General features: G+C 54.1%; 50 protein-coding genes and 1 pseudogene (2 of these 51 only partly in view). 36 read left to right on the forward strand and 15 right to left on the reverse strand.

The annotated features are described in order from the left end of the window. From U9M73_RS00970 to U9M73_RS01020, 11 genes are all read left to right on the forward strand, one after another. Positions 1-319: the final stretch of a 5-formyltetrahydrofolate cyclo-ligase gene (locus U9M73_RS00970; protein WP_323075950.1), read on the forward strand. Its footprint begins 359 nt before the window's first position; the window shows 319 of its 678 coding nt (coding positions 360-678); its start codon lies off the left edge, out of view; its stop codon occupies positions 317-319. After that, positions 306-770 (forward strand): cyclic pyranopterin monophosphate synthase MoaC, encoded by a 465-nt coding sequence (moaC, locus tag U9M73_RS00975; RefSeq protein ID WP_009226287.1) that lies wholly within the window; start codon positions 306-308, stop codon positions 768-770. Before U9M73_RS00970 ends, moaC begins: the two co-directional genes overlap by 14 nt. A gap of 134 nt (positions 771-904) precedes the next feature. Next, complete coding sequence (locus U9M73_RS00980) at positions 905-1,390, forward strand: MogA/MoaB family molybdenum cofactor biosynthesis protein (RefSeq protein WP_009226288.1); 486 nt, start codon at positions 905-907, stop codon at positions 1,388-1,390. A gap of 164 nt (positions 1,391-1,554) precedes the next feature. After that, entirely contained in the window at positions 1,555-1,776 is a 222-nt protein-coding gene (locus U9M73_RS00985) for a twin-arginine translocase TatA/TatE family subunit (protein ID WP_036646116.1), read from the forward strand. A gap of 107 nt (positions 1,777-1,883) precedes the next feature. Beyond that, positions 1,884-2,642 carry a twin-arginine translocase subunit TatC gene (tatC, locus tag U9M73_RS00990; protein WP_260069899.1) on the forward strand — a complete coding sequence of 253 codons (759 nt, stop codon included), beginning with the start codon at positions 1,884-1,886 and terminating at the stop codon, positions 2,640-2,642. A gap of 1,292 nt (positions 2,643-3,934) precedes the next feature. Continuing rightward, a complete protein-coding gene (gene groES / locus U9M73_RS00995; protein WP_016313170.1) occupies positions 3,935-4,216 on the forward strand; it encodes a co-chaperone GroES in 282 nt (93 codons plus the stop codon). A 57-nt stretch (positions 4,217-4,273) separates the two neighbouring features. Then, complete coding sequence (gene groL, locus U9M73_RS01000) at positions 4,274-5,893, forward strand: chaperonin GroEL (protein WP_009226292.1); 1,620 nt, start codon at positions 4,274-4,276, stop codon at positions 5,891-5,893. A 242-nt stretch (positions 5,894-6,135) separates the two neighbouring features. Next, a complete protein-coding gene (locus tag U9M73_RS01005; protein WP_260069893.1) occupies positions 6,136-7,125 on the forward strand; it encodes a Gfo/Idh/MocA family protein in 990 nt (329 codons plus the stop codon). 35 nt (positions 7,126-7,160) lie between these two features. Further along, positions 7,161-8,195, forward strand: coding sequence for an AraC family transcriptional regulator (locus U9M73_RS01010; RefSeq protein ID WP_009226294.1), 1,035 nt, complete (start codon positions 7,161-7,163; stop codon positions 8,193-8,195). After that, positions 8,192-9,280: a Gfo/Idh/MocA family protein gene (locus U9M73_RS01015; RefSeq protein WP_009226295.1), complete on the forward strand. Its 1,089-nt coding sequence runs from the start codon at positions 8,192-8,194 to the stop codon at positions 9,278-9,280. Before U9M73_RS01010 ends, U9M73_RS01015 begins: the two co-directional genes overlap by 4 nt. Before the next feature lie 295 nt (positions 9,281-9,575). Further along, positions 9,576-10,547, forward strand: a complete 972-nt coding sequence (locus U9M73_RS01020; protein ID WP_323075959.1) for an ABC transporter permease — start codon at positions 9,576-9,578, stop codon at positions 10,545-10,547. On the opposite strand, the gene U9M73_RS01025 is transcribed toward U9M73_RS01020, so the two are convergent. Both U9M73_RS01025 and U9M73_RS01030 read right to left on the reverse strand, forming a co-directional pair. Further along, complete coding sequence (locus U9M73_RS01025) at positions 10,548-12,170, reverse strand: response regulator (protein ID WP_323075961.1); 1,623 nt, start codon at positions 12,168-12,170, stop codon at positions 10,548-10,550. A gap of 53 nt (positions 12,171-12,223) precedes the next feature. Then, complete coding sequence (locus tag U9M73_RS01030; RefSeq protein WP_255315329.1) at positions 12,224-14,053, reverse strand: cache domain-containing sensor histidine kinase; 1,830 nt, start codon at positions 14,051-14,053, stop codon at positions 12,224-12,226. 223 nt (positions 14,054-14,276) lie between these two features. On the opposite strand from U9M73_RS01030, the gene U9M73_RS01035 reads away from it, so the two are divergent. From U9M73_RS01035 to U9M73_RS01060, 6 genes are all read left to right on the forward strand, one after another. Next, a complete protein-coding gene (locus tag U9M73_RS01035; protein WP_127575918.1) occupies positions 14,277-15,620 on the forward strand; it encodes an ABC transporter substrate-binding protein in 1,344 nt (447 codons plus the stop codon). 99 nt (positions 15,621-15,719) lie between these two features. Then, positions 15,720-16,658 carry a carbohydrate ABC transporter permease gene (locus U9M73_RS01040; RefSeq protein ID WP_323075962.1) on the forward strand — a complete coding sequence of 313 codons (939 nt, stop codon included), beginning with the start codon at positions 15,720-15,722 and terminating at the stop codon, positions 16,656-16,658. A gap of 12 nt (positions 16,659-16,670) precedes the next feature. Beyond that, positions 16,671-17,510 (forward strand): carbohydrate ABC transporter permease, encoded by an 840-nt coding sequence (locus tag U9M73_RS01045; RefSeq protein WP_016313161.1) that lies wholly within the window; start codon positions 16,671-16,673, stop codon positions 17,508-17,510. Positions 17,511-17,544: 34 nt separating this feature from the next. After that, positions 17,545-19,431 carry a DUF2264 domain-containing protein gene (locus tag U9M73_RS01050; protein ID WP_323075965.1) on the forward strand — a complete coding sequence of 629 codons (1,887 nt, stop codon included), beginning with the start codon at positions 17,545-17,547 and terminating at the stop codon, positions 19,429-19,431. 42 nt (positions 19,432-19,473) lie between these two features. Beyond that, positions 19,474-21,294 carry a heparinase II/III family protein gene (locus tag U9M73_RS01055; RefSeq protein WP_323075966.1) on the forward strand — a complete coding sequence of 607 codons (1,821 nt, stop codon included), beginning with the start codon at positions 19,474-19,476 and terminating at the stop codon, positions 21,292-21,294. A gap of 29 nt (positions 21,295-21,323) precedes the next feature. After that, entirely contained in the window at positions 21,324-22,460 is a 1,137-nt protein-coding gene (locus U9M73_RS01060) for a glycoside hydrolase family 88 protein (RefSeq protein ID WP_323075968.1), read from the forward strand. 83 nt (positions 22,461-22,543) lie between these two features. On the opposite strand, the gene U9M73_RS01065 is transcribed toward U9M73_RS01060, so the two are convergent. Continuing rightward, positions 22,544-23,452, reverse strand: coding sequence for an ArsR/SmtB family transcription factor (locus U9M73_RS01065; RefSeq protein ID WP_323075970.1), 909 nt, complete (start codon positions 23,450-23,452; stop codon positions 22,544-22,546). A gap of 187 nt (positions 23,453-23,639) precedes the next feature. Between U9M73_RS01065 and U9M73_RS01070 the strand changes: the two genes are divergently transcribed. Together U9M73_RS01070 and U9M73_RS01075 are read left to right on the forward strand one after the other, a co-directional pair. Beyond that, positions 23,640-25,136, forward strand: coding sequence for an alpha-N-arabinofuranosidase (locus tag U9M73_RS01070; RefSeq protein ID WP_323075971.1), 1,497 nt, complete (start codon positions 23,640-23,642; stop codon positions 25,134-25,136). A gap of 6 nt (positions 25,137-25,142) precedes the next feature. Further along, positions 25,143-25,415 (forward strand): DUF6171 family protein, encoded by a 273-nt coding sequence (locus U9M73_RS01075; protein ID WP_260069883.1) that lies wholly within the window; start codon positions 25,143-25,145, stop codon positions 25,413-25,415. Between the two features lie 110 nt (positions 25,416-25,525). Here U9M73_RS01075 and U9M73_RS01080 read toward each other — a convergent pair whose 3' ends face one another. Next, a complete protein-coding gene (locus U9M73_RS01080; protein ID WP_009226442.1) occupies positions 25,526-26,197 on the reverse strand; it encodes an SOS response-associated peptidase in 672 nt (223 codons plus the stop codon). Between the two features lie 215 nt (positions 26,198-26,412). Here U9M73_RS01080 and U9M73_RS01085 point away from each other — a divergent pair, with 215 nt between their 5' ends. Next, complete coding sequence (locus U9M73_RS01085; protein WP_009226443.1) at positions 26,413-27,210, forward strand: patatin-like phospholipase family protein; 798 nt, start codon at positions 26,413-26,415, stop codon at positions 27,208-27,210. A gap of 492 nt (positions 27,211-27,702) precedes the next feature. Here the strand turns inward: U9M73_RS01085 and U9M73_RS01090 are convergent, their stop codons facing one another. The 3 genes and pseudogenes from U9M73_RS01090 to U9M73_RS01100 all read right to left on the reverse strand — a co-directional run bounded on the left by U9M73_RS01090 (position 27,703) and on the right by U9M73_RS01100 (position 30,701). After that, positions 27,703-28,647 (reverse strand): glycine betaine ABC transporter substrate-binding protein, encoded by a 945-nt coding sequence (locus U9M73_RS01090; RefSeq protein WP_323075974.1) that lies wholly within the window; start codon positions 28,645-28,647, stop codon positions 27,703-27,705. A gap of 15 nt (positions 28,648-28,662) precedes the next feature. After that, a pseudogene (locus U9M73_RS01095) lies at positions 28,663-29,494 on the reverse strand (ABC transporter permease); the annotation flags it as partial. Next, positions 29,454-30,701 (reverse strand): quaternary amine ABC transporter ATP-binding protein, encoded by a 1,248-nt coding sequence (locus tag U9M73_RS01100; protein WP_323075975.1) that lies wholly within the window; start codon positions 30,699-30,701, stop codon positions 29,454-29,456. The pseudogene U9M73_RS01095 and the gene U9M73_RS01100, both read right to left, overlap by 41 nt. 346 nt (positions 30,702-31,047) lie before the next feature. On the opposite strand from U9M73_RS01100, the gene U9M73_RS01105 reads away from it, so the two are divergent. Then, positions 31,048-31,605 carry a GbsR/MarR family transcriptional regulator gene (locus U9M73_RS01105; RefSeq protein ID WP_009226447.1) on the forward strand — a complete coding sequence of 186 codons (558 nt, stop codon included), beginning with the start codon at positions 31,048-31,050 and terminating at the stop codon, positions 31,603-31,605. A gap of 83 nt (positions 31,606-31,688) precedes the next feature. Here the strand turns inward: U9M73_RS01105 and U9M73_RS01110 are convergent, their stop codons facing one another. Both U9M73_RS01110 and U9M73_RS01115 read right to left on the reverse strand, forming a co-directional pair. Beyond that, a complete protein-coding gene (locus U9M73_RS01110; RefSeq protein ID WP_323075979.1) occupies positions 31,689-34,175 on the reverse strand; it encodes an alpha/beta hydrolase family protein in 2,487 nt (828 codons plus the stop codon). A gap of 187 nt (positions 34,176-34,362) precedes the next feature. Continuing rightward, positions 34,363-35,715, reverse strand: a complete 1,353-nt coding sequence (locus U9M73_RS01115; protein ID WP_260069880.1) for an amino acid permease — start codon at positions 35,713-35,715, stop codon at positions 34,363-34,365. Between the two features lie 211 nt (positions 35,716-35,926). Here U9M73_RS01115 and U9M73_RS01120 point away from each other — a divergent pair, with 211 nt between their 5' ends. The 6 genes from U9M73_RS01120 (at position 35,927) to U9M73_RS01145 (ending at position 43,753) form a co-directional block, all read left to right on the forward strand. After that, the gene (locus U9M73_RS01120; RefSeq protein ID WP_397376577.1) at positions 35,927-36,907 is read left to right on the forward strand and encodes an ABC transporter permease; all 981 of its coding nucleotides are present in this window, start codon (positions 35,927-35,929) and stop codon (positions 36,905-36,907) included. Between the two features lie 19 nt (positions 36,908-36,926). After that, the gene (locus U9M73_RS01125) at positions 36,927-37,820 is read left to right on the forward strand and encodes a carbohydrate ABC transporter permease (RefSeq protein ID WP_009226451.1); all 894 of its coding nucleotides are present in this window, start codon (positions 36,927-36,929) and stop codon (positions 37,818-37,820) included. Between the two features lie 82 nt (positions 37,821-37,902). Further along, positions 37,903-39,594, forward strand: a complete 1,692-nt coding sequence (locus U9M73_RS01130) for an extracellular solute-binding protein (protein ID WP_009226452.1) — start codon at positions 37,903-37,905, stop codon at positions 39,592-39,594. Between the two features lie 181 nt (positions 39,595-39,775). Next, positions 39,776-40,606 carry a response regulator transcription factor gene (locus tag U9M73_RS01135; RefSeq protein WP_323075981.1) on the forward strand — a complete coding sequence of 277 codons (831 nt, stop codon included), beginning with the start codon at positions 39,776-39,778 and terminating at the stop codon, positions 40,604-40,606. Positions 40,607-40,616: 10 nt separating this feature from the next. Then, on the forward strand, positions 40,617-42,431 hold the full coding sequence (locus U9M73_RS01140; protein WP_323075982.1) for a cache domain-containing sensor histidine kinase: 1,815 nt from the start codon (positions 40,617-40,619) through the stop codon (positions 42,429-42,431). 71 nt (positions 42,432-42,502) lie between these two features. Beyond that, the gene (locus tag U9M73_RS01145; RefSeq protein ID WP_323075983.1) at positions 42,503-43,753 is read left to right on the forward strand and encodes an MDR family MFS transporter; all 1,251 of its coding nucleotides are present in this window, start codon (positions 42,503-42,505) and stop codon (positions 43,751-43,753) included. A gap of 321 nt (positions 43,754-44,074) precedes the next feature. Here U9M73_RS01145 and U9M73_RS01150 read toward each other — a convergent pair whose 3' ends face one another. Next, the gene (locus U9M73_RS01150; RefSeq protein WP_323075985.1) at positions 44,075-44,632 is read right to left on the reverse strand and encodes a hypothetical protein; all 558 of its coding nucleotides are present in this window, start codon (positions 44,630-44,632) and stop codon (positions 44,075-44,077) included. Between the two features lie 121 nt (positions 44,633-44,753). Between U9M73_RS01150 and U9M73_RS01155 the strand changes: the two genes are divergently transcribed. The 6 genes from U9M73_RS01155 to U9M73_RS01180 all read left to right on the forward strand — a co-directional run bounded on the left by U9M73_RS01155 (position 44,754) and on the right by U9M73_RS01180 (position 49,353). Continuing rightward, positions 44,754-45,353, forward strand: coding sequence for a TetR/AcrR family transcriptional regulator (locus U9M73_RS01155; protein WP_323075986.1), 600 nt, complete (start codon positions 44,754-44,756; stop codon positions 45,351-45,353). A gap of 143 nt (positions 45,354-45,496) precedes the next feature. Next, a complete protein-coding gene (locus U9M73_RS01160) occupies positions 45,497-46,618 on the forward strand; it encodes a LolA family protein (protein ID WP_036646261.1) in 1,122 nt (373 codons plus the stop codon). A 209-nt stretch (positions 46,619-46,827) separates the two neighbouring features. After that, on the forward strand, positions 46,828-48,009 hold the full coding sequence (gene alr / locus U9M73_RS01165) for an alanine racemase (RefSeq protein ID WP_323075988.1): 1,182 nt from the start codon (positions 46,828-46,830) through the stop codon (positions 48,007-48,009). A gap of 247 nt (positions 48,010-48,256) precedes the next feature. Further along, a complete protein-coding gene (locus tag U9M73_RS01170; RefSeq protein WP_016313120.1) occupies positions 48,257-48,538 on the forward strand; it encodes a CopG family ribbon-helix-helix protein in 282 nt (93 codons plus the stop codon). A 3-nt stretch (positions 48,539-48,541) separates the two neighbouring features. After that, on the forward strand, positions 48,542-48,892 hold the full coding sequence (locus tag U9M73_RS01175; RefSeq protein WP_009226461.1) for a type II toxin-antitoxin system PemK/MazF family toxin: 351 nt from the start codon (positions 48,542-48,544) through the stop codon (positions 48,890-48,892). 173 nt (positions 48,893-49,065) lie between these two features. Next, complete coding sequence (locus U9M73_RS01180; RefSeq protein ID WP_009226462.1) at positions 49,066-49,353, forward strand: hypothetical protein; 288 nt, start codon at positions 49,066-49,068, stop codon at positions 49,351-49,353. Between the two features lie 313 nt (positions 49,354-49,666). Here the strand turns inward: U9M73_RS01180 and U9M73_RS01185 are convergent, their stop codons facing one another. The 3 genes from U9M73_RS01185 to U9M73_RS01195 are packed head-to-tail and all read right to left on the reverse strand — an operon-like array spanning position 49,667 to position 52,925. Continuing rightward, positions 49,667-50,839 carry an ABC transporter permease gene (locus U9M73_RS01185; protein ID WP_323075994.1) on the reverse strand — a complete coding sequence of 391 codons (1,173 nt, stop codon included), beginning with the start codon at positions 50,837-50,839 and terminating at the stop codon, positions 49,667-49,669. After that, positions 50,836-51,537, reverse strand: a complete 702-nt coding sequence (locus tag U9M73_RS01190) for an ABC transporter ATP-binding protein (protein WP_009226464.1) — start codon at positions 51,535-51,537, stop codon at positions 50,836-50,838. Before U9M73_RS01190 ends, U9M73_RS01185 begins: the two co-directional genes overlap by 4 nt. Beyond that, on the reverse strand, positions 51,537-52,925 hold the full coding sequence (locus U9M73_RS01195; RefSeq protein ID WP_323075995.1) for an efflux RND transporter periplasmic adaptor subunit: 1,389 nt from the start codon (positions 52,923-52,925) through the stop codon (positions 51,537-51,539). Before U9M73_RS01195 ends, U9M73_RS01190 begins: the two co-directional genes overlap by 1 nt. 229 nt (positions 52,926-53,154) lie before the next feature. Here U9M73_RS01195 and U9M73_RS01200 point away from each other — a divergent pair, with 229 nt between their 5' ends. Both U9M73_RS01200 and U9M73_RS01205 read left to right on the forward strand, forming a co-directional pair. Beyond that, on the forward strand, positions 53,155-53,508 hold the full coding sequence (locus U9M73_RS01200) for a DUF4190 domain-containing protein (protein WP_036646263.1): 354 nt from the start codon (positions 53,155-53,157) through the stop codon (positions 53,506-53,508). 149 nt (positions 53,509-53,657) lie between these two features. After that, complete coding sequence (locus U9M73_RS01205; protein ID WP_323075996.1) at positions 53,658-55,892, forward strand: Tex family protein; 2,235 nt, start codon at positions 53,658-53,660, stop codon at positions 55,890-55,892. A gap of 120 nt (positions 55,893-56,012) precedes the next feature. On the opposite strand, the gene cmpA is transcribed toward U9M73_RS01205, so the two are convergent. After that, a complete protein-coding gene (gene cmpA / locus U9M73_RS01210) occupies positions 56,013-56,153 on the reverse strand; it encodes a cortex morphogenetic protein CmpA (protein WP_260069868.1) in 141 nt (46 codons plus the stop codon). Between the two features lie 582 nt (positions 56,154-56,735). Continuing rightward, positions 56,736-57,086, reverse strand: a complete 351-nt coding sequence (locus U9M73_RS01215; protein ID WP_009226473.1) for a hypothetical protein — start codon at positions 57,084-57,086, stop codon at positions 56,736-56,738. 122 nt (positions 57,087-57,208) lie between these two features. Between U9M73_RS01215 and U9M73_RS01220 the strand changes: the two genes are divergently transcribed. After that, positions 57,209-57,671 carry the 5' portion of a SprT family protein gene (locus U9M73_RS01220; protein ID WP_323075999.1) on the forward strand. 8 nt of this gene lie beyond the right edge of the window, so only the first 463 of its 471 coding nucleotides appear in the window; its start codon is at positions 57,209-57,211; the stop codon falls past the right edge of the window.

The following is a 57,671-nucleotide window of genomic DNA, read 5'->3' on the forward strand; positions in this document are numbered from 1 at the left end:
GCCTCCCGAGCGCTACCCCGAGATCGACGTCATTGTGGTTCCGGGGCTGGCTTTTGACCCGAAGGGGGGGCGCATTGGATTTGGCGGCGGGTATTACGATCGCCTGATCGACGAATTGTCCCGTCGCAGCGGCGGCTTAAGTCAGGTCGTCCTAGGCGCCCTCGCCTTGGAGGAGCTGATCCTGCCGGAGGCGATTCCGATGGAATCGCATGACTTCCGTTTGGATCTGCTGTTTACGGCAAAAGGAACGATATATATGAAGGAAAGTAGTGATAAGCTTGGCAAACTCGGAATCAGGGCAAGGCATGACGCATTTTAATGAACAAGGACGCGCCCGCATGGTGGACATTTCCGGGAAATCGGCGACCGTCCGCGAAGCCGTGGCGGAGACGAAAATCTCCATGCTTCCATCAACCCTCGAGGCAATTAAGGAAGGGCGGATCGGCAAAGGGGATGTGCTGGCCGTAGCCCAGGTCGCGGGGATTCAAGGGGCCAAGCGGACGTCCGATTGGATTCCGATGTGTCACCCGCTTGCGCTCACCGGCGTCAACATTACGTTTGACGATAACGGCCGGGACGAGCTGTATATTGAAGCCACGGTGAAGACGGAAGGTAAAACCGGCGTGGAGATGGAGGCGCTCACCGCAGTGTCTGCCGCGGCGCTGACCGTGTATGACATGTGCAAAGCGATGCAAAAGGACATGGTCATCGGTCCGACGCTGCTGCGCTCGAAGTCAGGCGGCAAAAGCGGGGATTACGTGCGTTCGTAATATTTGCGGCGGCTGCTGGATTTTGATATAGATAAAGAAGATAGTTTGCAGTTGGAAATCAGCATGAATCGACATGATCCGGCATTACGTTGGACTTCAAAGGGAGTTCCTATATGGATGAGGAGGGTGACTTCATGGTTTGGAAAACAGCGATCCTTACCGCCAGCGACAAAGGAGCAAGGGGAGAACGTGAAGATACGAGCGCCCAAGTAATCCGTGAGCTGGTGGAGGAGGAATTGGGCGGCGAGATCGTGGAATATCGGATCGTCCCCGATGAACCGGATGAAATTATCGCCGCACTGATTGAAATGACCGATTATTTTCACGCTGATTTGGTGCTGACAACGGGGGGGACGGAGCTGGCGATTCGGGACGTGACGCCGGAAGCCACAAGGCGGGTGATCGAACGTGAAGTGCCCGGGATGGCGGAGGCCATGAGGTACCGGTTGATGCAGAAGAACCCTGCGGCGATGCTGTTTCGGGGAATCGTCGGCATTCGCGGACGGACGCTGATCGTGAATTTGCCGGGAACGCCCAAAGGCGTGCACGAAAATTTGGCAGCGATCATGGATCAACTGCCGGAAGCGTTGCTGATGGTGACGGGGCAATTCCGTTTATAATTCGATTTTCGTTTACACATTTACGGGCTTTATTTTTCTACTACTTCGCGAAGTTGTTAAAGAAATAGACTGTAACTGTGATATTCGTTATGGTATGATGTGGGCGAGTGATTTTATCGGAAGACCTTGTCGATTTCTATGCCGTAACGAAAGGAGAATTACCCATGAGCGCAGGCGGATTTTTGTTGATTGTGATCGCGGCGTTGCTGCTATTTGGTCCAAATAAATTACCTGATCTGGGGCGGGCGGTTGGACGCACGTTCCGTGAATTCAAAGAGGCGACCCGGGATATTGTGGATGATCAGCCGGAAGCCAGAAGAGCGGAACCCGCACCGCAACCGCAGGCAGAGGGCCCCAAACCGGACGACCGCCGTCTTCCCGAATAACCGGGAGCAGCAAGTCAGTTGCATAGGCGTAACCTTGATCCCTTCCTTAGCGGAGGGATTTTGCTTGAGATGGGACGGGAAGCCCGGCGGGGAAAGGAGAACCTGAGATGTCGGAGAAAGACAAAGCGCAAAGTCTCGTAGATCATTTGACAGAACTGCGGCGGCGATTGGTAGCGGTTTGCATCGTGTTTGTCGTGGTGCTGGTGGCGGCATTTTTCGTCGTCGATCCGATCTACCACTTTTTGACGAGAAACGCCATATCCGGCGTGACCATCGAATTAAACGCTTTTTCGTTCTGGGACGGCGTTGGCGTGTATATGAAAATTGCGATGCTGGTTGCATTTGGGATCACGCTGCCCTTTACGTTATACCAGGTGTGGGCGTTTGTCAGCCCTGGCCTGAAGCCCCAGGAACGCAGAGCGACCGCGAAGTACATCCCTTATGTGTTCGTCTTTTTCCTGGCGGGCCTAGCCTTTGGTTATTACGTGGTGTTCCCGCTGGCGATGACGTTTACCGGTTCGCTGAACAAGGAGCTGGGACTCGTCGAGACCTACGGAATGGCTGACTATTTCAAATTTCTGACCAACATCGTGTTGCCGATTTCGTTGTTGTTCGAGCTGCCGTTGATCATTTTGTTTCTAACGCAGCTGCGAATCTTAACGCCGCTTCGGCTGAAGAAGATGCGCCGGGTCGCGTATTTCGCGCTGGTGGTCATCTCGGTGATGATCACGCCGGCGGACTTGTTCTCCGCCTTCCTGGTGCTGATCCCGCTCATTCTGCTTTACGAGCTGAGCGTGCTCTTGTCCAAGCGGGTTTATGCGAAGCAGCAGGCGGTGGATGCGGTACGGGCGGAAATCTATAAATGAGAGAACGCGCCTTCGCGTAAGCGGGGCGCGTTTTTCTTTTGCCCGCTGGAGGCTTTGGCGCTGGGGTTCGTGTGGACCGCAGTTGTAGAGGTGGAGTCGCCGCTCAGCCGCTGTTGTCCGCTCTTTGCCCTGATTGGAGCGAAGAGAAGGTGGTAGCAAATGGCTCCCAAAGCACTAGCGTTGCAATAAAACGCGTTACAAAGTCATGTCAGTCCCGGTGCGGGTTTGCTGTTGCGGTGAGCGAGTGCTGTCACGTGAGCAAGCCACTGTAACTTGAGCGAGCCACTGCCATGTGAGCGAGTCGATCTCGCGGTGAGGGGGTCGCTGACTCGGTGAGGGAACTTGTGTGCGTTGATGGGCTCCGGCGAACACCGTTGAGGCGAACCTGCGCTCTAACGCTTGCCAGCAACGCTATTGGGCCCAAAACGGCAGCGTAGAGAATCTAACGCTTATGAGAGAGCTTATTTGCCCGTTTCGCCCTCGAAACGGGGCCCTTTGGTGCAAATAAGCTCGCTGACAAGCGTTAGAATTGAAATCCCCCTCATTTGGTCCAAATAAGCGCTGTGGCAAGCGTTAGCCGGAACTGTTCACGTCGCCCGGTGGGTTAGGAGCAGGAGCGCAGTTAGGCGCAATGAAGAGGAGACGTAGTATTAAGAGCAGTTAGAAGTAGTTAGGAGTAACTATGAACAGTTAAAAGTAACTTGCGCGACGGCAGCGTCAATAGTTGGCAACAGGGAACTCGCGGAGTAACTAAATTAGCGACCCCAGAGTCACTTGCGGAACAACAACAGTAGAACTGCAGCAGTAGTGACAGTAGTGACTGTGGCAACAACAGCAGCGACAGCCGAGACACCTGCAGCAACAGCGAACCTGCGCTCTAACGCTTGCCAGCAACGCTATTGGGCCCAAAACGGGGGCGTTGTGAATCTAACGCTTATGGGGGCTACAAACTCGACCTTTTCGCCGCCCAAACTCCCAAAGGCGGACGTAAACGCTGCTCGGCGACTTCCCCACTTTTTATGCGGCCCCAAGCCCCGGCACCAGGCCGCCGTAATCCTGCGGGCCATGCTCGTCCATTCCTTCGGAATATTTATCCAAGCTCAAGGATACAATGAGGAAGGCGCGCACTTCATCCCATGAAACAAAGAAAAAAATTTGTACAAAGGAACTTGAAATCTATTCGCAACTTGAGTAATATAAAAGTGGTTGTTAGCACTTAGGATGATTGAGTGCTAACATATATAACAACATCTACACATAACACCACATATTTAAAAGGAGGCTGTTTTTTCATGATCAAACCTTTAGGTGAACGCGTTCTCGTGCAACCGATCGAGCAAGAGGAGACAACGGCATTTGGCATCGTGCTTCCAGACACAGCCAAAGAAAAACCGCAGGAAGGTAAAGTCATCGCCGTTGGCAGCGGAACTTTGAAAGATGGCGTCCGCGTTCCGTTGGAAGTTAAAGAAGGTGACCGCGTTATTTTCTCCAAATATGCTGGCACTGAAGTGAAATATGAAGGCAAAGAATATTTGATTATGAAAGAAAGCGACATCCACGCGATCATCGGCTAATCCGCCGATTCGTATCCGAACGAATATCTACACAACTATATGGGAGGTAATTGAACAATGGCAAAAGAGATTAAATTCAGTGAAGACGCCCGCCACGCGATGCTCCGTGGGGTTGACGCTTTGGCAAACGCAGTAAAAGTAACGCTCGGTCCGAAAGGCCGCAACGTTGTGCTGGAAAAGAAATTCGGCAGCCCGCTCATCACCAATGACGGCGTAACGATCGCAAAAGAAATCGAACTGGACAACGCCTTCGAAAACATGGGCGCTCAGCTCGTCAAAGAAGTTGCGACGAAAACAAATGACGTAGCCGGTGACGGTACGACAACGGCAACGGTTCTGGCGCAAGCGCTGATCCGTGAAGGTCTGAAGAACGTTACTGCCGGCGCTAGCCCAATCGGCCTGCGTAAAGGGATCGACAAAGCGGTTCGCGCTGCAGTCGAAGAACTGAAGAAGATCTCCAAAACGATCGAAGGCAAACAATCGATTGCTCAAGTTGCTGCAATCTCCGCTGCTGACGAAGAAGTTGGCGAACTGATCGCTGAAGCAATGGAGAAAGTAGGTAAAGACGGCGTAATCACGGTTGAAGAATCCCGTGGGTTCGCAACCGAGCTTGAAGTGGTTGAAGGGATGCAATTTGACCGCGGTTATGTATCTCCTTACATGATTACGGATACGGACAAAATGGAAGCCGTACTTGAAAATCCATACATCCTGATCACCGACAAGAAGATCAGCAGCACGCAAGAAATCTTGCCAATTCTGGAGAAAATCGTACAACAATCCAGACCGCTGCTCATCATTGCCGAGGACATCGAAGGCGAAGCTCAAGCCATGCTGATCGTGAACAAACTGCGCGGTACGTTCAGCGCGGTAGCTGTTAAAGCTCCTGGCTTCGGCGACCGTCGCGAAGCGATGCTGCAAGATATCGCTGCTCTGACTGGTGCCCAAGTGATCACTGAGAAACTGGGTCTGGATCTGAAGAGCACGACGATTGAGCAACTGGGTAACGCACGTCAAGTTATCGTTACGAAAGAAAATACGACGATCGTGGACGGCAGCGGCGACAAAGCCGACATCCAAGCTCGCGTCAACCAAATCCGTGCGCAACTGGAAGAAACCACTTCCGAGTTCGACAAAGAAAAACTGCAAGAACGTCTGGCTAAACTGGCTGGCGGCGTAGCAGTCATCAAAGTCGGCGCAGCTACGGAAACTGAACTGAAAGAACGCAAACTGCGCATCGAAGACGCGCTGAACGCTACGCGTGCAGCCGTTGAGGAAGGTATCGTATCCGGTGGCGGCGTTGCCCTCGTGAACGTATACAACGCAGTAGCTGCTGTTGAAGCAACTGGCGACGAAAAAACGGGTGTCAACATCGTGCTTCGCGCTCTGGAAGAGCCGGTTCGTACGATCGCTGCAAACGCTGGCGAAGAAGGCTCCGTTATCGTGGATCGCCTGAAGAAAGAACCAGTCGGCATCGGCTACAACGCGGCTACTGGCGAATGGGTGAACATGATCGAAGCAGGTATCGTTGACCCTGCGAAAGTTACTCGTTCCGCATTGCAACACGCAGCTTCCGTTGCAGGCCTGTTCCTGACAACTGAAGCGGTGATCGCTGACAAACCAGAACCAGAAAAACCAGCTGGTCCAGACATGGGCGGAATGGGCGGCATGATGTAAGATAGGCTGTAAAGCCTAACCTATAGAGGTCTCTCTTTTGGGAGGCCTCTTTTCTTTTTTCATTATTATATGCAAATGAACACTCAGTGTAGATTAGAGCAGGAGCGAATCCACCAATATCCTCATGTCGTCAATTTGTAGTTCAAATGGCACGAAAGCTCATTATAATGGCTATAAAAGTTGTGTAATCTGTCTATGTTGTCGTATATTTTAAGTCAAATACCAAGGAGGATTACTAACGAATGATTCGCATTGGCAAAATCAGCTATTGGCACGTTCATGCAGAAGATTACACGAAGCAGGCACTAGAGCATCCGGAGACGGAGCTGGCCGCGATCTGGGATGAACTTCCCGAACGCGGGCAGGCCAAAGCGGCGCAGTACGGAGTACCGTATTATGCCTCGCTGGATGAGATGCTCGCGCAGGACGACATCGATGCGGTCATCGTGGATGCACCAACGAATATGCATCGTGAGGTCATGGTGAAGGCGGCGGAGGCGGGCAAGCATATTTTCACGGAGAAAGTGATCGCTCCTACGGCGAAGGAAGTATCGGACATTCTTGCTGCGGTTCGAAAAGCAGGGGTGAAGCTGATGGTTTCCCTGCCGCGCCTGTACGACGGCTATACGCAGACGATTGACCGCGTGCTTCAAGGCGGCAAGCTCGGCAAGCTAACCATGGCGCGGGTGCGGCTGTCGCATAACGGCGCGACCGCGAACTGGCTGCCCGAGCACTTCTTCTCGAAGGAGCAGTGCGGCGGCGGCGCCCTCATTGACTTGGGTTGCCATCCGATGTACCTGGTACGGCGTTTTTTGGGTATGCCCGAAAGTGTAAGTGCGAATTTCGGTTATGTGACGGGCAAGGAAGTCGAAGACAATGCCGTAGCCATCCTGCGTTATGCGGAAGGCGCGCTTGGCATCGCCGAAGCGGGCTTCGTGAACAGCCACTCGCCGTTCTCCATCGAGCTTCACGGAACGGAAGGCACGCTGCTGTACGGGTTCCCGGATGAGGTTCCTGTCGTTCGTTACAACGGCGGGAGCGGACAATGGGAGAAGCTGGCGCTGGAGGACCGATTACCTTATGCGTTCAGCCAATGGGTGGAACATATCAAGCAAGGCACCGAGGCGACGGAAAACATCGCAGCGGCTGTCGATCTGACCAAACTCATGGAAGCTGCGAATCGCTCAGTGGCGGAAGGCCGCCCGATCCGGATCGACGAGCTGGCGGAATAATAACGGATTATCATCGAAGGAAAAGAGGGATCAAGATGCGGGCAGATCATCGCGAATCGACAGGGAAGAAGCCGGTTGACCGTAAAGCGGCGGGGAGCGCAAGTCCTTTTCCGTACGCCAGAATGGCGGAAAGGCAGGATGCACTCGACCGGCTGGAGCTGCAATTCCGCTGGGGTGGTTACGGAATTCGCGTGCTGCGCTGCCATCTGGCCTCGTTTCCTCCTGGACATATCATTCAATTTCATAAGCACTCGGGCTATGAATTCCATTATATTCCGAAAGGCAAGGGCAAAGTGATTCTCGTTGACCAGACTTATGATCTCCACGAGGGGCTATTCTATTTGACCGGACCGGATCTGGTGCATTACCAGGAATCGGACCCGGAAGATCCGATGTATGAGCTTTGTCTTCATTTGGAGATCGAGCCGCTGGAGGCGGACGCCCAGCCCGGCGGCTGGGGAGACGAGTTGGAGGCAGCGGAGGCGGAGGAGTGCATCACCTCGTTGGATCGTTTGCCCATCGCACCGGTCGTTGACCGGTTCCATGCGATGAGCGGTTTTCTGGAGGCGTACCGTATTTTGGAGGAGCAGCCGATCGGCTTCTACACGCTGCTGAAGCAGGAAATCGTGCAGATTTTGCTGCGCACCGTTCGCGTGCTGGACCGGGCCGACGACAGAAGGGGAATTCCAGAACGGGATATGAGCTTCCATCGCTACAAGTTGGCCACGCAATACATTCAGGACAACGAGAGCATGCCGATCTCGCTGGAGCAGGTTGCGGAGGCAATCGGGATCAGTCCCCGGCAGCTTCAGCGGATCTTCCGCAGTGAAGGGCGGACGACGTTCCGCGATTATTTGGAGCATACGCGGCTGACCGCGATCTGTTCGGACCTGCTCCTGACAGACAAAGCGATTGAGGAGATCGCCATTGCCCACGGTTTCGCGAATCCCAATTATCTGTATCCGGTGTTCAAGAGCAAGTACGAAGTGACGCCAAGCGCGTACCGCAAAATGCATGCGGGCGAGCATTCGGCGCCCCATTCCAAACGAGAGAAGGAAGCGAGCATATGAGTAAACAATTGCGTATCGGCATTATTGGAAGTGGCGGAATTGCCAAAGCCCACGTAGCGGCTTACCGGAAGCTTCCGTTCGTAGAGATCGTGGCAGTCGCCGACGTGATTCCGGGCAAAGCCGCGGATTTCGTGGAGGCGCTGCAATTGGTTGGCGCAGCAGCCTATGACGGCCATCGCAAGCTGCTCGAGCAAGAGTTGGATGCCGTCAGCATCTGTACGCCAAACGTCTCGCACCATGAGACAACGGTCGATTCGCTGAAGGCGGGCAAGCAAGTGCTGCTGGAGAAGCCGATGTCCGTCACGTTGGCGGAGGCGCTGGAAATGACCCAGGTTGCGCGCGACACCGGCAACATGTTGTCCATCGGGTTCCAGCCCCGCTATGACCCGAATATGAAGCTGCTGCAGGAAATTGTGCAATCCGGGCGTTTGGGCAAGGTCTACTACGCCGAGACGGGCGGCGGCCGTCGGCGTGGCATGCCGGGAGGCACGTTTATCAGCAAGAAGCTGGCGGGAGCCGGGGCGATGGCAGACATCGGCTGCTATTCGCTGGACATGGCGCTGAATACGCTGGGGTATCCTCGTCCGCTTTCGGTATCTGCTTTTACGTCGAACCATTTTGGCCGTAACCCGCTCTATCATCCTGAAGCGTCCAGATTCGAGGTAGAGGACTTTGGCGTGGCGATGGTTCGCTTCGAGAACGATCTTGTGTTGCAGTTCAAAATCTCCTGGGCGATGCACATGGACACGTTAGGCGCAACGATGTTCCTTGGTACCGATGCGGGGCTCAAAATCACGCCGGCAGGCAGCGGTCCATGGTCCGGCGTATGGGACGGCTCGGTAGGTTCAGTTACGCTGTACCACGACGAATACGGCCGTAACACCCAGACCCCGATTCCACTCATTGAGCACAAATTGAACCTGTTCGACGAGAAGGTCCGAGACTTCGCAGAAGCGGTTCGCGACGGTCGTCCTGCGCCGATCCCCGGCGAGCAAATTTTGATCCAACAGGCGATTATCGACGGCGTGCTGCGTTCCGCTGAATTGGGCCGCGAGGTGTCTGTAGAACTGCCGCGAAATGATTAATCTATCATCGATATAAAGCATATCTCAACAGTCCCTGCGCTTCTTGGCAGGGGCTGTTTATGTTATGTCCCAGAAATGAGGGGGGAGGCAGGATTCAAGAGACTTCTTGTCGAACTATAGAACTATATAAGGGATTTTATGGAAAAGGAGGGATATATATGATTGCAAATCGATCTTTTATCTAACATATCGTGAAAACTATGAAAATTTAACATTCGATTTACAATGATATAAGCCATCTTTCATTTCATCTATGTTAGAATAAGTGACAAATTAGGGGTTCAGGAGGATGCGGATGTGGACTTATCTGATTCGCCGTGCCATTTATTCGGTGATTGTGTTATTTATCGTCATGAGCGTATGTTTTTGTGCGATGCGTTTTATGCCAGGGAACATCTGGTCCCTAAGCATTGGGATGACCGAAGAGCAGCTCCAATTCGCAAACGAACAGAAAGCTCTCTATGGTCTGGACTTGCCCATTTACCAGCAATATCTCCGGTGGATCAATGACCTGCTGCATGGGAACTTTGGTCTGGATTATAACCAGATCCCAATTAATCTGTACATCTGGAGATATGTCTGGAACAGCTTCACCTTGTTAGGCACGTCCATGATCATTGCTTTGATGATCGCTATTCCGTGGGGAATCTATAACAGCAGACGGCAGGATGGGCTATCGGATAAACTTGGCCTGATCCTAAGCCTGGTTGGGTACAGCATTCCCGCGTTTGTGCTGGGGCATTGGCTGCAGGAGATTTTTGCCTTCAAATTGTTCTGGTTCCCGCCAAGCAGCATGCATGCTCCAAACAAAAAGGGGGACTGGATTGATCTTATCTACCACATGGTTCTTCCCGTGGCCACAGTTACGATCGGACTGATTGCTTATTATATGAAAATGGTTCGCACCAGCATGATTGAGGTGCTGCCTTCCGAATTTCTGAGTCTGGCCCGCGCGAAAGGGGTCTCGGAACGAAGAGTCACCTATCGACATGCATTAAGAGTCGCTGTAGTCCCCGTCATTACCATCATCATGCTGGATTTGCCGACCCTGATATCGGGTGCCGCGGTGGTCGAGAATGTTTTTAACTGGGGAGGTATAGGAAGCTTGGCGGTATTTTCCGCGCAATCCCGGAACTATCCCGTGTTGCTCATGATCATCTTAATCATCTCTGCATTTGTAGTGGTTGCCAACTTTCTGGCTGACCTGCTCTATACAATCGTCGATCCTCGGGTGAAGATCCATCGAAAGGGCATCCTGCGGCAATGATCAGCCGGAAGGCAACGAGCTGTTCAAGCGCTGCATGAACTCCCGCGGCGATATGCCTTCTACTTTTTTGAACACTTTGCTGAAATAAAACGCACTTTCATACCCCAGCTTCTGCGAGATTTCATAAATGCGCCCTTCACCGCGAACCATCATTTCCTTAGCGGCTGCGATTTTAGTCTCCGTGACGTATTCCACGAAATTGATTTTGGCCGTTTTGGAGAAGAGATGGCTTAAGTAATTGGGGCTGAAGTTAAAAACATCCGCCACCTGATTTAAGGACAGCTTACTGTTCAAGTTCCGTTTCACATAGTCCTGCACGTTCCGCACGATTTGCTCCTTGTAACTTTGTTTGCGGGAAGACAGGATTTCGCAGCAACCGTCCCGAAATTGCACGAGCCAATCGATCACGCCTTGGGTTGTTTGCTTTTTATAGATCGCGCGGTACCCCTCCGGCTCATTCTCGAAAATTTGCTCAACCACGTTCTCGCCGTCTGCCAGCAAAGAGGTGGCCATATATAAAATATTGCAAGCCGCATCGGTAGCGGGTACAAGTAACTCCGGCCGGCCATTAAACCGATCAATGAGATTCGTGATCATGGTGTGCAATGCGTGGGTATCCAGTTCTTCAAAGGCGCGGCGGATCTCCGAACGGGAGACGATGGCATCGACTCCTGGGGAAGCGAGATTCTCCGCTTCGCTCTGGGTGAAGAAGACAAACGATTGCTGATCGAGGGCAAACGGCAACGCCCGCCGGGCAGCCAGGTAGCTTACATGCAGCAGGTACGGGTCCTCCACGGCATTCCCAACCGCGCCGATGATTTTTACATTGAAATAGGAATGGAGCACCTCTGCCATATGGTGCAGGAGCTCCTCCACTTCCGGCATCCAGTGGTTCGGATCTGGATCTGACAGGGGCAGCACAATTGCAAAGTTCCGCAAATCCAGGCTGGTTACGAAGCAGGGCCGCGACGAGGCGAGTGTATCCTTAGCCATCTGCACCGTGCTGGAGCACAAAGCGACCAGCTTATCCCCGCGCGGAGGGACGCTCTCCGGTCCCTGAATCCGGCAGGAGCAGACGAGGTGGGCAGGAGCGGATAAATCCAGCTCAAGATCGTCTCGTTGCAGCAGGAACTGATTTTTGTTCTCGAACAGCTGATTAAACAGGCGGATAAAAAATTTATCGCGCAGCGCATGCAAATTGCTGCGGTACAGCATACTCGGGTAACTCTCCACGGTTTGGTATTCCCCCAACATGGCAACGGCCTTCTGAACGGATTCGGCCAGGATCTGCGGGGTTAGCTCCAGCTTGACTAAATAATCCGCTGCCTGAAGATGAATGGCGCGACGTGCGTATTCAAATTCCTCATAGCTCGTTAAGAAGATGAAGAGCGGTATCCGGCCATATTTGTCGCGTACGGATTCAGCGACCTGCAGACCGGTTTTGACCGGCATCTTAATGTCGGAAATGACCAGGTCAGGACGCAACGATTCGATCATTTCCTCTGCCTGAGCACCGTTGTGGGCAATGCCCACGATTTCGATCTGATAATCTTCCCATTTGAGCATGGACTGCAGGCCGATACAGACGAGTGCCTCATCATCGGCAATCAGCATTTTAATCATACGATCACTTCCTCCCGTGGTTTACGATAGCGACAAGTTGTCAAAGTTGGAGGTCAAGACTTCCGGCAGGGCAACAGCAAATGCATTCTCGTAAATTCGTTCAACTTGCTTTCGATCGAGAGGCCGTATCGATCCCCAAAGGTCAGACGCAGCCGATCGTGTACGCTGCGGAGCCCGATATTTTCGAACAGGCCTTTGGAGCCGGGTTCTTCTTGCTTGGACAAAATCGCCTCAATTTGGGCTTCACTCATTCCCACGCCGTTATCCTCAATCGTAATCCGCATGTCATACCCGCTCTTGGCCACAGACACCGTGATGTTGCCGCGCCCCTTCGGTTCGATTCCATGAAAAATCGCATTCTCCACCAGCGGCTGCAGTGTAAAGCGGGGAACCAGACTGGAAAGGAGCTCCTCGTTATCAATGATTTGTTCCATTGTAATCGTGCCGCCGTAGCGATATTTCTGAATGAGGAAATAGTCATTCATCAGGCTAAGCTCTTCCTGCAGCGGAACCAGCTTGCGTTGATCTTTGGCGATGCTGCGCAGCAGCCGCGATAAGGAGGTGACCATATCTGCGATACCCGTAGCGTTCTGAATCGTAGCCATCCATCTTATCGAGTTCAGGGTATTATAGAGAAAATGAGGACTGATCTGGCTTTGCAGCATGCGATATTCCAGTTCCTGCTTCTGCTTCTCGTCCGCGACACGAGATTCCATCAGCGTCAAAATATCCTGGGACAACCGATTGATGCCGCGTCCCACATCCCCGAGCTCGCTGTTCCATTCAATATTCCGGTCGATAAAGAAATTGCCTTGCGCGATCTTATCAATCCGTTTGCGCAGCTTCTCCACGGGCAGGCTGATGGTGCGGGTTAAATACAACATAATAAATCCGCTTAATGCCAGCACCAGCACAGAAACGCCAATCATCAGCAGTAGCCAAGCGTTGAGCTGTGGAGCAAATTGCTTCTTGTCCAGCGTTTGGGCGAGTCTGACGCCTTCCCGCACCGGATAGGACACCGAGATGAGGCGTTCCCCGTCCTGCTCCATCCACTCGAGCTTGGTGAGCGCCCCGGTGGCTTCACTTTGATCATACGGCAACAATGTGTAAGGGCTTTCGATTTCCTGCACTTTGTCCCCTTCGATCCGGTACGTTTGGCTGCCAAGGGAGAGCAGCAATTCCGAGCCCTCCGGCAGACTGTAGCCTTTAAGCTTATCGGTGATCACGGAGGTGTTCGCCAGAAGATAGACCGTCCCAATGCGTGCAGCCCGTTCACCGTAAATTGGCAGAACGATGGGGATGCCGCTGGAGCGGGAGAACGGGTCCTGGATCACGCGCTCCCAAGCTTCCTTCGCATCTGGAACCAGACCGGGAAGCTGGGTTATATTATGAATATTCAACGGAACTGAAGCGCTTCCAGAATTGTCGACCTGAATGAACTTATCTTGGTGATCCGTGATGATCAGGCGGCGCACGTAGCTGTTGGACCGATTCACTCGGAAATCCTCCTGCATCGATAAGAAGGCGTTCAGCCCGTCTCTGGCGCTGGCGTCCGGTGAGATAAAATAGTCCTGAATCAGCTGATTGGTAGGCGAGTTCGTACTGCTGGTCAAAGCCAAAGTATACAAGTTATTTAAATCTTGATCGATGATATGAGAGACGAGTTGCAGGTTAAATTCTGTCGCCTGAATGGTGGTTTTCCGTTGAAAATACGAGATCAGCTCGTAGCTGAAAAAAGACAGAATTCCTGCGATCAGCAAGGCAAACACGGTCATGATCAGGATGATCCGGCTTTTGATAGTGGCTTTTCTTGCGCGCGTGTCGATCACCTCATCCGGAGTAAGATCAATGCGAGTTTTAACCGATATAGATAACAATAACATGAGTTGACATCGTCGGTAGCGGTAAGGTTCATAAACAACCATTTTTACATCTTTTGAGTATGATTTTACAGCTTTTCATCCATTTCTTGAAGAACCAAATAGAAAAGTGTAGGAAAAGAACGTAAAAATGTATGCCCTTTCATTTTAGATTTCGATACCATGAACCTAAGGATTCGGCGCTGCCGATCTGGAAGTTCAAAACAGGAGGAAAAGGGGTTTGAAGATGAGACGAAAGAAAGTATTCGGTATTACCTTGGCGGCCGTTCTTCTTATAGGTCTGCTGGCAGGTTGTTCCGGCAACAACGGAAACTCAGGCAAAGCGAATACCACAGAGCCTCAAACGAACAATTCTGCAAGCGTTTCCAATGAGACAAGCGATAAGCCGGTCACACTGAAATGGGCGCTGTGGGATTGGGAAGCCACTGCTTACTACCAGCCTTTGATCGATGCTTATAAGAAAGACCATCCGAACGTAACGATCGAATATGTTGACCTTGGCTCTACCGACTACATGACGATGCTCAGTACGCAGCTCTCCGGTGGGGCTGACCTGGATATTCTGACCATCAAGGACATCCCGGGCTACGTCAACCTGGTGAAGCAGAACCATCTGGAACCGCTGAAGAGCTTCATTGACACTCAAGGCATTGATACTTCCCTCTATGGCGGAACGGTAGAACAAATTCAAATGAACGGCGATGTGTTCGCACTGCCTTTCCGCAGTGACTTCTGGGTCGTTTACTATAACAAGGACCTGTTTGACAAAGCCGGAGTTCCTTATCCTACCAACGATATGACACTGGATCAATACGACGAGTTGGCCCGGAAAATGACGTCCGGCAGCGGCTCGGAAAAAGTATACGGCGCGCACTACCACACTTGGCGCAGTGCAGTACAGTTGTTCGGCATCCTGGACGGCAAGAACACCATCGTGGATGGAAATTATCAATTTTTGAAACCAATTTACGAACGAATTCTGAAACAGCAAGACGACGGCATCGTGATGGACTACGCTACGTTAAAAACCTCCAGCACTCACTATTCCGGCGTATTCTACAATAACTCCGTTGCGATGATGAACATGGGCAGCTGGTTTATCGCTACGCAAATTGAGAAAGTGAAGAGCGGCGAATCCCAGGCTACCAACTGGGGGATCGTGAAATATCCGCATCCGGACGGCGTACCTGCCGGAACAACGCTGGGGACCATTACTTCCCTGGCTGTAAACCAAAAGTCCGCTAACAAAGATGCCGCTTTAGATTTCTTGAAATTCGTTACCGGTGAAGAAGGTGCAGCAGTGATCGCATCCACAGGTACGATTCCGGCGATCAAGAACGATGAAGTGGTTAGCTCCATCGCTTCCATGGACGGCTTCCCGACGGACGAGAACAGCAAAGCAGCTCTCACGACCGAGAGAACTTATCTGGAAATGCCGCTGCATGAGAAGAGTGCGGACATCGAGGTCGTTCTGAACGAAGCACACGACAACATCATGACGAAAAATGCGACCATCGACGAAGGATTGGCAGATATGGAGAAACGGGTGCAAGAGGTACTTAATAACTAATCTGATCTCGCATGAGATTTCGATGCTGCCAGGGGCGGGCCTTATGAGCCCGCCTTTTTTTCCCAATGCTCTAGCACAAGTAGGTTTGGAGGAGAAATCATGCAGAATGAACCCGTGTTAGGAACGAAAGCAGTTAAAAGAAGCGCGTTGTCTAAGAACGTCAAAGATCATTTGGTGGCGTACAGCTTCATTGCCCCCAACTTCATTGGCTTTGCCGTGTTTACGCTGGTGCCGATGGTTTATGCGTTTGTACTCGCTTTTGTGAAATGGGACGGGGCTAACCCGATGGAGTACGTGGGATTGCGTAACTTCTCCCGGCTGTTGCAGGACAGCACCTTTCACAAGGCGTTCTGGAACACCATTATTTATACGATTGGCGTGGTGCCGTTAACGATGGTGTGTGCGCTGGCACTGGCGATCCTGCTTAATCAGAAGCTGTTTGGCCGCAACTTTATGCGGACCGTGTTCTTCTTCCCCTATGTCGCTTCACTGGTTGCCGTGGCAGCCGTTTGGAATTTCGTGTTCAGCCCCACGATGGGGCCGGTAAACAATCTGCTGCACGCGATCACCGGCATCCCCATTGAGGATTTGCCCCGTTGGGCGGCAGATAAAGATTGGGCGATGTTTACGGTCATTCTTTTTACAGTGTGGAAAAATATGGGTTACTACATGGTCATTTATTTGGCAGGTTTGCAGGGAGTAAATCCTGAGCTGTATGAAGCTGCCGAGCTGGACGGGGCGGGACCATGGAAAAGATTTGTCAACGTGACAATCCCGCAGCTGGCACCTACTACGTTCTTTGTCCTGATGATTCTGATCATCAACTCGTTTAAAGTGTACGACATCTTTATCAACTTGTTTGCCGGTGCCGATAATCAACTGAACAATTCGACCCGGGTACTTGTTTATCAAATCTACAATACCGCGTTCCGCTCGCTGGATTACGGGTACGCCAGCGCCATGGCGATCGTGCTGTTCCTGCTCGTTCTGGGGATTACACTGATTCAGTTCCAGGGCGAGAAGAAGTACGGACAATAGGAGGATGCAAAAATGACAGGAGCTAACAAACAAGTCAAAACCGTTGCCAAGATTTTTGCGTACCTGGTGCTCGCGGTCGTTGTGCTATGCATGCTTGTTCCTTACGCGTGGATGCTGTCGTCCTCGCTGAAATTAAATAAGGATGTATTCTCGTTCCCGATGCAGTGGATCCCGGATGCTCCAAGATGGCAGAACTACGTGGAGATCTGGACGCGGATCCCGCTCGGCCGGTTTATATACAACACGGCGAAGCTCTCGGTGATCGTTACTTTGCTGCAACTGCTGACTTCCAGCTTTGCGGCATATGCGTTCTCGAAGCTGCGGTTCAAAGGGAGACATGCGTTGTTTCTCGGCTATATTGCGACTATTGCCATTCCGTGGCAAGCCTACATGGTTCCGCAGTTTATCATGATGCGTTCCATGGGGTTAAACAACACTCATCTTGCGATTATTTTTCTACAGGCGTTTTCGGCGTTTGGCGTGTTTTTGATGCGTCAGTTCTATCAAGGCATTCCGGATGAGCTCTGCGAAGCGGCACGGATTGACGGACTTAATGAATATGGGATCTGGGCCAAAATCATGCTTCCGCTCTCAAAGCCGGCGCTGTCCACGCTGACGATCTTCACGTTCGTCAATACGTGGAACGATTTCCTTGGGCCGATGATTTACTTGACCAAGACGGAGCTCAAAACGATCCAAATCGGCTTGCGGATGTTCATTACGCAATATTCCGCTGAATATGGGTTAATTATGGCCGCCAGCGTCATTTCGATCATTCCGGTGCTGATCGTCTTCCTCGCGCTGCAAAAATATTTTGTCCAAGGTGTGGCCTCGTCCGGCATCAAGGGGTAATAAATGGTAGTCTCGGATGAAAGGAGCTGAAGTAATGAATAGTTTGACCGTTAATGCCCCGCTCCAAACGCGCAGCGACATGGTGAACGTGTTGGAAGAGCTGGTGCATCCCCTACGGCCGTTCTATAGTGAAGGCGGCGCCCGGCTTGGGCTTGGCAAGAGCGGGGTATCCTACCCGGCGGCTGTAGCGGAAATGGAAGGGTTCTCTCGGGTGCTGTGGGGATTAGTACCGTTGCTTGCGGGCGGCGGCAGCAGTGAGTTATGGGACGTTGTTCTGGACGGAATCCGCTGCGGCACGAACCCGGATCATCCGGAGTATTGGGGCGAGGTCGGCGATTATGATCAACGGCTCGTGGAGATGGCGGTTTTTGGCTACGCGCTGGCATTGATCCCGGAACACATTTGGGAACCGCTTCACCCGGAGGAACGTGATCGGCTGTACCGCTGGCTGAATCAGATGAACCAGCATCCTTGTTACGATTGCAATTGGTTGTTCTTTAACGTACTGGTGAATGTGGGCTTCCGCAAAGCCGGCTTGCCTTACGATACGGAGCAGCTGGAGCGGAATTTGGACCGGCTGGACGCGTTTTATCTGGAGGACGGCTGGTACAGCGACGGTGTCGGGGGACACAGCGACTATTACGTCCCGTTTGCCTTTCACTATTACGGGCTGCTCTATGCGCGTATCATGGAAGAGGAAGATCCGCAGCGTTCGCAAGTGTATAAAGAGCGGGCCGCGTTGTTCGCCGACGATTTTCTCGCTTGGTTCGCCCCAGACGGGGCAGCGCTGCCGTACGGACGCAGCTTAACCTACCGTTTCGCCCAATCCGCCTTCTGGAGCGCACTGGCTTATGCCGGTGTGGACGTGTTGCCAATGGGGGTATTAAAGGGGCTGGTGCTGCGCAATTTGCGCTGGTGGTTAAGCCGGCCCATTCGCAGTTCCGAGGGGCTGCTTACGGTGGGTTACGCTTATCCAAACCTGGTGATGGCGGAGAACTACAATTCGCCCGGTTCGCCGTATTGGGCGCTGAAAGCGTTTCTGCCGCTGGCATTGCCGGAGGACCATCCGTTCTGGACGGCGGAGGAGCTGCCGCTGCCGGAGCTGCCGGCGCTGAAGGTCCAGCGCCCGGCGCATCTTGTGCTGGCCCGCGATCCTGCGACCGGTCATGTAGCGGCCTTCAACACCGGCCATCGCGGCACGAACGAGCACACCCATACCTCGGCCAAATACGAGAAACTTGTGTATTCCACCGGGTTCGGGTTTAGTGTGCCGCGCGCGGAGTGGGGCTTGTCCCAAGGCGCGTTTGACTCCATGCTGGCGCTCAGCGAAAAGGGAGATAACCTGTACCGGGTAAGACGCCGGAACTTGGACACGTCAATTCAGGATAACGTGCTGTATGCGTTATGGAAACCTTGGTCTGACGTAGAGGTGCGCTCCTGGATCGTTGCCGGACTCCCCTGGCATGTGCGGATTCATCACATCGAGACGAAACGACCGCTCGACATCGCGGAGGGAGGATTCGCGCTGGGGGTGGAAACGGAGTTGACGGAGTGGATCGAGGGGACGGAACGGACAGGGCTGGTGGAGCTAAAAGAGAAGAGTGGAGAGGGCCGGATCGCTGCGGGAGCAGCAAGCCCCTTTGGAGCCAGCGGGGTGCAAAGCTTGCTTGGCTTCGAATCGGTCGAGCTGATTCGCCCGAACGCCAATACCAATGTTCTGTATCCTCGCACTGTTCTTCCCACGCTCCTCGCTTCCCTGGAACCGGGGGTACACCTGCTCGCGTCGGCGGTTTACGGCGATCCGTCGCCGGGAGCCTCATGGCAACCAATTACGCTTGATGCGTTAAACCTCGCGATAGGAGAGCGGGAGATCGTGATAACGACCTGCTCGGGGAACGAAATCCGTATTGAGCTGGCTTAGTTAACGCCGCTGTTTTGGGCTGCGGTGGAAGGAGGAATGCTGATGAACGTTCGCGAGGGCTGGGAGCAGCTGGCCGAAAGCCTGATCCCTTTGAAGGCTGATGATTACTATCCGCACGGCAGCGGGCTGGCGTTTTGGGAATCGCTGCGCGAGGCGCCGGAGGCCCGGGCCGAGCTTGAAGTGATCCGGAGCGAGGGGGAGCGGCTGCTGAAGTCCCCAGCGGAAGAGCTGACCTATTCGTTGTTTTCTTTATTTGCCGTTCAGGGTTCGCGGCTGGAGTATGAGCGGGTGTATTTTGAGAAGCGGCGGCGGCTGAACACCTTCGCCTTTCTGTCGCTGCTTGAACCGGAGTCGGCGGCGTACGAAGCGGCGCTGCGGGATGCCATCTGGGCGATCTGCAGCGAGTTTACCTGGTGCTTGCCCGCGCATGTGGATGCGAAGCGTCCGGTCTCGGAGACCATCGACCTGTTCTCGGCGGAGACGGGGTTTGCGCTAGCCGAGTTATCTTTGCTGCTAGGCACGCGTCTACCGGAGCTGCTGCGGGTGCGGATCGCCGAACTGGTGGATGAACGGTTGTTCCGGCCATTCCTTGAGAAAGGCCCTTACCATTGGGAGGAGCTGACGAACAACTGGTCGGCGGTTTGCGCTGGCTCGATTGGTTCGGCTGCGCTGCTGCTGATGACAGAACAGCGCGACTACGCCCGGCTGGCTCAGATTTTGGAGAAAACCGAGCGCAGCATGAGCTTCTATTTGCAAGGCTTCGGCGAGGATGGGGGTTGTCCGGAAGGGCTGGGATACTGGAACTACGGGTTTGGCTACTTTGTGTATTATGCCGACCTGCTGCTTAAGCGAAGCCGGGGGCAGCGGGATTGGTTCAACGAGGACAAGGTACGGCGAATTGCCGAGTTCCAGCAAAAATGCTTTCTGGGCGGCCGTCTGGTCGCTAACTTCTCCGACGCGCAGCCATATGGGAGCGTCCAGCCCGGGCTGTCGCATTACCTTGCGAAGCGGTACGCGGAGGTGGAAGCTCCGCCTGCCTTGCTCCATGCGGATTACCGCGAGGATCACTGCAGCCGCTGGGCGCCGGCGCTGCGCAACCTGATTTGGCGGGACTGCAAGGCGGCAGGCACGGCGGAGTGGAGAGACGGCGACTTTGTGTTTGAGGACGCCGGCTGGTTGATCTCGCGCTTTACAACCGCAGGGGATACGTTTGGTTTTGCCGCAAAAGGCGGGCACAACGGGGAATCGCATAATCACAACGACTTGGGCCATTTCATGTTGGCGGGCGGAGGCGCGTTTTTTCTGTCCGATCTCGGGTGCGGGGAATATACGCGGGATTATTTTGGCGAGGCCCGGTATGGATATGACTGTAACGGCTCGCAAGGGCATTCCGTCCCGATCATCAACGGTCGTATGCAGCAGGAGGGACGGGAAAGGGCAGCTTCGATGATTCGCTGCGACACGTCTGCGGAAGCGTGCGAGTTCACCTTGGAGCTGTCCGGCGCCTATGAGGACGAAAATCTGCAGTCCTTCAACCGAAGTTGGGTTTGGAACAAGACGGAGCTGCCTAGCTTGGCGCTTCGGGACGACTTCCGGTTTACGGAAGCGCCGGACAGTCTGACGGAGCGGTTTGTGAGCCCGATTCAGCCGGAGATGGCCAGCCCGGGGCTGCTTCGTTTCGTTCGAGGCCGGCTGGCGCTGGAGCTGTATTACGACCCGAATCAGCTGGAGGCGGAGATTAAGGCACGAACCTACCGGGATCATTATGGGAAGGATTCGATATGGTACGCGTTGGATTTTCGGGTTAAGCAGCCGGAAGCGGGATTTGGCGTTGACTTTCTTTTCAAATTCGCCCGGCAATAAGGAGAATGGAGGAACGAGGTCATATGCATATGGGAAACGAAAGGGCATGGGTGGAAGAGGCCTGGACGAAGTCGCTGGACAAAACGCTGCGGAACACGGCGAGAATTGGCTCCGGGTTTCCGCACGCCAGCAAAGGCGGGGTTTATGATCTGGCTGAGCCGGCCTGGTGGACAGCGGGCTTCTGGCCGGGTTTGCTGTGGCTGCTGTATGAGGGAAGCGGCCGGGAGGAATTGAAAGCGCTGGCACAAGAATGCGAGACCAAGCTGGATGAGGTGCTGGACGGCTACGTGCGGCTTGATCACGATCTGGGGTTTATGTGGACGCTGACCAGCATCGCTTCCTATAAGCTGACGGGGAGTGAAACCTCGCGCATTCGGGCGCTGAAGGCTGCGAACTATTTGGCGGCCCGCTTTAATCTGAAGGGGCGCTATATTCGGGCCTGGAATCCGTGGAAGGAAGGGGAGCGGAATGAAGGCTGGGCGATCATCGATTGCTGCATGAACCTGCCGCTGTTGTTCTGGGCGTCCCGGGAGAGCGGCGATCCCCGATTCGCGCATGTCGCTGAAGCGCATTTGGACACCGTGCTCCATCATTTTGTTCGCGACGACGGCTCGGTCTATCATATCGTGGTCTTTGACCCGGTCACAGGCGAGCGGGTTGGGCCGCAAGGCGGCCAAGGCTACGCGCCGGAGTCGGCCTGGTCGCGCGGGGCTGCCTGGGCGATCTACGGCTTGACGCTGGGCTTCCACCACACCGGTAAGCCGGAGTATCTGTCCGCCGCGAAGCGGGCGGCGGATTTCTTCCTGAGCCAGCTGCCGGACGATCAGGTGCCGGCTTGGGATTTCCGCGCGCCGGAAGAGCTGCGCGAGCTGCGGGACTCGTCCGCCGGTGCCTGCGCGGCCAGCGGGCTGTTGCTGCTGGCGGAGAAGCTTGGCGGCGAAGGAACGGCCGCTACCAAGTACCGCGAAGCCGGCGAACGCATTCTGGAGTCGCTGTACGACAACTACGGCGCGTGGGACGACCCGGCGGAAGAGGGGCTGATCCTGCACGGGACGAGCAACTACCCGCAGGGGACGAACATCGACGTTCCGCTGATTTACGGCGATTATTTCTTTGTGGAAGGGCTCGCCCGGCTGAAGGGCGGCGGGCCGACGTATTGGGAATGAGGCGGACGCAGATATGAAAACAGGGTTGCTATACAATCGCATCTGATAGCGATTGGAGCAACCCTGTTTATTTTTTTCTATGCCTATTTCTCTACATAAAACACTTCCGCGCTTGGATGCTCACCATAATTGCCAAAGCCCTTGCCAAACAACGTCAAGCCGCCCGGATAACGGGCGTCCGGCTCCACGGATAAGCGGAGCGTCCATTGCTTCTGCCGAATGTCAATGTCGTGAAGGGTGACGTCGGACATCTTCAAGCCGTCCATGTACGTACCGTCTGCCGTAATGCGCAGCCGTTTCAGCAGCCCATATTGATTCGCTTGTCTTGGCCACCACTCCGGGGTATATTTTCCCGGCTGCTCCCCGTAATCGCCAGGGCTCGTCCAGGTGCCCAAAAGCTTGCCGTTTAAGGTAAACGTAATATCCGATGGATAATCGTCCTTCGTTCCCGGGGCTTCGGACGCGATTTCCATCGTAAAGACCAGCTCCTCGGGCTTCTGGGAGGACAGCAAGTAATTGGGGGTTTTGTATTCGATATATCCCGTACCAAACCATAGAATCGCAGCATGAATCCGTTCCGGGTCCCAGAAGTACCGGGGATCGTCAAAGCTTCCGATGATCTTGTCGGTCGTTGCGATGCCACAGGTTGGCTCGATGTGAAAATCGGAGTAATGGCCTACCGGAATTTCAACCCGGTAGCTCTTGCGCTCGGCTGCCGCCTGCGCCGGAAACTGGATTTCTGCGCCGGAGACAGCAAGCGAGCAAATCTTCTGCAGGCCGCTCTTGCCGGGTGCCATATGGGTGGCGACTAGTCCGCATTCAGACAGCTTGCGCACATGCATGGTCATGATCGCGCTGGACAGCCCGACCGCAGCGGCTAACTCCTTAATGTTCATCGGGCGGTTGGCTAACAGACGCAGAATGTGCAGACGAACCGGGCTCGCCAGCGCCTCATACACGGGCAGCGATTGTTCAGATAAATCAAGTTTCATGATGCCTCCACCTCACCCGAATTTTAGTTAATCATTATATTAACGAAAAGTTATAAGTTTGACAAGCATCTTCCATGTCCTTGATTAATTTGGAAGTTTCATTGACGAGTTTGCGGTCAGACGCCTATAATATTAGTCGAATAGTTATTTAATTAATATTTATATTAACTAAGGAGTGAAATGACGGATGCCACTGCAAGGAGTGTTAAACGCCGATTCCGGCAAAGGAACGATTAACCGCAATATTTACGGTCATTTCTCTGAACATTTAGGCCGCTGTATTTACGAAGGGATTTGGGTTGGCGAGGATTCCCCGATTCCAAATACCCATGGCATTCGCAACGATGTTGTGGAAGCGCTTAAGCAAATCCGGATTCCGGTGTTGCGCTGGCCGGGCGGCTGCTTTGCCGATGAATATCACTGGAAGGACGGCATCGGTCCGAAGGAAGCACGTAAGCGGATGGTCAATACCCATTGGGGCGGTGTGGTGGAAAATAACCATTTCGGGACCCACGAGTTTATGGAGCTCTGCCGGCAGCTGAGCTGCGAGCCCTACATCAACGGCAACCTTGGCAGCGGAACGGTCCAGGAAATGTCGGAGTGGGTAGAATATCTGACCTTTGACGGCGTATCGCCGATGGCGGAGCTGCGGGCGCAAAACGGACGCAAGGAGCCGTGGAAGGTGACTTATTTTGGCGTTGGCAACGAGAACTGGGGCTGCGGCGGCAATATGCGCCCGGAATATTATGCTGACGAGTACCGCCGGTATCAGACGTACGTCCGCAACTATGGGGATAACCGGATTCACCGGATCGCTTGCGGTCCAAACTCAGACGATTATAACTGGATGGACGTGCTGATGCGGGAAGCCGGACGGTTTATGGATTCCATCACGCTGCACTACTATACGCTGCCAACCGATAATTGGCAGGATAAAGGGCCGGCGACCGGGTTCGACGAGTCCGCCTGGTTTGCCACGCTGCAAAAAGCGCTTCGCATGGATGAGCTGATTACCCGCCACCGCACGATCATGGATAAATACGATCCGGAAGGCCGGGTCGGATTGATTGTGGATGAATGGGGCACCTGGTACAATGTGGAGCCGGGGACCAATCCGGGATTTTTGTATCAGCAAAATACGATGCGTGATGCGCTTGTCGCCGGGCTTACGCTGAACATTTTCCACAAACATAACGAGCGCGTGCGGATGGCAAATATCGCCCAGACCGTCAACGTGCTTCAGGCCGTCATCCTGACGGAAGGCGAGAAAATGATCTTGACCCCAACGTACCATGTATTCGATATGTATAAGGTTCACCAGGACGCCGAGCTGCTGGATCTGTCGCTGGAAACAGGCAGCTACAAGCTGGAGGGCAGCGAGATTCCGGCGGTGACCGCCACTGCGTCGCGGGATGCCGAAGGGAAGATCCATCTCAGCTTCTGTAACCTGCAGCCTCATGCGAATACACAGGTGACGATCGACATTCGGGGCTTGGCAGGCAGCAGCTTGGCGGTGACCGGCACCACGTTGACCGGCGATTCGATCGATGCCCATAATACGTTTGCGCAGCCGGAGGCCGTAAAGCCGCAGCCGTTTGAGTCGTTTCAACTGGATGGCGGCAAGCTGACGGTTGATTTGCCGGCTAAATCGGTGACGACGCTAGAACTGGCGGCGAGGGATTAACGTCGGATGGCGGATACGTCATGCAGAGTGTGCCGGGACGATTTCCGGGTGACGGAGGAGCAGATCCAACGTTTGTTGAAGACGACGGCGTTTGCGCCCGAGCGCAGGGTAAGCGAGGAGCAGTATCAGGATAGGCTGCGCGTTTGCGAAGCGTGTCCAAAGCTGATGGACGGGATGACCTGCACGGTCTGCGGTTGTATCATCCCGGTGGTCGCCTGGCTGAAGGAGCGGCATTGCCCGCTGCCGGGCGGCGGATTGTGGGCGAGCATCGAGGCATAACATGAAAGAGGCTTCGACTTTATGGCAGCAGGGTAGAACCTTGCTTGCGCGTAAAGGCGAAGCCCTTTTTTCGGATGGAGAGATTTCGGTATGGGGGAGTTCAGGTCAGGCTATTTCGCCTCCTCCAACAGTTCCTTCGTATTGTTGCGCACGTTCCCAACGGCTGGGGATACGGGGTAAGCCCGCATTTTTGCGGCATCGTAAGGTTGAAGCAGCTTTAGCAGCGATCCCGTATCCGTGTTGTCCCGGGCCAGCCACTCGGCTTCATGTTCAGGTTGCAGGATCACGGGCATCCGGTTATGGATCTCAGCCATCAGCGAGTTGGGCTCCGTGGTGATGATCGTGCAGGTTGCCAGCTTGTTTCCTTGCGGATCGCTCCAGATGTCGTACAGGCCGGCAAAGGCGAAGGGGCTCCCGTCCTTCATGACGATCCGATAGGGCTGCTTGCCTCCGGCCCGCTGTTGCCATTCGTAGAATCCGTCAGCGGGGATGAGGCAGCGCCGGGTTGTCAGCAGCTTCCGAAACGCCGGTTTGTCCGGGAGCGACTCGGCGCGGGCGTTGATCATGCTGGCGCCGATCTTATCCTCCTTCGCCCAGAACGGCACCAGGCCCCAGCGCAGCTCGCCCAGCCGATTGCCCTGCTTGCCCGCAATGACGGCGGGGATGAATTGCATCGGCGCTACATTATAGTTTGGGGCGAATTTCGCCAGCCGGTTTTCCATGATGAGATACCGGACTATCAGTTCGTCCAGAGGAAGCGTAATCGTAAAACGGCCGCACATGGGGAGACCTCCATTGTATGGATCTATTCGTGGTATTCGTGATTCGTGGATTCACATTTTGTTGTATCCATTGTAATCGATTTGCTTACAGGCCTGCCAGCCCCGGGTCGATGTCTCTATCGATTCGGGGCTGCTTTGTTTAGCCGGAAGGAACTTCCGCCTAAGCTAAAGAATATGTATTTTTAGTAAAAAGACGACAAGCGGGGAGATCATCCATGGAACAAGTAGGTTTGGTGTTAGGCGGCGGGGCCGTACGGGGACTCGCTCATTTGGGCGTGTTGAAGGCGTTCGAACGGCACGGAATCCCGGTGGACGCGATCGTTGGTACAAGCATGGGCGGTGCGATCGGAGGCTTGTATGCTGCAGGCATTCCGGCAGAGGACATCGAGGACTTGCTGTATCACACGCCAAAATACCGGCTGATGGATCTAGGAATTCGCCAACGCGGGCTGATCGGCGGGAACAAAATCTACCAAACCGTCAACGATCTCTTGAGGCAACATGGGAAGGATGGGCTGAAGATTGAGGATTTCCCCATTCGGTTTAAGGCGGTTGCCGTGGATTTGATGCAAGGCAAACAGGTGATTTTGGATAAGGGCGATTTGGGAACGGCGCTGCGGGCAACGACGGCGTTTCCGGGGGTATTTGCTCCGCTGGTACGGGACGATCAGGTGCTGGTCGACGGCGGGGTGCTAAACAACTTGCCGGTCCAGGAGCTGAAGCGGAAGGATGTGGGACTGATAATTGCGGTGGATGTGACGCGCGAGCATGAGAAGAAGCCGCCCCGCAATATGATTGAGGTCGTTTACCGCTCTTACAGTTTGATGACCGCCGAACGGAAGCATACCAGCCTGCGGTTAGCGGATATCGTCATCCGACCGGATGTCGGTCATGTGTCCGCGTTTGATTTTTCAAAAATGGCCGATTGCATCAAGGCAGGGGAGGAAGCGGCTGAGGGCATGATGGATGAGCTCAAGGCTGAGGTGAAGCGGGTGAAGCCGGATTTCCTCTGAAGGAAGCTGGTGAATTCCGAATATTTGTTTTGACCGATTTAGAAGAACAAAAATGGGGGAGTTCCATGCGCTGCATCCGATACGACAATCATGGGCGACGCTGATTGCGATTGGGGCCAAACGGTTGGAAACGAGGAGCTGGAGAATTTTTAAGCTGATCTTCAGGTTTCTGTAATGTTCCTTTAAGAAACCGATGCTATTCTTTAGATACTCCCTCTTCTTTAATTGATATAGATATGAAGAAGCCACTCCGTACCAGGGGTGGCTTCTTCCATTTCCTTAGGTGTAAAAAAGCTAACGGAACGAGGAGACCTTATTTCTATTCCTACCAGGGTTAAAACAGATGTAACGGAACCAGATGACCTTATTTGGGCTATAGGCAGCGAATTCGCTGGTATTAGCATCAAATAAGGTCTTTAAGTTCCGTTACAGCGGGAAATCACCGGGAAATAGTACAATAAGGTCTCTGAGTTCCGTTACGGGTAAAGGTGATTACTTCAAATCCTCGATCGAGTTAATGTCCATGTAAACTGGAACGACCAGGCCGGTTTTGACGCCAGTCATGTTCGCGCCGAGATCCTCAACTTGTTCGCCGTATTTATCCCAATAATCCGCATGGGTGAGCGGCAGCCATGCTGCTGCAGTTGCATCAACGTCACCGCTGGCGACACCGGTCCACATTGGACCCGCTTCGACTTGGAGGGACTCGACGTCATAACCCAGCTTGCTTTCGAGTACATATTCCAGCAGGTTGGTGCTGGCGATTTCCGAATCCCATGCCACATAGCTCAGCTTGAGTTTGTCGCCGTTCACCGGTGTCAAGCCTTCGGTCCAGCTGTCCACGCGGTCGGCATGGCTGTCTGCCCAGGCTTTGGCGGCTTCCGCCGGGTCCTGACCTTCCTGAATCGCCGTCATAATCTCGCCCATTTCAACCGAAGTCCACTCGAAGCGGTTGAGGAACTCATAGGCGGTCGGATGGTCTTCCTTCAAGCCTTTCCGCGCCAGCGTGTGAATTTCTTCGGCTTCCCCGTAAACCTTCTGCGGATCCTCCAAATATTTCAGATCGTATTTGGAGAACATCCAGTGCGGGGTCCAGCCGGTAACAATGATCGGTTTTTCGGATTTCACCGCTTTGTCCAGCATCGCCGTCATGGCTGCGCCGGAGCCCTCAATCAGCTTCCAGCCGTCCAAGCCGTAGGTTTCGATCGCTTGACTTGTCGCCTTCATAATTCCAGCACCAGGGTCAATCCCGATGATTTCGTAGTTGACTTGCTCGCCGACGGCTCCGGCTGAGGTGTTGCCCCCGTTCGCCGAAGCATCCGGCGTGTTGTTGGCACCGCCGGCCGAAGGATTGTTCGCTTGCCCGCAGGCGGACAACGCCAACATGCTCACTAATCCTGCCAGTACCATCAACTTCCTCGTCTTCTTCAATTTCATCTCAATCTCCCCTTTGTGTTTTGGATTTAAACAGGTTTTGCGTAAAGCGGTCGAGCACGATGGCTAGGACAACCACGGCCAAACCGGCTTCAAAGCCTTGCCCGATCTTCAGTTGGGTGACCGCCCGGTAGACGGTGGCCCCGATGCCCTGCGCGCCGATCATGGAGGCGATGACGACCATCGAGAGCGACAGCATGATCGTTTGGTTAACCCCGGCCATCAACGTTGGCATGGCGAGCGGAAGCTCGACTTTAAACAGCTTCTGCCAGACCGTGGAGCCAAAGGCGTTCGCCGCTTCCGTCAACTCGCCGTTCACCTGCTTGATCCCAAGATAGGTGAGCCGGATCGTCGGCGGGATCGCGAAGATCACCGATGCGATAACCCCAGGGACCACCCCCAGGCTAAAAAAGGTTACAGCCGGCAGCAGATAAACGAATGCCGGCATCGTCTGCATAAAATCAAGCAGTGGCGAGATGACCCGATGGACCATTTTGCTGTAGGCGCTCCAGATGCCGATCGGAATCCCGAACAGGATCGAGATCAAGCCGGAGGTAATGACCAGGCCTAAGGTGTTCATGGTCTCGGTCCAATAGCCAAGGTTATCGATCAGCAGAAAACCGATTACGGTGAACAAGGTCAGCTGCCATTTTCCAATCAAATAAGCGATGATTCCGACGATGGCAATAAACAGCAGCGGATGCGGCAGCAGGAACAATCCGGCGAAAAAGTTAACGATGGTCTCAATCGTCATGGACAATCCGTCGAAAAATCCTCCAAGCGACCGCTCCATGGCGTCAACCAGCGATTCAATCCACTCGGCCAGCGGCAATTTCGGGATGAATTCCATCTGGGTTCACCTCCTTCTTCAGTTCATGATGTTCTCCGGCGAGGGCTCCCAGTACGGCGCCGCGTACGATAACGCCCAGCAAACGCTCCTGCTGGTCAACGACGGCCAGCGGAACCTTGGATGAGCTCATGACTTCAAATAGGTCACTCAGCACGGTATCCGGGGCCACGCGAGGGCCGTCCGTAATCAGAATTTCCTCCAGGCCGATGCCGGACTTGGCGGCACGGGATGCGTCTTCGGCTGTAATGACGCCCAGCAGGCGTTTGCCCCGGCCGATGACGAACAGGTTGGAGATGCCCCGTTCACGCATTAGTTCGAGGGCGACGCGAGGACCCTTATCCAACGTAACGGTTTCCGGCCGGCGCATGACGCGGGCTGCGGTCAGCACCTTGGACAGGTCCACGTCCTCGATGAACCGTTCCACATAATGGTTGGCCGGGTTCATCAGCATTTCTTCCGGCGTGCCGATTTGAACGAGTGCGCCATCCTTCATCAAGGCGATCCGGTCGCCGAGACGCAGGGCCTCATCCAAATCATGGGTAATGAAGACGATGGTCTTCTTCATCTTCTCCTGCAGCTCCAGCAGCTCATCTTGCATGTTACGGCGAATGAGCGGGTCGAGCGCGCTAAACGCTTCGTCCATCAACAGGATTTCCGGGTCATTGGCCAGCGCTCGGGCCAGGCCGACCCGCTGTTGCATACCGCCGCTCAGCTGCTCCGGCATCTTATGCTCCCAGCCCTTCAAGCCGACGAGCTCGAGGGCCTGCATCGCTTTGTCGCGGCGCTCTTTTTTGGCTACTTTCTGAATTTCCAGTCCGTATTCCACGTTCTGCAGGACCGTGCGGTGTGGGAATAAAGCAAACTTCTGGAACACCATGCTGATCGATTTACGCCGCACCTCGCGTAGCTCAGCTTTGTTCATTTTGCGGAGATCCCGTCCATGCAGCAGAATTTCCCCCGCAGTTGGTTCAATCAATCGATTCAGCATCCGAACCAGTGTCGATTTGCCGCTCCCGGACAAACCCATAATGACGAAAATTTCACCTTCGCGGATGTCCAAGCTGACTTGGCCGACGCCGATGGTGATGCCTTTTTCCTTGAGCAGACGCTCTTTGGTGTAGCCTTGCTTCAACAATGGAATGGCCTGCTCGGCATGCGGGCCAAATAACTTGCTGACTTCACGAACTTGTAATATTGGCTGATTCATAGATTCACTCCTTTTCTAAAGCTTTAAGTTCCCCCTTCGATCTCGGCTTCGCTAACAAAATTGCCCAGCGAGGCAGTATCGCATCAATCCGTGAGGTAAGTGTAACAAATGGAATGAAAATAACGCAAAGATGAAAACTGTACGTAAGGAACGTACAGAAAAAACTGAACGTAATGAATCGGCGGATAACTCCGATATCCTCCCAAATGCTCCCTAGGCTGCGTCTTTACTTTTGGGCTTGACTTACTTAAGATAGAATAAGCGTTGAGCCGTATGGGGATTTAAGCCGTGCGGGTGGACGCGTTACAGCGGAGGTTTTTTTGCATATGAATAGGAGGTTGCAAGCATGAGCTTGGACCAGCTCACCGATGAGCAACAGGCTTTATTAATGAAGGTACGTAAACGCGTGATCGAGGCCATCGGCAGAAATATGGACTTGTATGGGGTCTCGTTATCAACAGGGCACTTATACGGTCTTTTGTTCTTTGCCGACAAGCCGATGACTTTGGACGAGATGGGCAAGGAAATGAAGATGAGCAAAACCAGCATGAGTACGGGCGTCCGCACCCTGCTGGATCTCAAAATGGTCAATAAAGTGTGGGAGAAAGGCTCCCGCAAGGACTTATATGAAGTGGAATATGACTGGTACCAGACGTTTACGGACTTCTTCGCAATTAAATGGAGAAAAGCGGTGGAGAGCAACATCCTGGTGCTGCGTCGCTCCATTGATGAATTAACCAAAGCGATGGTGGTAGAGGAGGAAGGACCGCTCCGTAAGGTATTGGAAGAAGACGTACGTAAGATGAAAGAATCGGTGAAATATTACGAATGGCTGGACCGCCTGATCGACGCGATGGAAAGCGGAGAGATCTATAAGCTGGTCCCCAAGGAAACCGAATCCTGACTTTCTTGTATAAAAAATATAACGCTTATTCCCGATCACGCTGTCATTGCGCAGCGCGGGGAATAAGCGTTTTTTTTGGCGTATCAATAGACTCCGATGTCATCCAGCATCAGCTTGGCGGCGCCGCCGCTGAGAAGGAAGGTCAGCCGCTGGATTCCGGTGTCCGGATTGAAGCTGGGGTTGGCGGCCGCAAAGTCTGCCAAAGCTAGACGATACGTCTGATATACCGCTTCCGTCGGATGCTTGTATTTGCCGCCCGACAGGTGGCGCTCCAGCCAGGGGTGGATCGTAAACGAGGTGACGGGCAGCGGTTCGACCTCCATAAACCTCGTGAGCGGCAGACGGACGGAGGTACCGTTGCCGTCGGTAAGCTCTACCTCAACTGTGACGGAACCCGCAGCCAAAGCCGCATCGGGCGTATTGTCATCCTGCAGCTCGAAGCTGCGGTCCGTGAGCGAAAAGGCGAGCTCCTCCAGCTGGCCGCTGGACGGGAGGGGAGCACCTTGCTCCCAGCTTAACGTATAAGTGGACGGCTCATTGCCGCTAGGCTTACGCTCCAGCACGATTCCCCGGGACGGCTTGGTGCCGTTTTGCCGGTTCTTTGCCTCTTCCTCCTTCCAGGTGAGGTTGCTGCCCGCTGCTTTCCCTCCCCCGGGGAGACTCAACCGGTTCAAATCTTCATCGTAGCGGGCCCAAGCGGTAAATGTGCTGCGCTCGAACCGGTTGTAATATGCGGTGTCCGGGAGCCAGGCTAAGCCCGTGCGGTAATCCTGCAGCAGCGGGAGATAGCGGCCGAGCTTGGCGCTGGTGTTCGTTACCGAAGCGGAGCCGGACACAGCGTGGAGAGTGGTTGTTGCTCCGTTATTCCCCGCTCCCGCACCATGCAGCGTCTCCTCAAAGAAAGCCGAGATGTACACCTTCGCGATGCTCCGTTGTTCGGAAGGCGACAGCATCCCGTTCCGGCTGAGCAGGATGCCCTTCGGATAACTGACGTCCCGACCGCCCCAGCTGCTATTGAACTGGCTATGGTTGGCGTCTCCGATGTACAGCGAGGCTTTGAACCGATCTTTGCCTGACGAAAAACTTGTGCGCATGTACTGGCGGTCGCCTTCGAAGTCGCTGACGTCGCCATCCCGCGCGCCTTGCAGTGTCAAATAGCTGACATCCTTAAGCTGTGTGTATTTTCCGTCCACCTTTTTGTCGGTGGGGGCGATGGCGGCAACGGCTTGGATCTTGTAGTCCTCTAAGCTCGACATGAGCTCCGCGTCGTCCGCGAACCAATCCTTGTAACCCGCGGCCATCGCTACTGCTTGCCCGCCGCGGGAATGACCAACCAGTCCGATGCGGGTAAAGTCGATTTTTTCGTATAACGGATTATCCGGTTCTGCGGCAAATGTGCCGATCTGTTGCAAATGCTTCAGCAAAATCCAAGCTCGAACCTTCATATCGTTATCGGGAATTCCCGTCCATAGAGAGTAATTCAAGAAATTCTCATCGACGGATACGGCGGTGAATCCACGGCTGGCCAGCAGCTCTCCAAGATAAGCGTATCCGTCATCGGAGAAATCCTCCATCAGGTGGTTGCCGTGAACGATCAGCACGAGCGGGTAGCGGGTTTGGCTTTCGTCAGTGCTGTCCCCCGGGGCAGCACTTTCCTCCTCCGCTGCGACGGGCATCCAGACTCTTCCGTTCAGCGGAAGTGCCCGCTGATTAAATCCCCAATAGGCGGTCCGGTAGACGGACCACTTTTTAATATAGGCGGAGGCATCCACCGTTTCGGAGGTGATGTCGACCGCTTCCCCGTATTCGGGCTGCCAAGCGTCGTTCCCGCTGCCGTAGGTGAAGGTCGACACCTCATACGGCCCGGGTTCGGCGGGGCTGTCCAGCAGATCGGCCAAGCTTGGCACGGCCGCTGAACCGACGGCGGCGTCGCTGCTTGCGCCATCGCGCGCCTTGTCATCTTCGGCTTCGCCGGCTTTCCATATCCCGGCGCTTTGCACGCCTTGATAGGCCGGTACGGCGGAGCCGCCCCCTGGTCCCGCCGCGAACGGCCAGATCGCGGCGGCGGCCACCAGCAGCGCCGCCATCAGGGCGGCTGCCGCTTTATGGCGCAGCCGCAGCCTCCGGCTGGCGAGCGCCCCATAAAGCAGCCCGGCGGCGATTCCCGCCAGGCTGATCACCGCGGCCACGACCGCAGCCGCGGGCATCGCTACTTCGTTATAGTAGAAAATAACGAAGGCTGCGGCAAAATCGAACAGGACCGCCCCCGTAAACAGGCGGGGGATCGGCACGCCGATCAAAGCCAGCAGCAGCGCGGCGGTGTGGGCGGTCAGGTACAGGCCCAGCGTTCCCGCGAGCAGGAACAGCAGCAGGTCGACAGGTCTCCCCAACCCGGTCGGCATGCCCAGCGCCAGCAGGCCAAACGCGAACATGCCGGCCCCCCAGGGGCCGGCAATGGCGGATCGCCAAAAGGCGGTATCGTATCGGTAAGCATTCCGGATGCGGCGAGCGATCCGGTAACGCAGCGTCGGCTTGCTCATCAAAAGTTCAGTAACCACCTGAAGTTCCATGGCTTCCCCCAAAATCGTAGTCTCTCCTCTTCCCTTATTGTAACATGGGCCAAGGACCGGGAGAAACAGGGGAATACAGGGGCCGACCCAGCTGACCGAACGGGATAATCATGTAAAAGCGTCTGCTGCAGCACCATCAGCCGGCTGAGTCAGCGGGATAATCCCGTAAAAGCCAGCTCCAACACCTCTACCGACTCTGGCCGGGGCGCGGGCGGAAACGGACCCACGACCAGACGATCAGCAGGAGCAGCACGGCCAGGCAGGTCCCGATACTGATGCGGTTCTGCGCGTCGAACAAGAACAGCAGCGCAATGACAACGAGGCTGATCACGGTCAGCACCGTAATATACGGGAAGCCCCAGACTTTAAAGCTAGGTGCCGCCGGATAACGCTGGCGCAGCTTTAACTGGGACAAGCAGATGGTGATCCAGACGAGCAGCACGACAAAGCCGGGTACCGCCATCAATAGACGGAACAAGCCTGCCTGATTAAAGACGGCCAACATGGAGCCGAGGATCAGAACAACCCCGCAAAGAATTAAGCTGTTGACCGGAACGCCCTTGGCGGAGATCCGCGCCAGCTTCGCCGGGGCTTCCCCGCCGGCGGCCATCGAGTGGAGCATCCGGGTCGCGCCATAGATGCCGGAATTGGCAGCGGACAAGACCGCCGTAATCAGAATGAAGTTCATCAGATGCGCCGCCCCCTGCAAACCAACCGAGGACAGCACCTGCACGAACGGGCTGGTCTGCTCACTGAGACTGTTCCACGGTATCAGCCCGCAAATGATCAGAATCGGTAACGTGTAAAACAGCACCACGCGCAAAATAAAGCTTTTGACCACCCGAGGCAACACTTTTTCCGCATCCTTGGCCTCCGACAAGGTCAGTCCGATCAGCTCGGAGCCGCCGTAGGAGAACATGACGACCAGCAGCGCCGAGAAGATTGCCGTCCATCCGTTCGGGAACAAGCCGCCGTAATCCCGGTAATTGTGCGGGAACGGAGCGCTCGCCCCAGGGATCAGGCCAAACAGCATGGCCGCGCCCAGGAGAATAAAGACAATGATCATCGCGATTTTAATCCCGGCCAGCCAAAACTCAAACTCGCCGTAACCGGCTACGCTCATTCGATTGATGGCCAAGATAAAGGCGGCACTGGCTAGGCTAAGCACCCAGAGCGGCACGTCCGGCAACCAGAACTGCAGGAAACTGCCGGCGGCAATCACCTCAATGACGCATACGGCCAGCCACATGAAGCAGTACATCCACCCCAGAATGAAGGAGATGCGCTCGCCAAACGCCTCCCGGATGAAGTCCTTCATGTTGCGGCCAGGATACACTGTCGCCATCTCGGCAATAGCGCCCATGACGACCAGCAGCAGCAATCCGGCAAAGGCATAAGAAAAAATCACGCCAGGCCCGGCCAGGCTGACGGTCTCGGAGCTCCCTTTGAAGATCCCGGTGCCGATAACGCCGCCCATGGCCATGAAGCTGATGTGGCGGGGCAGCAATTTTTTCTGCAAAGTTGAGGAATCGGATTTCACGTAAATAAAGCCCCCTAAATCTGAGTTGTATCCATTGGAAGTTGGATAAGCAATACGGACTTTATCTTACACTAATTCGCCCGCGGGAGGAAATGAAATCATACCCGGTTGATTAGTATCACATTTCGTTGATTGGTCAGATAGGCAAGGGCCCGGCGGCCAATATACAATAACTTTCAAGATCAAAAAAGCGTAAAGGGGAGAAGCGTTTATGGCCCGATTATCCACGGATCGGGAAATGCAACCCGAACCCGCCATGCCGCACATGCCTTATAAAAGAAGGAAGAGCGGGATCGAGCGTTTTTTTCGGCAAATCGACCTGCAGTTGATGGTTCTCCCGGCGCTTGCCCTCATCTTCGTGTTTAGTTATATCCCGATGTATGGTGTCTTGATCGCCTTTCAGGACTACAAGATCGGGCACAGCTTTACGGGAAGTCCGTGGGTGGGCTGGAAGCATTTTGCTTACTTCTTTAACTCCCCGGATTTTTACACGGTTATGCGTAATACGATCGTCATCAGCCTGCTGAAGTTTGTCATCGGGTTTCCGGCGCCGATTCTGCTGGCTTTAATGCTCAACGAAGTGCGGAAAATGGTGTTCAAGCGAGTCGTTCAGACGATTACGTATTTACCGCATTTTATGTCCTGGGTCATTCTCGGCGGCTTGGTCGCTTCGCTGCTCGCCACGGATAACGGCAGCTTAAACATGCTGCTGGAACGGCTGAATCTGATTCAGGAGCCGATTAATTTTCTGTCGCTCCCGGAATACTTCTGGACCATTCTGATCACGACCAACGTCTGGAAGGAAATCGGCTTTGGCTCGATCGTCTACCTGGCGGCGATCGCCGGGGTGGATCCCCATACGTATGAGGCCGCTTCGATTGACGGGGCCAGCCGTTTTAAGCAGATTTATTTGATAACGCTTCCATCGATTATGCCGGTGATTTCGATTTTTATGATTCTGGCCATCGGCAATTTGCTGAGCGCCGGCTTCGAGGATATCCTCGTGTTGGCCGTGAACCCGGCGCTGCGCGATGTATCCGACGTCATCGATACGTACGTGATCCGGGTCGGGATCAACAATTACCGCTATTCCTACGCTACCTCCGTCGGGTTGTTTAAAGCGGTTGTAAGTGTCGGACTGTTGACCCTCGCTAACTATGTAGCCCGCCGATCCGGCAACAGCTTATGGTAATCAGGAGGAGGTGCTCGCGATGTATAGCAGCAGAGGCGACCGGGTCATGGTTGCTTTCATCTACGTCTTCTTAACCATTTTTTCCCTCTCCACGTTATATCCGTTCCTGAATGCCATTGCGATCTCGCTAAACGAGGGGCTGGATACCGCAAAAGGCGGAATTACCCTCTGGCCGCGCGCCTTCACCCTGGAAAATTACGAGGTCGTCTTCCAGGATGAACGGCTGATGTCGGGCTTCATCATCTCCGTCCTTCGGACCGTCGTCGGAACGGTCAGCGCCATCTTGGCCACGGCGATCTTCGCTTATGGGATGACCAAGCGCGAGCTGATGGGGCGTAAGGTTTACATGCTGATGTGTATTTTTACGATGTATTTTTCCGGCGGATTGATTCCAACGTTTCTGCTGATCCGTAATCTGGGGATGTTTAACTCCTTCTGGGTTTATATCATTCCTTCGCTTATCGGGGTCTGGAACATGATCATCTTCCGTACCTTCTTCCAGGGGCTGCCCCAAGGGCTGGAGGAATCGGCCAAAATCGACGGCTGCGGCAATTGGGGCACCTTGTTCCGCATCGTGCTGCCGCTGTCGGGACCGGTTATCGCAACGTTGTCGCTGTTTACCGCGGTTGGGCATTGGAACGAGTGGTTCATCGCCAGCATCTACATTTCGAAGGAGGAGCTGCTGCCGATTCAGACCATTCTGAAGCAGATTCTCGCGTCCAACATCGTCTCCGAGCAGACAGCTAACCTGGATGCAGCGGCGCAAGCCCATATGGCGCAGGCCAAAACCGTCACCAGCAAATCGCTGTCGATGGCCACCATGATGGTCGCAACGATCCCGATCGTCCTGGTGTATCCGTTTGTGCAGAAGTATTTTGTCAAAGGGGTGCTGGTCGGGTCTTTGAAGGAGTAGTCGAAAGTACTGCAGGCGGCGTTTAAGGCAGAAGGCTCTGCTTTGAACATAAAAATGAAAGTCGAAAGGGGATAACAGTCGTATGAAAAAGCGGGGAACACGGTTAAGCCAACTGTTGATCATCATCATGGCGATTGCCGTCATCCTGGCCGGATGCTCCGGCGGCGGGGGCAACAGCGCGAGTGGCGGTAATCCTGCCGAAGCGCCGAAGGAGAACGGCAGCAATGCGGAGACGAACCAGGCGGAGTCTGCGGAACCGCAGCTTTTCGAGCTGGGGAAGGAGCCGCTGGAATTCACGCTTTACGGCAACTATGACTGGTACACCATGCCCAAATGGGGCGCCGACGAAACGACAGCTTGGGTGAAAGAGAACAAGAAGGTGAACATCACAGAAATTCCAAACGGCGGAAATACGGTGCAAAAGCTAAACACGATGATTGCCTCCGGCGATCTGCCGGACGTCATTTGGGGGGAGCGGGGTGCGGACGTCGAACGGCTGCGCGAAGCAGGCTTGCTGGTGCCATTGGACGATTATATCGAGAAGTATCCGAATTTGAAAAAATGGCTGGATCCGAAGGCAATGAACATGCTGCGATCCCCTGACGGCAAGCTGTATCAATTCCCGAACTGGTACACGAACCGTCCGAACGGCAATGCCGGATGGGTGGTCAACAAGAAGATTTATAAAGAGCTCGGTTCGCCTAAACTGGAAACAACCGATGATTTGTATGCTTACCTGAAGCTGGTGAAGGAGAAATATCCGGACGTCATCCCGCTGGAGACGGATTTGGCCAGCGAAGGTCACGGTCTTGATCAGATTTACTCCGCGTTTAAGGAGAACAATTTAAGTTTTCCGCGTTATTTTGCCGTACCCAACGGGGATAAAATGACTTCGATTTACAAGGACGAACCGTTCCGGGAATCGGTGGTCTACGCGGCGAAGCTGTTCCGCGAGAAGTTGATGACGCAGGACGCCATGACGCAGACCAGAGACCAGGTGCAGGAAAAGCTGATGAACGGCCGGGTGGCGGTGTACACTTCCTCCAATCCGACCTTGTATGCGATGCAGGCCCACGCAGCCTTGACCCAAAAGGATCCGGACGCCGGATATTTCATGATCTGGCCGATTCACAAGGAAGGGCTGGACAAAAACAAAATTTATCCCGGCACTTATAACATGCTCGGTTGGAACGCAGCGGTCATTACGACCAGCGCCAAGAATCCGGAAGCGATCTTCGCTTTCTTGGATTGGTGGACCGGTCCTGAGGGGATGACCCTGCAGATGTGGGGGGTTGAAGGCGAGTTCTGGCAAGGACGGGAAGCGGACGGCATCACGCCGAAGTTCACGGAGAAATATACGAAGGAAAAAGAAAAGCTCGCCGATTATCAAGCGAAGATGGACCCGTTGATGTGGGTTGGCAATACCGTGTACGTTGACGATATTAAAGGGAGATTCGAAGCAACGCTGCCGGAGAGCGAACGGAACTGGTCAACCTATTGGCAGTACGAAATTACATGGAAAACGCAGGGCGACGCTACGGAATTCATCAATTTGTTCCCGCTGCCGGATACCGAGGAGGGCATCACCTTCCAAAGCGGCAAGGACATTTGGCAGAAAGCGAGAGCGCAAGCGCTGTATGCGAAGACGGACGAGGAAGCGTTGGCGATCCTCGACAAAGCGCATGAGGACACGATGGCCATTGGGTTCGAGAAGCTGCTGGATTACTATACTCAGCGCTGGCATGAGAATTTGAAGATGATCCAAGGCAATTAACCGAGACAGGCAAGCTATTTGGCAAGGGGGCCCGATTCATTAGGCTCCCTTTTCCTGTAGCGCAGGGCGGGGAGGATTAGAGGATTTTCTCCGTTCTCAACGAACAGGGAGGCCGGGTATACTTAGGGGAAACGGAGCTGAAACCGAACTTCCGCAAGGAAAAAAGGGGGCTGACACGATCGTGTACAAGGTACTGCTTGCTGATGACGAGCATCTTGACCTGGAGGGCATGAGGACGTTTATTCCCTGGTCCGAGCTGGGGATGGAGGTGGTGGGCGCCGTTAGCAACGGCTTCTCGGCCTGCGAGCTGATGGAACGGCAGGCGATCGACATTCTGGTCACGGACGTCAATATGCCGCATATGTCCGGGCTGGAGCTGGCACGCCAGGCGATGGACCGGAAGCCGGACGTCCGCGTCGTGTTTGTCAGCGGACACCAGGATTTTCATTATGTGAAGCAGGCGCTCTCGCTCAAAGCCTGCAGCTATGTGCTGAAGCCGATGGACGACGACGAGTTGGTCGCCTCGCTCCGGCAAATTACGCTGGAGCTGGAACATGAAGCGAATCGGAAGCGGACGGAGGAGCAGTATCTGAAAATGATGCAGGCGTTGCAAGCGCAAGGCGTTGAGAAGCTGGAGGACGAGCAGGAGCGGCAAGCTGCGGCGCGGTTGACCGAGGCGCGCCCTGCGCCGGGTTGCAGCCGGCTGATCCGGGAAATCATCGCGACGATGCAGGCGCGCCTCCACGAGAATCTCACCTTAAAGAACATCGCTCAGCAATTCGCCTTTTCGCCGAACTATCTAGGGCATCTTTTTAAGGAGGAAACCGGCCAAGGCTTCAGCGAAATGCTGACTGAACTGCGAATGGAACGGGCACGTAAGCTGCTCAAAGACCCGAAGGTGAAAATTTACGAGGTCGCCGGTCAAGTAGGTTACCGCTATATCCCTTACTTTAGCCGGCAATTTAAGGAGACCTTCGGGATGACGCCGATGGAATTCCGCAAACGGGAGTGAGGCCGACTTGATGAAAATCCACCGCGTGACGCCGCCCCGAGCGCTGCGTTACCTTCCGTTTGGCTACAAGCTGATGTTGACCTACCTCGTATTTATTTTGATTCCGGTGCTGGCGATCGGCTATTTTTCCCATTCTCTCTATCAGGAATCCATACGCAATCAAACCCGCAGTAATATCCAGGGGACGCTGCTGCAAATCCGGGACAACGTCGAATACAAACTGGCGGATGTCGAGCGCGTCTCCTCGATGCTCTATCACGATTACATGTTGATCACGCAGCTGCGCAGCTATGAGGAGGGCTGGAGCAGTTATGAACGGACGACGATGGTGCTTCAGCCCAAGCTGCATATTGCGATGAATGCGACCGGTCTGAAGCTCGCCATGTACGTTTTTCTGGAGAATGATACGCTGCCCGAGATTTATCACGGTTCCTTTGTGAATGAGAATCCGGATGCGCTTGAAGGCAACTATAATATCTATCATTTAAGCAGGCTTCAGGATAAAGCGTGGTACATAGATTTTCCTGAGGAGCGATACGGAGAGACGCTCGTTTGGCGAAAGGTGGAGAAGGACCGGGAACAGGGCAGAATCTCGCTGCTGCGCCGGTTGGTCGACAGCAACAAGCCGCTGGATTTGCGGGAAATCGGCTTCTTGCGGCTCAGCGTTCGGATCGGCGAGCTGTTCGGGGCGCTGGATTACCGCAAAATCGGCGAAGGCAGCCAGTTGCTCATCCAGGATGGGACGGGGGAGACGTTATACGAGTCCGGTGGGTTTGCAGCATCCTCTGGAACAACCGAGTATTTGACGATCCAAGAGGAGCTTGAAGGCCCAGGATGGGTGCTGACGGCCCGGGTTCCGCTTACGATCATGGAACGGGACTCGGCGAAGGTGCGCTGGTTTGTGATCTTGATCTGCCTGTTGTGCCTGATTGTGTTTACGTTTGCCGGCATGTTTATCTCCCGTTATTTCTCGATCCGGGTGACGAAAATCGTCTCGGTCTTAAACGCCTTCCGTGAGGGGGATTTGCATAAACGGATGCGCTATCGGGGGAAAGACGAGTTCTCGCAGATCGCTTCCGCCCTGAATGAGATGGGGCACAATATCAAGCAGTTGATTGAGCAGGTCTATCTGACCCGGCTTGAGAAAAAAGAGGCCGAGCTGGAGACGCTGCAGGCGCAGATTAATCCGCATTTCCTCTATAATACGTTGTCCTCGATCAGCCGGCTGGCCAAATTCGGGGAGATTGACAAGCTGCAGCGCATGGTGCTGGATTTGGCGAAGTTTTACCGCTTGTCGCTCAGCGATGGACGCACGATCATCCCGATCCATAGCGAGCTGGCGCAGGCCGAAGCTTATATTAACATTCAGCGTACGAAGTTCGGAGAGGCGGTGTCCTTCGACTTTGAGGTTGATCCTGCCATCCTGTCTTTGGCTACGGTGAAGCTTGTGTTGCAGCCGTTTATCGAGAATGCGCTGGAGCATGCCTGGTTTGGCGACCCGATCCACGTTCGGATTCAAGGATATACGGAAGGGCGGGAGGTGTGCTTCAAGATTATCGACGACGGGATTGGCATGACGCAGGAACGGCAGCGGCAAGTGTTCAACCCGGCCCCCGGAGCAGATGGCGGCTTTGGCATTCGGAATGTCCATAGCCGCATTCAACTGCATTTTGGGTCGGAGTACGGGGTGAAGCTGTATAGCCGCCCCGGCATCGGCACGACGGTGCTGATCCGGTTCCCGGCCGTCCCTGCCGGTGGAGAAACGCCGGGCTCCTCCCGAACCTCTGCCAAAACGTCAAGCATTAGTCCTTCTGACAAGTCTTGACAACTATTGGATTCGCGGTTTTAATAGGGAGATAGTTTTGAACATCTTGTGAACAAAGAAGGCGAAACCAAATGAACGCACAACTCAAGAGCATTCATCCCTTGTCGTGGACCATTATTATTGGGACGATTTTTGGACGTATGGCTTCGTCCATGAGTATTCCGTTCTTATCTATTTACTTGATCAAATCGCTGGGAGCATCTCCCTCCGAAACCGGGATCGTCATTGCGGTCAGTTCGCTGATTGGGGTGTTCGCCAGCTTCTATGGCGGCTACATCTCGGACGTCATCGGACGCAAGCGGGTACTGTACATTTCGATCTTCGGTTGGGTGCTGGTGTTTATCGGCTTTGGGCTGGCGAATCAAGTGTGGCTTTTCTTTATCATGAACGCCCTAAACGGATTATGCCGGGCGCTGTTCGAGCCAACCTCCCGGGCGCTGCTGGCCGATATCACCCCGCAGGAAAGCAAAATGCTGGTATTTAATTTGCGTTACGCCGCGATCAATCTCGGCGTTGTAATTGGGCCGATCCTTGGATTGCAAGTGGGTGCTTCCGAGACGGGACTGGCCTTCTATTTCGCGGGTCTCGTGTATTTGGTGTACGGGTTGGTTCTGGTCTTCCAGTTTATGCTGCACAAGGAAATCGGGATCGCGGGTCATGGAGCAGGCGAGCGTTTGACGTTGAAGGGCGCCATGCAGGTGACCGGCAGGGACCGCACCTTTTTGTACGTGCTGATAGGCATGATTTTCTGCGTGCTCGGGTACGGCCATTTCAGCTCAACGCTGGCACAGTACCTGGAGATGACGCCGGGCATCCAGGACGGGGCCACGCTGTTTGGTTACATGCTGTCGCTGAACGCCATTGTTGTGTTGGCGGTGCAGTTCCCGATCGTCAAGTTTGCCGGTCGCTTCTCGCCGATTGTGCCGCTGGTTGCGGGCAATCTCTTCGTGTCCGGCAGCCTGCTGCTGTTCGGCTCGGTGCATGCGGTCTGGGCGTTCCTGGTGGGCGTAGTGATCTTTACGATCGGCGAAGTGCTGATGTTTACGATGACGGACGTGCTGGTTGACCGGATTGCTCCTGCCTCGCTGCGCGGGACCTATTTCGGCATGTTTGGCTTCAACCAATTAGGCAACGTGCTCGCACCGCTGGTGGGCGGTTTCCTGTTGGATGCCTTTGGCGCCCTGCAGTCTCTGCTCATCTTTGGGATCATCGCGCTGACGACCGCTTGCGGCGTGCCGTTCCTGCTGCTGGCGAAGCGTCACTTGACCGCAAAGGAAGCGGCGGTTGGGAAGGCGGAGGCGCAGGCGGGAGTGCCTAGCTGATCAGCTGATAAGGGGAGCCTCTTGCCTTTTGAAGTCTGGCAGAGGGTCTGGCAGAGGATCAGGATCGCCGGACGGGATCGACTAACTGGATTTTCTACCGTTATTTTTGGGCATTTTGGGGGAGCGGAGTAATTTAACTGGAAATCCTACTGTTAATTTGCCGGAATCGTCGCTTACAGGCGGTTTCGGGCAAAATTAACGTCAGGATTTCCAGTTAATTTGAACACATCGGGTGTATTTAAAGAAATTAACGGTACTTTTTACAGGTAAGCGTGATATGGGGATGACAAGTACATACCACGACAAAACGGATCGGGCGATTCAAGCCCGGTCCGTTTTATGTTTCGGCTGCTTGGGCCAGATGAACGCGGAGATCATAATGAGACCATCGATGACGAACACGATACTCCAAACTCGCAGGATCCCGCCCAGCGCTTCGGTCCGACTCGGATCGTTGATGAAGGTGATCATGCCAAAGAGCAGTGCTCCGCCAATCAGGAAAGAGAGGGCATGGCGCAGAAATCCCTTCAGCTCGTGCTTGGCATACTCCAGGCCATAACGTTTGGGCGGTCTAGCGTCCTTCTCCCCGACGAACAGATAACGGTACCAACGATCGGCCCAATCGATCATGCTCTTGCCGAAAGCGATCGAGACCCCGATATATACGGCGGCGATTCCATGGGCTGTCGTTGCTACGGCACCGTTATACAGGTCCACCCCGGTGAGGACGAACAGCAGCAGATCGATCACCGGCGTTAAGGCCAGCAAAGCCATCCCCAGCTTTGGTCGCTTTAGTCCATAACGAACGGATAATCCTGCAAGAATCACGATCCAAAAGGCGATCTCACAGGCCACAATCATCCAGGCGATAAAGTTCATAATGACCTCCAGTAACAGATGAAATGTAAAAAGGTTGAGTGTATTGTAACATCCTGTTTCAATTAATACAACTGTACTAAATAAATTGTGTGATCCGCCCTGGAGGTGCTAAACTAGAGGCATGCCAAAACTAGTAGATCATGAACAAAGAAAACAGATTATAGCCGAAGCAACCTGGCGGGTGATTTTGAAGCAGGGGATGGAAGGGGCCACCGTTCGCAATATCGCTAAGGAGGCGGGGCTTTCACCGGGGGCGTTGCGCCATGATTTCAACTCGCAGGAGGAGCTGCTGTGCTATGCGATGAACCTGGTGAAGGAGAGAGCGACGGAACGAATTATCGAAATCTCCGCGTTGGATCTGCCGCCGCTGGAGAAGGTGCTGAGGATTTTGCAGGAGGTCGTGCCGACCCGTGAGGAGACCCGGGCGGAAGCGGAGGTGTGGATGGCGTTCACAGCCTATTTCAGGCATAAGCCGGGGAAATTTGATGCGCGCCATGACGGGTTGTACGACTTGATGCAGCGGTTGATCACCACCATGGATCAGCATGGTTTGCTGCAAGCCGGGCTGGATCGGGAGATGGAAACGGTGCGGCTGCACGCGTTGATCGACGGCATCACCTTACATGCCTTGCTTGATCCCTTACGGGTGGATCCAGACAAAATCAACCGCGTTCTGAAGGCTCATCTAGACTCGATTACGAATGCAGCCAAGGATGAATAGCCTGCAATAGCCTACAACCGCAACGGGTTGCCCCGAATCCGGTAACTTGTCTTTTCCCGAGCAGGGCTAGTCTGCATAATCGGCCAAGTTCCCTCATAGACATGTATCAGTTTAGGAAATCAAACTGCAGAGGGGATGATCTCATGCGCCGTTTCACGTGGATGCTGACCATCGTGATAGCCTTAAGCTTCGTGCTGGCTGCATGCGGGAAAAAGGACGCCGACGGCGTCGTCAAGGATTTGGACAAATTGGTTGCCCAGTTGGAGAGTTATCAGGGCTCCGGCACGATGACGCTTTATACGGGTGACAAGCCTCAGGAGTACAAGGTGGAGGTCTGGTACCAAAATCCGTCGTTCTACCGGATCGCGCTCACCAATGCTCAAAAGGACGTTACGCAAATCGTGCTCCGCAACGAACAAGGCGTATTCGTACTGACGCCAAGCCTGAACAAGAGCTTCCGCTTCCAAAGCGACTGGCCGGAGAACCAAGGTCAAGTGTATCTGTATCAAACGCTGGCTCGCAGTATCTTAAGCGACAGCTCGCGGCAATTTGAAAGCGACAAGGATAGCTACATCTTCGATGTTGCGGCTAATTACAACACCCATGCCTTAGTCCGGCAAAAAATCTGGCTGGCCAAGGACAACTATGCGCCGAAGCAAGTTCAGGTATCCGATGCCGAAGCGAAAGTTGTTGTCGAAGTGAAATTCGATAAATTCGACTTTGGCACCAAGTTCGACAAGAACTCGTTTGACATGCAGCATAACCTCGATACAGCTGCCCAGAATTCCCAAGGCACGTTGCTGGAAGTTGACGAGAACGGCATGCTTGTGGAGAAGACGCCAACCGATGAGGCAGCGGGCGCAAACGGCGATGCAGCAACCGATGAAGCCAGTGGCAACACATCTTCGGCTGCACCGGCGTTGACGGAACCCTTTGGCGTAATTATCCCAACATATTTGCCGGATGGGGTCTTGTACCAGGATGACAAAGCCGTGGAAGGTACCGATCGTACGACTGTACTGCTGCGGTATGACGGTACATATCAATTTACGCTGACGGAGACGCGTTCGCCGGACCGCACTGCATCGCTCGTACCGGGTGAATTCATCGATATGGGCTTTACGTGGGGGCTGCTGACCGGCGATACTCTGCGGACACTCACCTGGACAGTGGACGGATTGGAATTCCGGATTACGAGCGAGAATCTGCCGGTGACCGAAATGGTCAAAATTGCCGCTTCGATGCAGGACCAAACCGGTAAGTAACACAAGGAACAGGCGGATTGCGGCTGTGCCGGAGGGGAGGAGCGTTCCCCAGGCCCCGTGGATTCGCCTCTTTCTTCTATAAGGGTGTATTAAGCGCCTCCTCAGGAATTGGGTTCTTTTGCAGAATTGACAGCCGCATTCATGAACATTACCATTAGGATATTGCTCAGATATTTGAACTCTCAATCTTTGGAGAAGGTGACCCGAAAGTGCAAGTGATGTATCGACCAACCCATGCGGAAATTGATTTGGACGCGCTGCGCAGCAATTTCGAAGAATTGCGGAGAAGACAACCGAAGGACATGAAAATGCTGGCATGTGTAAAAGCTAACGCGTATGGGCATGGTGCTGTACCTGTGGCGAAGGAGTTGGAACAGATCGGCGCGGATTATCTCAGCGTCGCCTTTCTGGACGAAGCGCTGGAGCTTCGGAAAGCCGGCATTCAGCTGCCGATTCTCGTGCTAGGATATACGCCGCCACACGGGGTTCGCACCGCTTGGGAGCATGATGTCACGCTAAATGTCTTCAGCAACGAAGTGCTGGAGGCGATTGAAGCGCTGAATCCTGCTGAATTCCCGCATAAGCTGAAAGTCCATATCAAGATCGATTCCGGCATGGGCCGCGTCGGACTGCTGCCTGGAGATGAGGCGGTCGCCTTCGTACGCAAGGCTATGCAAGTGCCGCATGTGGAAGTAGAAGGCTTGTTCACCCACTATGCCACGGCGGACGAGGAAGACAAAAGCTATACATTGGAACAATATCGCCGGTTTCAGGGCGTGGTGGAAGCGCTGCGGGAGCATAATATTCGCATCCCGATCATACATACGGGAAATAGCGCAATCGCCATTGATATGCCGGAACTGTCGGTGCAAATGGTCCGCATTGGCATCGCACTGTACGGCTTGTATCCATCCGACGAGGTGAGACGCGATCAAGTGAAGCTCACCCCGGTTCTCTCGCTGAAAACGGAAACGGTACGGGTGAAGACGTTGCCTGCCCATTCCGCCATTAGTTATGGAGCGAGATACATCACCGAGCAGGAAGAGCGGATTGCCACGCTTCCGATCGGGTATGCCGACGGATATTCACGGATGTTAAACGGCAAGGCGCAGGTACTAATACGCGGCCGCCGTGTCCCTGTAACAGGCGTCATATGCATGGACCAATGTATGGTATCGCTTCAAGCTTTGGCTGAGGAAGCCGAAGAAATTCAAGCCGGCGAAGAGGTTGTGCTCATCGGCCGGCAAGCCGGCGAGGAAATTACCGCCGGGGAGCTGGCTTCCGCCATGGGAACGATCCATTACGAGTTGATTTGCATGCTGGCCCACCGAGTGCCCCGGGTATACAAACGAAAGGGCGAATCGGTCTTATTGCTGAACCCGCTGCTGTGACGGAATTGGCGCAGCAGACAAAATTCAACAAAACTGTCCCTGCGTGAAGGAATTTATGCCAGGTCTATCGAATACTAAACATGGAAATGATCAGGTATGTACGGCACCACTGTTTTTGTTTATAATGAAATGCAGCATACTTGATATACGCTCGGCATATATTTCTTTTGTATAAATTTCCTTGAATAATGCTATACTGATTATCAGGAAACAGGGGCGAGTAGGTTTTGGGGGTGGAAGTTTTAAGATGGCTAATATGCACAACACCAAAAGAATCATGATCAGTTTGCCGGATCAGCTATTGCAGGAAGTTGATGGAATCGTGGCGATGGAGAACTCCAATCGCAGCGAGTTGATCAGGCAGGCCATGAAGCTGTATCTGAACGAGCGGAAGAAACGTTTCATCCGCGAATCGATGCAGCGCGGCTATATGGAGATGGCCAAAATTAATTTGTCCATGGCCTCCGAAGCGTTCCATGCGGAAGAAGATGCAGACATCACTCTGGACCGCCTAGTAAGCGGGGTGTAAACATTGATCGTAAAGCGCGGCGACGTTTTTTTTGCAGATCTCTCCCCTGTGGTAGGTTCTGAGCAGGGCGGGGTCAGACCGGTGCTTATCATCCAGAATGATATCGGAAACCGATTTAGCCCAACGGCCATTGTTGCTGCTATTACGGCACAAATCCAAAAGGCGAAATTGCCGACCCATGTTGAGATTGACGCGGCAACTCACGGATTTGACCGGGATTCCGTCATCTTGCTGGAGCAAATTCGAACGATCGATAAACAAAGACTAACGGATAAAATTACGCATTTGGATGAGGAGACGATGAAGAAAGTGAACGATTCGCTGCTCATCAGTCTCGGTTTAATTGATTTTTGAACATTTATCACTCATGTGTGCGTTTTTAGAATGACTTTTTACGCTCCGGACGTTGTTCCGGGGCGTTGTTTATTATGCGATAAAATTCATAAAGGATCTTATAATTTTCCTATTTGTCGCGAGGGCAATTCGAGTACGATGAGAGTAATCACGGATAAAGGAGAGGTTGCCGTTTGAGCGCTCAATATGAAATCTATGACGATCCCTTCAAAATGTTGATTTTGCTGGCGACGTTCGTGGCCGAGCAGCAAGGCAGCGAGCTGGATTACGAGAACATCGTGCCCTTCGAGAACGACAAATTTTCACTGACGAACGGCCGGTTCCTGTACAAAAAAGATCAGGTCGAGATCACCTGGTACCAGTTCCTTGGACGCGATATCCATTGCAATAAGGATCTGACCCGCCAGGAATACAACCGGATGTTCGTCGATTGCATGGCATCGGTTTACGGAGTGAGCTAGGCTAGCGAAACGAGCAAAAGTGCAAGCGCAAGGGAGTTCCTTGGCGGCTTGCACTTTTTTATTGTTGCTTGGACGGTTGGGTGGTAGGGGGCAGTCTGGTAAGGTGGTGCGGCTCGGCTCGGCGGAATGTATTCGATTTTTCATATAGAATTGTGTTGATTTCGGGGATTAGGGCGGATTCTATTCGATTTTTCATATAAAAAAACGGATTCCGGCACCCGCAGGGCACATTCTGTATGAAATTTCATATATAATTCGCTAAAACCGGTGAATCTGGTGAATTGTATTCGATTTTTCGAACACAATGGTTGACTTAATCGGTCCGCAGCGCGTAAATCGGGCGCAGCTTGGCTGCCTTGTTCGCTGGAATCATCCCAAAGATGATGCCGATGAACAAGGAGAAGCCAAAGGCGATCAGGACGATCGGGAGCGATACGGTGGTCGTTAGCGACGAATAGTGGCCGATCAACGCGCTGGCGCCGTAGCCCAGCCCGATGCCAATCAAGCCGCCGAAGCCGCTAAGTGCCGTCGATTCGACCATGAATTGCATCAGGATGTCACGCTTTTTGGCCCCGATCGCTTTGCGAACGCCGATTTCCCGGGTGCGCTCGCTGACGGAGACGAGCATGATGTTCATGATCCCAATGCCGCCGACGAGCAGCGAAATGCCGGCAATGCCGCCGAGCGCCAGCGACAGTATTTGGGTTGTCGAATTTAGCGTGTCCAGCATCTCCTGGGAGTTAAAGATACTGTAGGCGTTGTCGGCATTTTGGAACTTTTTATCCAAGGTAGCTTCCAGCAACGCTTTGACGGTTTCAATCTGCTTGGTGTCCTCAACCTGTACCGTAATCGAACGCACACCGCGGCTTTGCAGAAAGCGCTCGGCCGTAGCGATTGGGATCAGCAGCTTATTATCGTTGGAGGCGGTCAGGCTGGAACCTTTCGATTCCAACAAGCCAACGATTTTGAAGCTGCTGCCGTTAAGCTGAATCGTTTGTCCAATCGGGTTATCTGTGCCAAAAAAAGTCTCGGCAGCTTCGGTCCCGATCAACGTCACCTTCATGCGGAACTCATTGTCCATGTCGATGATGTAACGTCCGGCTTGGACGTGGAAATCCTGGACCTCCTCGTAGGAAGGCGCGATGCCTTCTACCGAAAGACTGTCATTTACCGTTCCTTTCTTGGCCGTTACAGAGCCGTTGATCACGGGGGATACGGCCTTCACCCCTTCGATCTTCCCCAGAGCCATCGCTTCCTCAAAGGAGAGTGAGGTGGAGCTGCCCCGGCCCATGATGTTCACCGTAAGCAGGTCGGTTCCCAAGCCTTCGAGTTGGTCCGTAATCTGCGATGTGGTGCCTTGCCCCACAGATACGAGCGTAATCACCGAGGAGACGCCGATAATGATGCCTAGCATCGTAAGAAAAGAGCGGATCTTCGCTCCGGCGATGCTTTTCCAGGCCATTTTGATGCTTTGCAGAAGATTCATGCCCGGTTCCCCCGATCTTCAACAATTCGTCCGTCCTGGATTCGGATGACCCGTTTGGCTTGCTCAGCGATGGACAGATCGTGGGTGATAATAATGATCGTGTGGCCGAGTGCATTCAGTTCCTTCATCTTATCCATCACTTCGATGCCGGTCTTGCTGTCCAGCGCGCCGGTCGGTTCGTCCGCGAGCAGGAGCGGCGGGGAGCCGGCGATTGCACGGGCGATGGCCACCCGCTGCTGCTGCCCGCCTGACAACTCGGAAGGACGATGGTGCATCCGGTCTTCCAAACCAACGAGACGGAGCGACTCTTCGACTGATTTTTTTCGCTCCTTGTGCGGGACGTTGCGGTAGATGAGCGGCAGCTCAACATTTTCGTAGGCGGTTAATTTGGGCAACAGATTAAACTGTTGAAAAATAAACCCAATCTTCTCATTGCGAATCGTGGCCAGCTTGTTATCGGACAGCTTGCGTATGTCCTGCCCGTCAAGCAAATACGTCCCTTCGTTGGCGACGTCCAGACAGCCCAGCATGTTCATCAGTGTCGACTTCCCGGAGCCGGACGGGCCGATGATGGCGACGAATTCGCCATGCCGGACCTGAAAGCTGATATCGCTGAGCACGGTCATCATCTCTCCGGCCATACGGTAGCCGTGTCCGAGGTTCTGCACGTCGATCAGTGGGGGAGATATTGCCGCCATTATCGGCCACCTCCGCCGCTGAACCCGCCTCTTCCGGATGGAGCCGCACCGCCCCCGCCAGGAGCGGCGCCTCCGGCTCCGCCAAATCCGGCACTGCCTCCGCCGAACCCTCCCTGCATTCTCATTTGCTGTTGGGTGGAGGAACTCGAAAAGTTGCTGATGATCGTCGGGATCACAACCTCCTGGCCTTCGGTTAGTCCGCTGACAATCTCGATATATGATTCGTTATGCACGCCAACCTCAACGACCTGGATACGGCCGTTCATGCCGCTGGTGCCTCCGGCAGCACCAGCTGCGGCATCGGGCTGTGCAGTGCGGCCTGTGCTGGGCGTGCTGCCTTCGGCCGGTGCGCTGCCCGTGGTCGGCGCACTGTCAGCGGCCGGTGCGCTGCCTGTAGCCGGCCCGCTGCCCGACCCTTGCGGACTGGCTGCGCCACCTGCCGCACTTGTTCCGTCGCTCCCCGTTTCGGGCAGCATGACGAAATACCGGCCGGCCCGCTGCTGAACCGCCTCGATCGGCAGGGTTAAGATATCCTTTTTCTCCTCGGTGATGATCGTTGCTTCCGCTGACATGCCTACCCGCACGCCTTCAGAATTGTTCAGGGCGATCGTGACATCAAATAACGACACACCGCCCGAGGCAACCCCTTCATTCGCGATGTCAGAGACAACACCTTCAAAAGTCTGATCCGGAAAAGCGTCAACTTGAACGTTCGCCTTCATGCCCTTTGTGACGCTGGGGATATCCAGCTCGTCAACCTGAATTTTGACGCTGAGCTTCTGGTAATCGTTAATGACAAACAGCTCGCTTCCGCTTTTAGCCTGTTCCCCGGCGGTGATGTTGACTGCGGTGACCGTGCCGTCAATCGGGGAGGTTAACGGATCGGGAGGAACCATTGCCTCCTGCAGCTTAGCGATTTCCGCTTCCGTATTGCTGATGTTTAGCTCTTGCTTGGCAATTGATTTTTTCGTGGCGTTTAGTGTTTGCTCGTCGGCGCCTTCTTGCACTTGACGTTTAAACTGATTTTGCAAATCAACCAGGTCCAGTTTCTGCATTTCCAGGGAGGATTGCTGTTCCTTGATGTTGTCGGTATTATCCGTGCCCTCAAATGTCAGCAGCACCTGGCCTTCTTCCACGACGTCTCCCGTCTTTACAAGAACTTCGCTTACTTTCCCCTCGTCCTTCGTACGTACGCTTTCGCTCTCGGTTGAGACGATCGTACCTGATCCGGACACGCTAACGGTAATGTCGCCCTTGCTGACCCGGGTCGTATTCTGAACGGGCGCCGCCGTCTGATTCTGCTTGTCCGGCAGCTTTAGAACAAGGATGAGGGCAATGGCGATCAGAACCAAGGCTCCGCCCCCAATCCACAACCATTTCTTCTTCATCGAATCCCTCCAACGATGATGTATTCTACCGGCAGACGGCAGTGCTTGTACCGGTTCTCTGCAAATCAAAACCATTTTAGAAGATGAAGATGAGGCGAACCTTAAGTGAAGCTGAAAGTTTTCTGAATGATTTTTCATAAAAAGACCAATTCACGGGAAATAGCCATGGCGCCATTCACAACGATCAAGTACAATGGATGTAACATATTTTGGGGAGGACTTTTTTTTCATGGATCAACGTCCGTCTGAAACATCTTATTCGTATTCCACGTTTAACCAATTTCCGCCGCCACCACCGCCGACGCCGCCCAAAACAAACGGCAAATCCATCGCATCGTTGGTGCTGGGCATTCTCTCGATCGTCATTCCGTATGTCGGCTTTATTTTGGGGATCGTTGCGATTGTGTTCGCCAGCTTGTCGTTTAAGGAGATCAAACGGAAGGGCGAGCAGGGCAAGGGACTTAGCATCGCGGGTCTCGTTTGCGGTATCATCGGTACGGCACTGTACGGTATCATTATTGTGATTGCCATTATTGCGGTATTGGTCTTTGCTTCATCGCCAGACATCTACGGCACGTTTTAAAGAACTGAATGAAAGCACCGTTGCCTTGGGCGCGGTGTTTTTTTTTCGTCAACTCTGACTTCGATGGGTTTGGACATGCTGGAAAAGGCGCGCAAAGTTTGTGATAATAGAAACAATCGCAATTTTTAGAATGAAAGAGGGATTTGGCCATGACGCAAACGGAGACGAACGGAACAGAGGTGCAAAGTATGGCCGATGCGGGGGAACAGGAGCGGATCTTCGCCCAGATCGCGAAGGAGCTGGGACTCTCCCTGAAGCAGGTGCGAACAACGATCGGGCTGCTGGATGAGGGCAATACAATTCCGTTTATCGCCCGTTACCGGAAGGAAATGACCGGGGAGCTGGATGAAAACCAGCTGCGCAATATTGAAGAGCGGACGCAATACCTCCGCAACCTGGAGGAACGGAAACGGGAAGTCGTCCGGATCATCGACGAGCAGGGCAAGCTGACGGACGAGTTGGCGGCCGCGATCGCGAAGGCGGTGAAGCTGCAGGAAGTAGAGGACTTGTATCGACCCTTCCGGCAAAAACGCAAAACCCGCGCGAGCGTAGCGAAGGAAAAGGGTCTGGAGCCGCTGGCGGAGTGGCTGTTGTCGCAGCCGAAGCAAGGCGATCCACTCACGGAAGCCGTGAAGTTCACCCAGGCTGCCGGGATGGAAGGAGGCGTAGAAACGGCCGAGGAGGCGCTGCAAGGGGCGATGGATATCGTCGCCGAGCAGGTGGCGGATGAAGCGCCGACCCGGGCTTGGGTCCGGAAATATACGATGGACCACGGAATGATGGTGTCCGAAGCGAAGTCACCGGAAGAGGAATCCGTCTACGAAATGTACTACAACTATCGGGAACCGGCCAAAAAAATGCCGCCCCACCGCATCCTCGCCATGAACCGCGGCGAGCGGGAGAACGTGCTGAAGGTGTCGCTGGAGGTGGACGCCGAGGCGATCTGCCGCCACATCGCCGGCCAGGTGATCCGCGGACGTTCCGCAACGGAGGACGTGCTGTGCGCGGCGATCGAGGATGCTTATAAACGCTTGATCGCCCCGTCGATCGAGCGGGAGGTGCGCGGCGAGTTGACGGAAAAAGCCGAAGCCCAGGCGATTTCGATCTTCGCCGGCAATTTGCGCAGCTTGCTGCTGCAGCCGCCGGTACGCGGCAAAACGGTGCTTGGCGTTGACCCGGCCTACCGCACCGGCTGCAAGCTCGCCGTTGTTGACGACACCGGCAAGCTGCTGGAGGTGGCGGTCACCTACCCGACGCCGCCAAACAACAAGAAAAAGGAAGCGGCAATCAAGTTCCACGAGCTGATCGACAAATACGGGATCGAGCTGATCGTGATCGGCAACGGTACGGCCTCGCGGGAGACGGAGCAATTTGTCGCCGAGGTCATCGCCGAGCGCAAGGGCAAGGACCGCGAGCTGGCGTATCTGATCGTCAACGAGGCGGGCGCCAGCGTGTATTCGGCCTCCAAGCTGGCGCAGGAGGAATTTCCGGATTTGGACGTGGCGGAGCGAAGCGCCGTATCCATTGCACGGCGGGTGCAGGACCCGTTGGCGGAGCTGGTTAAAATCGAGCCGAAGGCGATTGGCGTTGGTCAATACCAGCACGACGTGTCGCAGAAGCATCTCGACGAAAGTTTAAAGAACGTGGTAGAGTCGGCGGTAAACCATGTTGGTGTGGACGTCAATACCGCTTCGCCGGCGCTCTTGTCCTACGTATCTGGGGTTAATGCGACGATTGCGAAGAATATCGTTAAGTTCCGCGAGGAGAACGGACGCTTCAAGAGCCGCAAGCAGCTGCAAAAAGTACCGCGACTTGGCGCCAAAACTTTCGAGCAGTGCGTAGGCTTCCTGCGGATCGACGGCGGCGAGAATCCGCTGGACAAGACGCCGATCCACCCGGAATCTTATGACGTGGTGCACCGATTGTTTGCCGAGCTGGGGGTATCGATGGATCAGCTGGGCTCCAAAGAGCTGAATGAGAAGCTGGCTGCGTTGAATCCGGACGAACTGGCGCCTCGCCTCGAGGTGGGCGTTCCAACGCTGCGCGACATTCTCGAAAGTCTGCAGCGCCCGGGGCGTGACCCTCGCGAGGAGCTGCCGCCGCCAATCTTCCGCACCGATGTACTGAAGATCGAGGACTTGGTGCCCGGCATGGAACTGCAGGGGACGGTGCGCAACGTCATCGATTTTGGGGCTTTTGTTGATATTGGCATCAAAAACGACGGGCTCGTACACATCTCCCAACTGAGCAACGGGTACGTCAAGCATCCGATGGACGTCGTCTCGGTCGGCGACAATGTCACCGTCTGGGTGCTGAACGTGGACGTGAAGAAAGGCCGGGTTGGTTTGACGATGCGGGGGCCTTCTGAGGTAAAGGCACAGTAAAACTCATAGAGAGCCGGTGATACGGGTGGGCCGTGTAACCCGGCTCTTTTTTACGAGAGCGAGGGCCGTTCTCCAAGCAGATTTGCTGCTGTGGAGCCGGCCCCTTTTTTTGATCAAGTGCTATTGCATGTGGTTGGTGGTTTCGGTCTGTTTTTTTTGGCGGCTATAATAAAAAAACCAACAATCGTTTAACAGCCGAATTTGACGGCGATCTCTCTTGTTAAAGGCATGCATGATCTGATTGCTAAGCCAGTTTGGCAAGCGTATCCCCTCCTCCGGAAACCCATTGGTATGGTTAGGGTATGGGGAATTCCCCCAATCCGTGCAAGTCCCCTGCAAATCGCCGGTAAATTCTGGATTTTGAACACGGTGGGGGAATGGAGAGGCAGGGGTGCGGTTTGGCCTTAACTGACCGGGTGGGGTCTGCCGGGGCTGACGCCACTCCAATGGAAGTCAGAAAAGGTTGGTGCTGCCTCTGCGCTGTTGGGTCTATTCTAACGGAACTCAGAGACGTTATTTGCTCGAAAACGGGCATGATCCGTTTCTAACGGAACCAGGAGACCTTAATTGGAGCGTGGACAGCGAAATGGCCGCAAAAACCGTGCAATAAGGTCTTTCAGTTCCGTTACAGCGGGAAATAGCCGGGAAATAGGCAAATAAGGTCTCTACGTTCCGTTAGAGCAGCACGGCGGGGGTGTGACGACGAGCTATACCCGGAAGAGCGCCGCTGCGGGGTGTACTAGGCTCCTCCGACCAAAGTGAAAAAGCCGACCAATTCCCTCTACCTTACGGAAAGGGATAATCCTGGCCGGCTTCATTGCTTCCTTGGCAGCAGCCTTAGAGTTACGCGCCTTCTTCTTCGTACCATTGCTCCAGCTGAGCCTGGAGGGCACGGATTTCGGTGAGCAGTGAAATCAGGGGATAATTTTCCTCACGGATCGCGGAGAAAGCGGACTCCAGTCCGTTAATATAATCCAGCCCGCTCGTGATCTGCAGCGATTCCTGCAAGAGCTCGAGCTGGTCGCATTCGGCAATCGCACGCGGCAAGGTCGGAACCTCGGCAGCCGTCAGTTTATCGATTTCCTTGTTCAGCCGCAAATTCAAAGCGCTAAGCTGGTAGGCGTAGTCACGGGGCATTTCAACGAAGATCAGATCCTGGTCCTGCTGTAAAATGACGTATCTCATTAGGGACATGCTTAACGATTCTCCTTTTCTATCGATCCTACTTGACAGTGTAGCGTAAGGAGAAGTTAAAATTCAAGTAACGAATCTAGCAGATTTTCATGCGCTTCTACGAACAGGAAGGGGAGAGGACGATGACGGATGAGCAGCTGCAAGCCTGGATCGAGCAAATCTCGCTGCGTTCCTTCGGCGTGCCTTTCCGGCATAAGGCCCGTTTTAACAGCAGGTTAAGAACAACCGGAGGGCGTTATTTTATGAAAACCCATCATATCGAGATCAATCCCGCCCAACTGGCCGCCTATGGGGAAGAGGAAGTCGAGCGTATCATCAAACATGAATTGTGTCACTATCATCTTCATCTGGCGGGACGAGGATACCGGCATCGCGACGCGGACTTTAAGGCCCTGCTCCAAAAAGTTGGCGGCAGCCGTTACTGCAACGCCTTGCCCGGGGCAAAACAGCGCAAAACCTTGCCGCAACGCTATAAGCTGGTATGCGCCGATTGCGGGATGACGTATCTGCGTAAACGTCGAGTAGACCCAAGCCGCTACCGCTGCGGCCGATGTGCGGGGAAACTGCAGCTCTATGCATTATCCG

It is taken from the genome of Paenibacillus phoenicis (assembly GCF_034718895.1).
GTDB lineage: Bacteria > Bacillota > Bacilli > Paenibacillales > Paenibacillaceae > Fontibacillus > Fontibacillus phoenicis.

Coding starts and splice junctions, on each gene's coding strand:
- moaC (WP_009226287.1), top strand. CDS start 306: ATGACGCATTTTAATGAACAAGGACGCGCCCGCATGGTGGACATTTCC.
- U9M73_RS00980 (WP_009226288.1), top strand. CDS start 905: ATGGTTTGGAAAACAGCGATCCTTACCGCCAGCGACAAAGGAGCAAGG.
- U9M73_RS00985 (WP_036646116.1), top strand. CDS start 1,555: ATGAGCGCAGGCGGATTTTTGTTGATTGTGATCGCGGCGTTGCTGCTA.
- tatC (WP_260069899.1), top strand. CDS start 1,884: ATGTCGGAGAAAGACAAAGCGCAAAGTCTCGTAGATCATTTGACAGAA.
- groES (WP_016313170.1), top strand. CDS start 3,935: ATGATCAAACCTTTAGGTGAACGCGTTCTCGTGCAACCGATCGAGCAA.
- groL (WP_009226292.1), top strand. CDS start 4,274: ATGGCAAAAGAGATTAAATTCAGTGAAGACGCCCGCCACGCGATGCTC.
- U9M73_RS01005 (WP_260069893.1), top strand. CDS start 6,136: ATGATTCGCATTGGCAAAATCAGCTATTGGCACGTTCATGCAGAAGAT.
- U9M73_RS01010 (WP_009226294.1), top strand. CDS start 7,161: ATGCGGGCAGATCATCGCGAATCGACAGGGAAGAAGCCGGTTGACCGT.
- U9M73_RS01015 (WP_009226295.1), top strand. CDS start 8,192: ATGAGTAAACAATTGCGTATCGGCATTATTGGAAGTGGCGGAATTGCC.
- U9M73_RS01020 (WP_323075959.1), top strand. CDS start 9,576: ATGTGGACTTATCTGATTCGCCGTGCCATTTATTCGGTGATTGTGTTA.
- U9M73_RS01025 (WP_323075961.1), bottom strand. CDS start 12,170: ATGATTAAAATGCTGATTGCCGATGATGAGGCACTCGTCTGTATCGGC.
- U9M73_RS01030 (WP_255315329.1), bottom strand. CDS start 14,053: ATGTTATTGTTATCTATATCGGTTAAAACTCGCATTGATCTTACTCCG.
- U9M73_RS01035 (WP_127575918.1), top strand. CDS start 14,277: ATGAGACGAAAGAAAGTATTCGGTATTACCTTGGCGGCCGTTCTTCTT.
- U9M73_RS01040 (WP_323075962.1), top strand. CDS start 15,720: ATGCAGAATGAACCCGTGTTAGGAACGAAAGCAGTTAAAAGAAGCGCG.
- U9M73_RS01045 (WP_016313161.1), top strand. CDS start 16,671: ATGACAGGAGCTAACAAACAAGTCAAAACCGTTGCCAAGATTTTTGCG.
- U9M73_RS01050 (WP_323075965.1), top strand. CDS start 17,545: ATGAATAGTTTGACCGTTAATGCCCCGCTCCAAACGCGCAGCGACATG.
- U9M73_RS01055 (WP_323075966.1), top strand. CDS start 19,474: ATGAACGTTCGCGAGGGCTGGGAGCAGCTGGCCGAAAGCCTGATCCCT.
- U9M73_RS01060 (WP_323075968.1), top strand. CDS start 21,324: ATGGGAAACGAAAGGGCATGGGTGGAAGAGGCCTGGACGAAGTCGCTG.
- U9M73_RS01065 (WP_323075970.1), bottom strand. CDS start 23,452: ATGAAACTTGATTTATCTGAACAATCGCTGCCCGTGTATGAGGCGCTG.
- U9M73_RS01070 (WP_323075971.1), top strand. CDS start 23,640: ATGCCACTGCAAGGAGTGTTAAACGCCGATTCCGGCAAAGGAACGATT.
- U9M73_RS01075 (WP_260069883.1), top strand. CDS start 25,143: ATGGCGGATACGTCATGCAGAGTGTGCCGGGACGATTTCCGGGTGACG.
- U9M73_RS01080 (WP_009226442.1), bottom strand. CDS start 26,197: ATGTGCGGCCGTTTTACGATTACGCTTCCTCTGGACGAACTGATAGTC.
- U9M73_RS01085 (WP_009226443.1), top strand. CDS start 26,413: ATGGAACAAGTAGGTTTGGTGTTAGGCGGCGGGGCCGTACGGGGACTC.
- U9M73_RS01090 (WP_323075974.1), bottom strand. CDS start 28,647: ATGAAATTGAAGAAGACGAGGAAGTTGATGGTACTGGCAGGATTAGTG.
- U9M73_RS01100 (WP_323075975.1), bottom strand. CDS start 30,701: ATGAATCAGCCAATATTACAAGTTCGTGAAGTCAGCAAGTTATTTGGC.
- U9M73_RS01105 (WP_009226447.1), top strand. CDS start 31,048: ATGAGCTTGGACCAGCTCACCGATGAGCAACAGGCTTTATTAATGAAG.
- U9M73_RS01110 (WP_323075979.1), bottom strand. CDS start 34,175: ATGGAACTTCAGGTGGTTACTGAACTTTTGATGAGCAAGCCGACGCTG.
- U9M73_RS01120 (WP_397376577.1), top strand. CDS start 35,927: ATGGCCCGATTATCCACGGATCGGGAAATGCAACCCGAACCCGCCATG.
- U9M73_RS01125 (WP_009226451.1), top strand. CDS start 36,927: ATGTATAGCAGCAGAGGCGACCGGGTCATGGTTGCTTTCATCTACGTC.
- U9M73_RS01130 (WP_009226452.1), top strand. CDS start 37,903: ATGAAAAAGCGGGGAACACGGTTAAGCCAACTGTTGATCATCATCATG.
- U9M73_RS01140 (WP_323075982.1), top strand. CDS start 40,617: ATGAAAATCCACCGCGTGACGCCGCCCCGAGCGCTGCGTTACCTTCCG.
- U9M73_RS01145 (WP_323075983.1), top strand. CDS start 42,503: ATGAACGCACAACTCAAGAGCATTCATCCCTTGTCGTGGACCATTATT.
- U9M73_RS01150 (WP_323075985.1), bottom strand. CDS start 44,632: ATGAACTTTATCGCCTGGATGATTGTGGCCTGTGAGATCGCCTTTTGG.
- U9M73_RS01155 (WP_323075986.1), top strand. CDS start 44,754: ATGCCAAAACTAGTAGATCATGAACAAAGAAAACAGATTATAGCCGAA.
- U9M73_RS01160 (WP_036646261.1), top strand. CDS start 45,497: ATGCGCCGTTTCACGTGGATGCTGACCATCGTGATAGCCTTAAGCTTC.
- U9M73_RS01170 (WP_016313120.1), top strand. CDS start 48,257: ATGGCTAATATGCACAACACCAAAAGAATCATGATCAGTTTGCCGGAT.
- U9M73_RS01185 (WP_323075994.1), bottom strand. CDS start 50,839: ATGAATCTTCTGCAAAGCATCAAAATGGCCTGGAAAAGCATCGCCGGA.
- U9M73_RS01190 (WP_009226464.1), bottom strand. CDS start 51,537: ATGGCGGCAATATCTCCCCCACTGATCGACGTGCAGAACCTCGGACAC.
- U9M73_RS01195 (WP_323075995.1), bottom strand. CDS start 52,925: ATGAAGAAGAAATGGTTGTGGATTGGGGGCGGAGCCTTGGTTCTGATC.
- U9M73_RS01200 (WP_036646263.1), top strand. CDS start 53,155: ATGGATCAACGTCCGTCTGAAACATCTTATTCGTATTCCACGTTTAAC.
- U9M73_RS01205 (WP_323075996.1), top strand. CDS start 53,658: ATGACGCAAACGGAGACGAACGGAACAGAGGTGCAAAGTATGGCCGAT.
- U9M73_RS01215 (WP_009226473.1), bottom strand. CDS start 57,086: ATGTCCCTAATGAGATACGTCATTTTACAGCAGGACCAGGATCTGATC.